This window comes from Actinomadura rubteroloni (assembly GCF_002911665.1).
Lineage (GTDB): Bacteria > Actinomycetota > Actinomycetes > Streptosporangiales > Streptosporangiaceae > Spirillospora > Spirillospora rubteroloni.
Genome location: NZ_MTBP01000002.1, coordinates 1929054 through 1984401, shown reverse-complemented (window position 1 = coordinate 1984401; position 55348 = coordinate 1929054). Strand labels below are relative to the sequence as shown.

Annotated in this window: 58 protein-coding genes, 4 tRNA genes and 1 pseudogene (1 of these 63 running past the window's edge); 44 read left to right on the top strand and 19 right to left on the bottom strand. The window is 71.6% G+C overall.

Annotated elements, in window-relative coordinates; genetic code table 11:
• Positions 1 to 17: 17 nt before the first annotated feature.
• Positions 18 to 2504 (bottom strand): alpha/beta fold hydrolase, encoded by a 2487-nt coding sequence (locus BTM25_RS20630; protein WP_235828506.1) that lies wholly within the window; start codon positions 2502 to 2504, stop codon positions 18 to 20.
• Positions 2505 to 2660: 156 nt separating this feature from the next.
• Positions 2661 to 3230: a TetR/AcrR family transcriptional regulator gene (locus tag BTM25_RS20625; RefSeq protein WP_103564452.1), complete on the bottom strand. Its 570-nt coding sequence runs from the start codon at positions 3228 to 3230 to the stop codon at positions 2661 to 2663.
• Positions 3231 to 3314: 84 nt separating this feature from the next.
• Between BTM25_RS20625 and BTM25_RS30430 the strand changes: the two genes are divergently transcribed.
• The gene (locus BTM25_RS30430) at positions 3315 to 5666 is read left to right on the top strand and encodes an MFS transporter (RefSeq protein WP_205648166.1); all 2352 of its coding nucleotides are present in this window, start codon (positions 3315 to 3317) and stop codon (positions 5664 to 5666) included.
• Between the two features lie 2 nt (positions 5667 to 5668).
• The gene (locus BTM25_RS20615; protein WP_103564451.1) at positions 5669 to 6469 is read left to right on the top strand and encodes a YceI family protein; all 801 of its coding nucleotides are present in this window, start codon (positions 5669 to 5671) and stop codon (positions 6467 to 6469) included.
• On the opposite strand, the gene BTM25_RS20610 is transcribed toward BTM25_RS20615, so the two are convergent.
• The 5 genes from BTM25_RS20610 to BTM25_RS20590 all read right to left on the bottom strand — a co-directional run bounded on the left by BTM25_RS20610 (position 6470) and on the right by BTM25_RS20590 (position 13397).
• A complete protein-coding gene (locus BTM25_RS20610) occupies positions 6470 to 7189 on the bottom strand; it encodes a SecDF P1 head subdomain-containing protein (protein ID WP_235828505.1) in 720 nt (239 codons plus the stop codon).
• 328 nt (positions 7190 to 7517) lie between these two features.
• Positions 7518 to 8573, bottom strand: a complete 1056-nt coding sequence (locus BTM25_RS20605) for a 2-oxoacid:ferredoxin oxidoreductase subunit beta (RefSeq protein WP_103564450.1) — start codon at positions 8571 to 8573, stop codon at positions 7518 to 7520.
• Positions 8566 to 10407, bottom strand: a complete 1842-nt coding sequence (locus BTM25_RS20600; protein WP_103564449.1) for a 2-oxoacid:acceptor oxidoreductase subunit alpha — start codon at positions 10405 to 10407, stop codon at positions 8566 to 8568. Before BTM25_RS20600 ends, BTM25_RS20605 begins: the two co-directional genes overlap by 8 nt.
• Positions 10408 to 10679: 272 nt before the next feature.
• On the bottom strand, positions 10680 to 12011 hold the full coding sequence (locus BTM25_RS20595; protein WP_103564448.1) for a hypothetical protein: 1332 nt from the start codon (positions 12009 to 12011) through the stop codon (positions 10680 to 10682).
• 114 nt (positions 12012 to 12125) lie between these two features.
• Positions 12126 to 13397 (bottom strand): hypothetical protein, encoded by a 1272-nt coding sequence (locus tag BTM25_RS20590; protein ID WP_168212172.1) that lies wholly within the window; start codon positions 13395 to 13397, stop codon positions 12126 to 12128.
• A 157-nt stretch (positions 13398 to 13554) separates the two neighbouring features.
• Here BTM25_RS20590 and BTM25_RS20585 point away from each other — a divergent pair, with 157 nt between their 5' ends.
• The 11 genes from BTM25_RS20585 to htpX all read left to right on the top strand — a co-directional run bounded on the left by BTM25_RS20585 (position 13555) and on the right by htpX (position 23807).
• Positions 13555 to 13926, top strand: coding sequence for an NADH-quinone oxidoreductase subunit A (locus tag BTM25_RS20585; RefSeq protein ID WP_103564447.1), 372 nt, complete (start codon positions 13555 to 13557; stop codon positions 13924 to 13926).
• A gap of 84 nt (positions 13927 to 14010) precedes the next feature.
• Positions 14011 to 14724 (top strand): NADH-quinone oxidoreductase subunit B, encoded by a 714-nt coding sequence (locus BTM25_RS31020; protein WP_103564446.1) that lies wholly within the window; start codon positions 14011 to 14013, stop codon positions 14722 to 14724.
• Positions 14721 to 15320, top strand: coding sequence for an NADH-quinone oxidoreductase subunit C (locus tag BTM25_RS20575; protein ID WP_235828504.1), 600 nt, complete (start codon positions 14721 to 14723; stop codon positions 15318 to 15320). The genes BTM25_RS31020 and BTM25_RS20575 overlap by 4 nt, the downstream gene beginning before the upstream one ends.
• A complete protein-coding gene (locus BTM25_RS20570) occupies positions 15313 to 16278 on the top strand; it encodes a complex I subunit 1/NuoH family protein (protein ID WP_103564445.1) in 966 nt (321 codons plus the stop codon). The genes BTM25_RS20575 and BTM25_RS20570 overlap by 8 nt, the downstream gene beginning before the upstream one ends.
• Before the next feature lie 140 nt (positions 16279 to 16418).
• Complete coding sequence (locus BTM25_RS20565; protein ID WP_235828503.1) at positions 16419 to 16952, top strand: 4Fe-4S binding protein; 534 nt, start codon at positions 16419 to 16421, stop codon at positions 16950 to 16952.
• Positions 16949 to 17464: an NADH-quinone oxidoreductase subunit J family protein gene (locus BTM25_RS20560; protein ID WP_103564443.1), complete on the top strand. Its 516-nt coding sequence runs from the start codon at positions 16949 to 16951 to the stop codon at positions 17462 to 17464. Before BTM25_RS20565 ends, BTM25_RS20560 begins: the two co-directional genes overlap by 4 nt.
• On the top strand, positions 17464 to 17817 hold the full coding sequence (gene nuoK / locus BTM25_RS20555) for an NADH-quinone oxidoreductase subunit NuoK (RefSeq protein WP_103564442.1): 354 nt from the start codon (positions 17464 to 17466) through the stop codon (positions 17815 to 17817). The genes BTM25_RS20560 and nuoK overlap by 1 nt, the downstream gene beginning before the upstream one ends.
• On the top strand, positions 17814 to 19892 hold the full coding sequence (locus BTM25_RS20550) for an NADH-quinone oxidoreductase subunit 5 family protein (protein WP_103564441.1): 2079 nt from the start codon (positions 17814 to 17816) through the stop codon (positions 19890 to 19892). The genes nuoK and BTM25_RS20550 overlap by 4 nt, the downstream gene beginning before the upstream one ends.
• Complete coding sequence (locus BTM25_RS20545) at positions 19889 to 21391, top strand: complex I subunit 4 family protein (protein ID WP_103564440.1); 1503 nt, start codon at positions 19889 to 19891, stop codon at positions 21389 to 21391. The genes BTM25_RS20550 and BTM25_RS20545 overlap by 4 nt, the downstream gene beginning before the upstream one ends.
• Before the next feature lie 3 nt (positions 21392 to 21394).
• Positions 21395 to 22882: an NADH-quinone oxidoreductase subunit N gene (locus BTM25_RS20540; RefSeq protein WP_103564439.1), complete on the top strand. Its 1488-nt coding sequence runs from the start codon at positions 21395 to 21397 to the stop codon at positions 22880 to 22882.
• 70 nt (positions 22883 to 22952) lie between these two features.
• Positions 22953 to 23807, top strand: coding sequence for a zinc metalloprotease HtpX (htpX, locus tag BTM25_RS20535; protein ID WP_103564438.1), 855 nt, complete (start codon positions 22953 to 22955; stop codon positions 23805 to 23807).
• Here htpX and map read toward each other — a convergent pair.
• Entirely contained in the window at positions 23804 to 24568 is a 765-nt protein-coding gene (gene map / locus BTM25_RS20530; RefSeq protein ID WP_103564437.1) for a type I methionyl aminopeptidase, read from the bottom strand. The genes htpX and map overlap by 4 nt on opposite strands.
• Positions 24569 to 24604: 36 nt before the next feature.
• Here map and BTM25_RS20525 point away from each other — a divergent pair, with 36 nt between their 5' ends.
• A complete protein-coding gene (locus tag BTM25_RS20525; protein WP_103564436.1) occupies positions 24605 to 24871 on the top strand; it encodes a helix-turn-helix domain-containing protein in 267 nt (88 codons plus the stop codon).
• A 225-nt stretch (positions 24872 to 25096) separates the two neighbouring features.
• Positions 25097 to 25357 (top strand): hypothetical protein, encoded by a 261-nt coding sequence (locus BTM25_RS20520; protein ID WP_103564435.1) that lies wholly within the window; start codon positions 25097 to 25099, stop codon positions 25355 to 25357.
• Here BTM25_RS20520 and BTM25_RS20515 read toward each other — a convergent pair.
• Complete coding sequence (locus BTM25_RS20515) at positions 25344 to 25832, bottom strand: YajQ family cyclic di-GMP-binding protein (RefSeq protein WP_103564434.1); 489 nt, start codon at positions 25830 to 25832, stop codon at positions 25344 to 25346. The genes BTM25_RS20520 and BTM25_RS20515 overlap by 14 nt on opposite strands.
• A 182-nt stretch (positions 25833 to 26014) precedes the next feature.
• On the opposite strand from BTM25_RS20515, the gene BTM25_RS20510 reads away from it, so the two are divergent.
• Complete coding sequence (locus BTM25_RS20510; protein ID WP_168212171.1) at positions 26015 to 26836, top strand: peptidoglycan-binding protein; 822 nt, start codon at positions 26015 to 26017, stop codon at positions 26834 to 26836.
• A 60-nt stretch (positions 26837 to 26896) separates the two neighbouring features.
• Positions 26897 to 26978, top strand: a tRNA-Tyr gene (locus BTM25_RS20505).
• Here BTM25_RS20505 and BTM25_RS30815 read toward each other — a convergent pair.
• From BTM25_RS30815 to BTM25_RS31015, 4 genes and pseudogenes are all read right to left on the bottom strand, one after another.
• Positions 26950 to 27789, bottom strand: a complete 840-nt coding sequence (locus tag BTM25_RS30815; protein ID WP_103564433.1) for a hypothetical protein — start codon at positions 27787 to 27789, stop codon at positions 26950 to 26952. The genes BTM25_RS20505 and BTM25_RS30815 overlap by 29 nt on opposite strands.
• 126 nt (positions 27790 to 27915) lie before the next feature.
• On the bottom strand, positions 27916 to 28311 hold the full coding sequence (locus BTM25_RS20495) for a hypothetical protein (RefSeq protein ID WP_103564432.1): 396 nt from the start codon (positions 28309 to 28311) through the stop codon (positions 27916 to 27918).
• Positions 28308 to 28622 (bottom strand): DUF4326 domain-containing protein, encoded by a 315-nt coding sequence (locus tag BTM25_RS20490; protein WP_103564431.1) that lies wholly within the window; start codon positions 28620 to 28622, stop codon positions 28308 to 28310. Before BTM25_RS20490 ends, BTM25_RS20495 begins: the two co-directional genes overlap by 4 nt.
• Positions 28623 to 28775: 153 nt before the next feature.
• Positions 28776 to 28898 (bottom strand): annotated as a pseudogene (locus tag BTM25_RS31015) (deazapurine DNA modification protein DpdA family protein); the annotation flags it as partial.
• A gap of 446 nt (positions 28899 to 29344) precedes the next feature.
• Here BTM25_RS31015 and BTM25_RS20485 point away from each other — a divergent pair.
• Positions 29345 to 30073, top strand: a complete 729-nt coding sequence (locus BTM25_RS20485; RefSeq protein ID WP_103564430.1) for a hypothetical protein — start codon at positions 29345 to 29347, stop codon at positions 30071 to 30073.
• Positions 30074 to 30593: 520 nt separating this feature from the next.
• Here BTM25_RS20485 and BTM25_RS20480 read toward each other — a convergent pair.
• The 3 genes from BTM25_RS20480 to BTM25_RS29765 all read right to left on the bottom strand — a co-directional run bounded on the left by BTM25_RS20480 (position 30594) and on the right by BTM25_RS29765 (position 31619).
• Entirely contained in the window at positions 30594 to 30881 is a 288-nt protein-coding gene (locus tag BTM25_RS20480; RefSeq protein ID WP_103564429.1) for a DUF3817 domain-containing protein, read from the bottom strand.
• A 2-nt stretch (positions 30882 to 30883) separates the two neighbouring features.
• Positions 30884 to 31345 (bottom strand): DUF2269 family protein, encoded by a 462-nt coding sequence (locus BTM25_RS20475; RefSeq protein WP_103564428.1) that lies wholly within the window; start codon positions 31343 to 31345, stop codon positions 30884 to 30886.
• Between the two features lie 94 nt (positions 31346 to 31439).
• On the bottom strand, positions 31440 to 31619 hold the full coding sequence (locus tag BTM25_RS29765; RefSeq protein WP_103564427.1) for a hypothetical protein: 180 nt from the start codon (positions 31617 to 31619) through the stop codon (positions 31440 to 31442).
• 112 nt (positions 31620 to 31731) lie between these two features.
• Between BTM25_RS29765 and BTM25_RS20465 the strand changes: the two genes are divergently transcribed.
• Positions 31732 to 32688 carry a GlxA family transcriptional regulator gene (locus BTM25_RS20465; protein WP_103564426.1) on the top strand — a complete coding sequence of 319 codons (957 nt, stop codon included), beginning with the start codon at positions 31732 to 31734 and terminating at the stop codon, positions 32686 to 32688.
• 69 nt (positions 32689 to 32757) lie between these two features.
• Here BTM25_RS20465 and BTM25_RS20460 read toward each other — a convergent pair whose 3' ends face one another.
• Positions 32758 to 33879, bottom strand: coding sequence for a serine hydrolase domain-containing protein (locus tag BTM25_RS20460; RefSeq protein ID WP_205648165.1), 1122 nt, complete (start codon positions 33877 to 33879; stop codon positions 32758 to 32760).
• A gap of 310 nt (positions 33880 to 34189) precedes the next feature.
• Here BTM25_RS20460 and BTM25_RS20455 point away from each other — a divergent pair, with 310 nt between their 5' ends.
• The 10 genes from BTM25_RS20455 (at position 34190) to BTM25_RS20410 (ending at position 40062) form a co-directional block, all read left to right on the top strand.
• Complete coding sequence (locus tag BTM25_RS20455) at positions 34190 to 34411, top strand: hypothetical protein (RefSeq protein WP_205648164.1); 222 nt, start codon at positions 34190 to 34192, stop codon at positions 34409 to 34411.
• A gap of 19 nt (positions 34412 to 34430) precedes the next feature.
• Entirely contained in the window at positions 34431 to 35174 is a 744-nt protein-coding gene (locus tag BTM25_RS20450; protein ID WP_205648163.1) for a protein phosphatase 2C domain-containing protein, read from the top strand.
• 86 nt (positions 35175 to 35260) lie between these two features.
• Positions 35261 to 35333 (top strand) — tRNA-Thr (locus BTM25_RS20445).
• A 205-nt stretch (positions 35334 to 35538) separates the two neighbouring features.
• Positions 35539 to 35612 (top strand) — tRNA-Met (locus tag BTM25_RS20440).
• Between the two features lie 119 nt (positions 35613 to 35731).
• Positions 35732 to 35896 carry a 50S ribosomal protein L33 gene (rpmG, locus tag BTM25_RS20435; RefSeq protein WP_103564423.1) on the top strand — a complete coding sequence of 55 codons (165 nt, stop codon included), beginning with the start codon at positions 35732 to 35734 and terminating at the stop codon, positions 35894 to 35896.
• Positions 35897 to 36033: 137 nt separating this feature from the next.
• Positions 36034 to 36471, top strand: a complete 438-nt coding sequence (locus BTM25_RS20430; RefSeq protein ID WP_103564422.1) for a MaoC family dehydratase N-terminal domain-containing protein — start codon at positions 36034 to 36036, stop codon at positions 36469 to 36471.
• On the top strand, positions 36471 to 36896 hold the full coding sequence (locus BTM25_RS20425) for a MaoC family dehydratase (RefSeq protein ID WP_103564421.1): 426 nt from the start codon (positions 36471 to 36473) through the stop codon (positions 36894 to 36896). The genes BTM25_RS20430 and BTM25_RS20425 overlap by 1 nt, the downstream gene beginning before the upstream one ends.
• A 29-nt stretch (positions 36897 to 36925) precedes the next feature.
• The gene (locus BTM25_RS20420; RefSeq protein ID WP_103564767.1) at positions 36926 to 38014 is read left to right on the top strand and encodes a UDP-N-acetylmuramate dehydrogenase; all 1089 of its coding nucleotides are present in this window, start codon (positions 36926 to 36928) and stop codon (positions 38012 to 38014) included.
• A gap of 24 nt (positions 38015 to 38038) precedes the next feature.
• Positions 38039 to 38599, top strand: a complete 561-nt coding sequence (locus BTM25_RS20415) for a TetR/AcrR family transcriptional regulator (RefSeq protein ID WP_103564420.1) — start codon at positions 38039 to 38041, stop codon at positions 38597 to 38599.
• A 50-nt stretch (positions 38600 to 38649) separates the two neighbouring features.
• Positions 38650 to 40062, top strand: coding sequence for an MFS transporter (locus BTM25_RS20410; protein ID WP_103564419.1), 1413 nt, complete (start codon positions 38650 to 38652; stop codon positions 40060 to 40062).
• Between the two features lie 4 nt (positions 40063 to 40066).
• Here BTM25_RS20410 and BTM25_RS20405 read toward each other — a convergent pair whose 3' ends face one another.
• On the bottom strand, positions 40067 to 41143 hold the full coding sequence (locus BTM25_RS20405) for an adenosine deaminase (RefSeq protein WP_103564418.1): 1077 nt from the start codon (positions 41141 to 41143) through the stop codon (positions 40067 to 40069).
• Positions 41144 to 41311: 168 nt separating this feature from the next.
• The gene (locus BTM25_RS20400; RefSeq protein ID WP_103564417.1) at positions 41312 to 42523 is read right to left on the bottom strand and encodes a pyridoxal phosphate-dependent aminotransferase; all 1212 of its coding nucleotides are present in this window, start codon (positions 42521 to 42523) and stop codon (positions 41312 to 41314) included.
• Positions 42524 to 42784: 261 nt separating this feature from the next.
• On the opposite strand from BTM25_RS20400, the gene BTM25_RS20395 reads away from it, so the two are divergent.
• From BTM25_RS20395 to BTM25_RS20325, 15 genes are all read left to right on the top strand, one after another.
• Positions 42785 to 42857: transfer RNA gene (locus tag BTM25_RS20395), tRNA-Trp, on the top strand.
• A 147-nt stretch (positions 42858 to 43004) separates the two neighbouring features.
• On the top strand, positions 43005 to 43253 hold the full coding sequence (gene secE / locus BTM25_RS20390) for a preprotein translocase subunit SecE (protein WP_103564416.1): 249 nt from the start codon (positions 43005 to 43007) through the stop codon (positions 43251 to 43253).
• A gap of 104 nt (positions 43254 to 43357) precedes the next feature.
• Positions 43358 to 44146 carry a transcription termination/antitermination protein NusG gene (nusG, locus tag BTM25_RS20385; protein ID WP_205648162.1) on the top strand — a complete coding sequence of 263 codons (789 nt, stop codon included), beginning with the start codon at positions 43358 to 43360 and terminating at the stop codon, positions 44144 to 44146.
• A gap of 251 nt (positions 44147 to 44397) precedes the next feature.
• Complete coding sequence (gene rplK, locus BTM25_RS20380) at positions 44398 to 44829, top strand: 50S ribosomal protein L11 (RefSeq protein ID WP_103564415.1); 432 nt, start codon at positions 44398 to 44400, stop codon at positions 44827 to 44829.
• A gap of 67 nt (positions 44830 to 44896) precedes the next feature.
• Entirely contained in the window at positions 44897 to 45613 is a 717-nt protein-coding gene (gene rplA / locus BTM25_RS20375; RefSeq protein ID WP_103564414.1) for a 50S ribosomal protein L1, read from the top strand.
• Between the two features lie 197 nt (positions 45614 to 45810).
• Positions 45811 to 46656: a LolA-like protein gene (locus tag BTM25_RS20370; RefSeq protein WP_103564413.1), complete on the top strand. Its 846-nt coding sequence runs from the start codon at positions 45811 to 45813 to the stop codon at positions 46654 to 46656.
• A gap of 114 nt (positions 46657 to 46770) precedes the next feature.
• Positions 46771 to 47652: a hypothetical protein gene (locus tag BTM25_RS20365; protein ID WP_235828502.1), complete on the top strand. Its 882-nt coding sequence runs from the start codon at positions 46771 to 46773 to the stop codon at positions 47650 to 47652.
• A gap of 117 nt (positions 47653 to 47769) precedes the next feature.
• Positions 47770 to 48609, top strand: coding sequence for a hypothetical protein (locus tag BTM25_RS20360; protein ID WP_235828501.1), 840 nt, complete (start codon positions 47770 to 47772; stop codon positions 48607 to 48609).
• A 363-nt stretch (positions 48610 to 48972) separates the two neighbouring features.
• Entirely contained in the window at positions 48973 to 49554 is a 582-nt protein-coding gene (rplJ, locus tag BTM25_RS20355; protein WP_103564411.1) for a 50S ribosomal protein L10, read from the top strand.
• A 58-nt stretch (positions 49555 to 49612) separates the two neighbouring features.
• Complete coding sequence (gene rplL, locus BTM25_RS20350; protein ID WP_103564410.1) at positions 49613 to 50002, top strand: 50S ribosomal protein L7/L12; 390 nt, start codon at positions 49613 to 49615, stop codon at positions 50000 to 50002.
• Between the two features lie 582 nt (positions 50003 to 50584).
• Positions 50585 to 51625: an ABC transporter ATP-binding protein gene (locus tag BTM25_RS20345; protein WP_103564409.1), complete on the top strand. Its 1041-nt coding sequence runs from the start codon at positions 50585 to 50587 to the stop codon at positions 51623 to 51625.
• Positions 51625 to 52476 carry an MlaE family ABC transporter permease gene (locus BTM25_RS20340; RefSeq protein WP_103564408.1) on the top strand — a complete coding sequence of 284 codons (852 nt, stop codon included), beginning with the start codon at positions 51625 to 51627 and terminating at the stop codon, positions 52474 to 52476. Before BTM25_RS20345 ends, BTM25_RS20340 begins: the two co-directional genes overlap by 1 nt.
• Positions 52476 to 53324 carry an MlaE family ABC transporter permease gene (locus tag BTM25_RS20335; RefSeq protein ID WP_103564407.1) on the top strand — a complete coding sequence of 283 codons (849 nt, stop codon included), beginning with the start codon at positions 52476 to 52478 and terminating at the stop codon, positions 53322 to 53324. Before BTM25_RS20340 ends, BTM25_RS20335 begins: the two co-directional genes overlap by 1 nt.
• Before the next feature lie 4 nt (positions 53325 to 53328).
• Positions 53329 to 54678 carry an MCE family protein gene (locus BTM25_RS20330; protein WP_103564406.1) on the top strand — a complete coding sequence of 450 codons (1350 nt, stop codon included), beginning with the start codon at positions 53329 to 53331 and terminating at the stop codon, positions 54676 to 54678.
• 5 nt (positions 54679 to 54683) lie between these two features.
• Positions 54684 to 55348: the 5' portion of an MCE family protein gene (locus BTM25_RS20325; RefSeq protein ID WP_103564764.1), read on the top strand. Its footprint extends 358 nt past the window's final position; the window shows 665 of its 1023 coding nt (coding positions 1-665); it begins with the start codon at positions 54684 to 54686; its stop codon lies beyond the right edge, outside the window.

Sequence of the window (55348 nt, the reverse complement as noted above, 5' to 3'; positions counted from 1 at the left end):
GGTCGGGACGGCCGTGTTCATCGTGCCTCTCCGATGATCTCCAGGAAGGCGTCCTCCAGGCGGCGGCCCGTGCCGGTCAGTTCGGCGACCGGCCCCGCCGCGACCCGGCGGCCCGCCGTCATGACGACCGCGTGCGTGCAGGTCTGCTCGACCTCGGCCAGCAGATGGCTCGACACGATCACCGTCCGGCCCGCCGCCGCGTAGCGCTGGAGCACCTCGCGCATCTCGCGGATCTGCGGCGGGTCCAGCCCGTTGGTCGGCTCGTCCAGGACGAGCAGGTCCGGCAGGCCCAGCATCGCCTGCGCGATGGCCAGCCGCTGCCGCATCCCCTGCGAGTAGGTGCGGACGGCGCGGTCCAGCGCGGGGCCGAGGCCGGCGATCTCCAGCGCCTCGTCCAGGTGCGCGTCAGAGGCCGGACGGCCCGTCGCGCGCCAGTACAGGTCCAGGTTGTCGCGGCCGGTCAGGTGCGGCAGGAAGCCCGGCCCCTCCACGAACGAGCCGAGCCGCGACAGCACCGGCGCGCCCGGCGCGACGCGGTGGCCGAAGATCCGGATCTCGCCGGCGTCGGGACGGATCAGGCCCATCAGCATGCGCAGGCTCGTCGTCTTCCCTGCGCCGTTCGGGCCGAGCAGCCCGAGGACCTGGCCCTTCTCGACGCGGAAGGACAGGTCCGCGACGGCCAGGTGCCCGTTCTTGTACGCCTTGGTGAGCCCGGTGATCTCCAGCGGGACGTCCGCCAGCGCCGGGTCGAACGACGCGCGGCGCCGCACCCGGCCGGTCAGCAGCACCCCGGCGGCGAGGGCGGCCGCCGCGCCGGGCAGCACCCACACCCACGCCGGGACGCCGGGCGCCGGGGCGCGCAGCGCGGGCACGGTCGGGACGGTCAGCGGCGACACCGCCGAGACCTGGTACGCGGCGGGCGCGGACGGCGTCGCGAAGCCCATGTCGGTCGTCGCGATCACCACGCGCAGCCGGTGCCCCCGCTCGAACGCGTGGTCCATCGCGGGCAGCGTCACGGTCGCCTCGCGGGCGCCGTCGCCGCCCGGCACCCGGAAGGGCGCCGCGATCCGCCAGGCGGGGGTGGCCGCGCTGGTCGGCGCGACGTCGTAGAGCTTGGCGAACAGCGGCGCGTCGCGCGGCCCGGTCACCCGCAGCCGGACGGTCGCGGACCCGGTGATCCGCACGGGCGACGAGAGCGGCGGAGTGTCGAACGTCGCGGCTTGCCCCGGCATGTCCACCGGGAGGCGGCCCGACAGTGCGCCGCCGCCGAGGCCGTCCAGCGCGCCGAGCGCCCCGAGGCCGGGCAGCGCGGAGATCGACGCGGGGGAGCCGCCCGCCGGGTTGCGGATCGTCTGTACGCGTCCGGCCAACGGCAGGGTGCGCGGCGTGGCGCGCAGGCCCGGGTAGCGGGGCGCGGACGCGGCCTCCACGACGGTCCGGGCGGTGGAGGAGTCGATCCCGCCCGTCCGCGTGACCGTGAACCCGTCCCCGTCACCGGACGCGCCGCGCAGCCAGTGGTCGAAGAAGTCCCGGACGCGGCCCTCGACCCGTCCGGTCTCCGGATCGCCGCCGTCGTGCCCGCCGAGGTACCAGAGCACCGACACCGGCGCGCCGGTCGCGGCGATCTGGCGGGCGTTGGCGTCGGCCTGGTCGAGCGGGAACAGCGAGTCGGTCTGGCCCTGGACGAGCAGCGTCGGCACCCGGATCCGCCCCGGATACGCCGCCGGGCTCGACCGGCGCAGCGTCGCGACGACCCCGGGATCGGCCCGTCCCGATGCGGCCGCCTTCTGGTACTGCGCGCACAGCGACGGCAGGAACCGGCCGCACGCGCTGTCCCCGGCGCCGCTGGTGAAGAACAGCCCGGCCCACATCTTCTTGAACACCCCGGCATTCGCGTCCCCGCCCGCCGCGAAGTCCGGGAACAGCGCGCCTGCGAGGTCGTTCCAGGTGATGCGCGGCGCGAGGGCGTCCACGCGCGGGTCGAACGCGGCGGTGAGCAGCGCGATCGCCCCTCCGTAGGACTCGCCCGACATCCCCATGTGCGGGTCGCCCGGACGGTCCAGCCGCACCTCGGGACGGGCGGCGAGCCAGTCGATGAGCCGCCGGGCGTCCTTGACCTCGTAGTCCGGCGAGTTCAGCGCGATCTCGCCGGTGGACGCGCCGAACCCGCGCGCCGACCAGGTCAGCACCGCGTACCCGGCGCGGGCGAGCCGTTCGGCCTCGCCGCGCACGTCGTCCTTGGTGCCGCCGAACCCGTGGCCGAGCAGCACGGCGGGGAACCGGCCGCCCCGCGCGGGCGTGTAGAAGGTGGCGTCGAGCGTGACGCGCTGGTCGTCGTGCGGCCCGTCCACGACCGCGATGCGCTGAACGAGCCGCCGGACCGGCGGGTCGCCGCCCGCCGCGCCGAACGCCAGCCCGGACGCCGCGAGCAGCACGGCGACGGCGGCGAGCGCACCCCACCGTGTCGCTCGTCCGGCCTGCCGCCACCGCATCCCGAACCTCATGGACAGCAGACTAGGCGGGCCGCGGAGCGGTCCCCATCGGCCTGCGGTCGGGACTTCGCTTGCGACTGGAACGGTAGGCGCGGCGCCGATGTACGACGCACGGTTGACCTCGGAAGCGACGAAAGGAGGACCTGGCGCCCGCTTTGTCCGACGGTGTCAGAAAAGCGCGGCGGTGAACATCGCGGTCAGCCGCCGGGCCAGGTCCGCCGGGTCGTCCTGGAGCACGTCGATGCCGATGAGCCGCCGCGCCGGCGCCCCGCCCATGACGAGGACGGCCGCCAGCGTCGCCCGCGCCCGCGCGTCCGGCCCGGAGAGCTGCGCGGCGAGCGGTTCGATGACCCGCTCGGTCATGTACTCGCTCAGCACGCGCTGGACCTCCGGGTCGCCGATCGAACGGTCCACGATGCGCGGGAAGCGCGACTGCGGACGGCTGCGCACCTGCCGGACGACGTGCTCGGCCAGCCGGCGCGGCAGCCCGGCGGGGTCGCCCGCGATGGCCTGGGGGAGCGTCGACTCGTCCTCGATCACTTCGGCGAACAGTTGCGCCTTGGTGCCGAAGTACCGGTTGACGAGCGCGGGATTGGCGTCCGCCGCCGTCCCGATCATCCGAAGCGTCACGGTGTCATAGCCCTGCGTCCCGAAGAGGTCGCGTGCGGCGTCGAGGATCCGGCGGCGCGTGGCCTCCCGGTCCCGGCGCGGACGCGCCTGGTGGACGGTGCCTGTCACGTGACGATTATCTCCCCGCTTGCAAGTAAACAATCGGCTACATAATATGTGCAGAACACAGGTAATCGAGTGGGGAGCAGCCGCGTGACGCAGGCGAACACGGAGCGGCCGACGAAGCCGGGGACGGTCCCGGACGCCGCGCCGGAGTACTCGCACCGCCGCATCCTGGAGATCCTCTCCGGGCTGATGATGGCGATGCTGACCGCGATGATCTCGACGTCCGTCGTCGGCACGGCCCTGCCGACGATCGTCGGCGACCTCGGCGGGCAGGATCAGCTCGCGCTGGTCGCGAGCGCGTCGCTGCTGACCATGACGGCGTCCACGCCGTTGTGGGGCAAGCTCTCCGACATCTTCGGACGCAAGCTGACGTTCCAGACGGCCCTGGTGATCTTCGTCATCGCGTCCGTCTGCGCCGGGCTCGCGCAGAACATGGGCGAGCTGATCGCCGCCCGCGCCGTCCAGGGCCTCGGCGTCGGCGGCCTGACCGCGCTCGCGCAGGTCATCCTCGGCGACGTCGTCCCGCCTCGCCAGCGCGGCCGGTACGCCGGGTACATGGGCGCGGTCTTCGGCGTCTCGACCGTCGCCGGGCCGCTGCTCGGCGGGTTCATCGTGGACGCCGACGGCCTCGGCTGGCGCTGGTGCTTCTACGTCTGCGTCCCGCTCGCGGTCGTCGCGTTCCTGGTCATCCAGCGCGTGCTCAAGCTGCCGAAGGTCCGCCGCGACACCCGCGTGGACGTCCTCGGCGCGTTCACCATCACCGGCAGCGCGGCGCTGCTCGTGCTCGTCCTGTCCCTCGGCGGCGACCAGTTCCCCTGGCGGTCGGCCTGGACGTACGGGCTGCTCGGCGCGGCGGTCGTCCTCGCGATCCTCGCGATCGTCGCCGAGCGCATCGCCCGCGACCCGATCCTGCCGCCGCGCCTGTTCCGCAACCGGACGTTCGTGCTGGCGTCCGTCGCGTCCCTGGCCGTCGGCTGCGCGATGTTCGGCGCGATGATCTACCTGCCGCAGTACTTCCAGATCGTCAAGGGCATGAGCCCGACCAAGTCCGGGCTGATGACGCTGCCGATGGTCCTCGCGATGTTCGTGACGTCCACCTTCTCCGGGCAGATCGTGACGCGCCTCGGCCGCTGGAAGGCGTTCCCCGTCGCCGGGCTGGTGCTCGTCGCGACGTCGATGGTCCTGCTGTCGCGGCTGCACGTCGGCACGAGCACGGTCGTCATCGGCGCGGACGTCGCCGTGCTCGGCGCGGGCCTCGGCCTGACGCTCCAGATCCTCATCCTCGCCGCGCAGAATGCCGCCGGGCTGAAGGACCTCGCCGCGACCACGTCCGGCGTCTCCTTCTTCCGCAACCTCGGCGGCTCGATGGGCGTCGCGGCGTTCGGCGCGATCCTCAACAACCGGCTCCGCGACGAGCTGGCGGACGGCCTGCGCTCCCTGCACATCGCCCCGCCGCCGGGCGGCACGAGCCTCGGCTCGCCCGCCGCGATCCGCCATCTGCCCGAACCGTTCCACGGGCTCGTCGTGCACTCCTTCACCGATGCGCTGGAGACGGTGTTCCTCGTGGGCGTCCCCATCGCGCTCGTCGGGTTCCTCGCCGTCCTCGGGCTGAAGGAACTGCCACTGCGCGGCGCGGCCCGGGCCTCCGAGCCGGCCCCCGCGCCCCACGTCGCCCTTCCGCCGGACGGCGCGTCCATCGGCGGGACGGTCCGGGACGCGGACGGAACGCCCATCCCGGACGTCGCGCTCACCCTCATCGACGCCGGCGGACGCCAGCTCGGCCGCGCCGTCACCGGGACGGACGGCGCCTACGCCCTGCCCACCCCCGGCCCCGCCACCTACGTGCTGATCGCCGCGACGTCCGGGCACGAGCCGCAGGCCGCGACCCTCGCCGTCGGCGACCGCCCGGTCGTGTTCGACCTGCTGCTCGCGGGCGGCGGCGGGCTCGCCGGAATCGTCCGGGGACGTGCCGGAACGCCGGTCCCGGCCGCGACCGTCGTCGTCACCGACGTGCGCGGTGAGGTCGTCGGCACCGCCCGCACCGGCCCGGACGGCGCGTACACCGTCACCGACCTCGCCACCGGCGCCTATACCCTCGCCGTCAGCGCCGACGGGCACCGGCCCGCCGCGCTCCCCGTCGAGGTGCGCGGCCGGACCCGCCGCGACGTGGACCTGCCCGACGGCGCGCACCTTGGCGGCACCGTGCGCGGCCCGTCCGGCTCCCCGCTCGGTGACGCGAGTGTCACCCTGCTGGACGGCGCCGGGAACGTCGTCGCCCGCACGCTCACCGGCCCCGACGGCGCCTACGCGTTCACCGACCTCGCCGGCGGCCCGTACACCGTGATCGCCGCCGGTTACCCGCCGGCCGCGACCGCGCTGACCCTGGACGGCGCCGGAACCGACGCGCACGACGTCCGGCTCGCCCACCCGGAGGCCTGAGCATGGATGCGAGACTGCGCGCCGCCGTCCGCACCCGCGACGGCTGGCCCGTGCCGCACGCCGTCCTGACCCTCACCGACCGGGCCGGACGCCAGACCGCCCGCGTCCGCGCCGCCGCCGACGGCGTCACCGCCGCGCCCGCCCCGCCCGCCGGGACCTACACCGCGATCGTCACCGCCCCCGGCTACGCGCCCGCCGCCCGCACCGTGATCGTCACGGCGTCCGGCGGCGACCTCGGCGCGATCGTGCTCGCCCGCGCGGGCGGCGACCTCCCCGCCCCCGGCGCCTGGACGATCGACCCCGACCACTCGACCGTCGCGGCCGTCGCCCGCCACCTCGGGCTGTCCAGCGTCCGGGGACGGTTCGGGACGTTCGCCGGACGCGTCGAGATCGCCGACCCCGTCGAGCACTCGACCGTCCGCGCCCGCATCGAGGCGGCGAGCATCGACACCGGCACCGCGCTCCGCGACGACCATCTGCGCTCCGCCGACTTCCTCAACGTCGCCGAACACCCGTACATCGACTACGCGGGCGACGGGCTGACGCCCGCCGGAACCGACCGCTGGACCGTCCACGGACGACTCACGCTCAACGGCGTCACCCGTCCGGCCGACCTCGACCTCGCCTATCTCGGCGCCGGACCCGACCCGTGGGGCGGCGTCCGCGCCGCGTTCCGCGCCACCACCGCGCTGCGCCGCGCCGACTACGGCATCCGCTACAACCAGATCCTCGAAGCGGGCATCGCGGCCGTCGGTGAGAGCCTCAACGTCGAACTGGAGATCCAGGCCGTCCGGGAGACGTGATCAACTGCCCCGCAACTGCCGCGCCAGCAGCGCCGCCGCCGCGCGGTTCACCGGGCCCGTGATGACGACCTTGCCGTCGGTGATGGGCATGTCCACGCGCGGCGCCGTCACCAGCCGCCCGCCGACGACGAACGCCAGATCACGGCCGACCATCCCGCGCGTCAGCCGCCCGAACGCCGACCGGTCCGCCGCGCGCAGCGTCAGCGCCACGTCGTAGGCCTGGCCCGTCCGGCCCTTCTGGACGTGCAGGTCCGACACCCGCCGGATCGTGATGCCCTGCGCGAGCTGGTAGCACGTCAGGCCCGACACCGACTGGCCCGTCATGCCCTGCGTCCCCGCCGGGCACTGGCCCGCCGTCGTCTGCGTCACCGGATAGATCAGCAACGGGGACGCCAGCACGATCGGCTTGGACTGCATCCGCGCCACGAGGATCCCGCCCGTCACCGCGACCGCCGCGATCAGCAGGACCAGCGTCACCACCATCACCAGCAGCGCCGCCCGGTGCTCGCGCGCCGCCCGCTCGGCGTTCGCCCGGCTCATGCGCGGCGGGCGCACGCCCGCGCGGGCGCGCTTGAGGTCGGCCGCCGCGCGCTGGCGCTGCACCGACCGCTCCCGGCGCCGCGCCGCCTCGTCGCCGGCCGGGGACGGCTCGTCCGCCGGGGACGACGGGTCGCCGGGCAGGGACCGTTCCGGCGCGGGAGCCGCCTTCGGCGTGCCCACCCGCCTGCTCCGCCGCGAACCGACCCGCATCATCACCTCCGTATAACCCAGGGGTAGCGACTCCCCTGGAACCCCCCGCCGGGCGCGCACGCAGCATCCTCGCTCGCAGAGCTCGCTGCGGTGCAGCCTGCGCGCTCGCGTTCTCCCGCGGGAGAACGCGTTCCCCGGCTGAGGTGGGCCGTCAGGGAACGAATCCCCTGATGCCCTTCAAGTACGCGCTCGTCCGGGGACACAACCACATCTGGACGGCCGTCTGCAATTCACCCAGGTGCGCGTCCGGAGCGCGAAAGGCTCCATCCCGGTGCGGGATGGAGCCCTCGCGACTCTGCTAGACGCGCCAGGTGTCGCCGCTGCGGAGCAGCTCGGCCAGGTCGCCGGGGCCCTGCCGCTGCACGGCCTCGTCCACCTGGTCGCGGAACAGCTCGTCGTAGGACGGACGGTCCACGTCGCGGAAGATCCCGATCGGCGTGTGCTCGAACGCCGGGGAGTCCAGCCGCGACAGGGCGAACGCCTGCGACGGGTCGGGGTGGTGCGCGTCGTGGACGGCGATCTCCGCCGGGTCCACGTCGGCGGTCGCCACGACCTCGAACGACCCCGACCGCGTCCGGCGCAGCGCCTTCTGCCCGTCCGCCCCGAACACGATCGGCTGCCCGTGCTCCAGCCGCACCGTGATGTCGTCCCGGACGGCCGGGTCCTTCAGCGGGTCGAACGCGCCGTCGTTGAAGATGTTGCAGTTCTGGTAGATCTCCACCAGCGCGGTGCCCCGGTGCTGCGCCGCCGCCCGCAGCACCGACTGGAGGTGCTTGCGGTCGGAGTCGATCGTCCGGGCGACGAACGTGCCCTCCGCGCCGATCGCCAGCGACAGCGGGTTGAACGGCGCGTCCAGCGAGCCCATCGGCGTCGACTTGGTGATCTTGCCGGTCTCGGACGTGGGCGAGTACTGCCCCTTGGTCAGCCCGTAGATCCGGTTGTTGAACAGCAGGATCTTCAGGTTGACGTTGCGGCGCAGCGCGTGGATCAGGTGGTTGCCGCCGATGGACAGCGCGTCGCCGTCCCCGGTGACGACCCACACCGACAGGTCCGGACGGGACGTCGCCAGCCCCGTCGCGATGGCCGGGGCCCGCCCGTGGATCGAGTGGAACCCATAGGTGTTCATGTAGTACGGGAACCGGGACGAGCACCCGATGCCGGACACGAACGTGATGTTCTCCCGGCGCAGGCCCAGCTCGGGCAGGAACGACTGGACGGCCGCGAGGATCGCGTAGTCCCCGCAACCCGGGCACCAGCGGACTTCCTGGTCGGTCTTGAAATCTTTAAGGCTCTGCTTGCCGTCGGCCTTCGGCACGAGCGACAGCGCGCCGTTCCCGTTCAGAAGCTCAGTCACGGTCGATCACATCCCGCAGCACACCGGCCAGCTCCTCGGACTTGAAGGGCAGGCCGCGCACCTGGTTGTAGCTGATGACGTCGATGAGGAACCGGCCGCGCAGCAGCAGCGCGAGCTGGCCCAGGTTGATCTCGGGCACCACGACACGGTCGTAGGAGCGCAGGACCGGTTCGAGGTTGGCCGGGAACGGGTTGAGATGCCGCAGATGCGCCTGCGCGACGAGCCCGCCCGCCGCGCGCACCTCACGGACGGCGGCCGAGATCGCCCCGAACGTCCCGCCCCAGCCGAGGACGAGCACCCGCGCCGCGCCGGACGGGTCGTCCACCGCGAGCGGCTCGATGTCGGCGGCGATGCCGTCCACCTTGGCCTGCCGCAGCCGCGTCATGCGGTCGTGGTTGGCCGGGTCGTAGGAGATGTTGCCCGAACCGTCCGCCTTCTCCAGGCCGCCGATGCGGTGCTCCAGCCCCGGCGTGCCGGGGACGGCCCACGGCCGCGCCAGCGTCTGCGGGTCGCGCGCGAACGGCTGGAAGTCCTCCTGGTCGGGCGCGGCGAAGCCGGGCTCGATGACCGGGAGCGTGTCCACCTCGGGCAGCTTCCAGGGCTCGGAGCCGTTGGCGAGGTAGCCGTCCGACAGCAGGATGACCGGAGTGCGGTACTTCACCGCGATCCGGGCCGCCTCCAGGGCCGCGTCGAAGCAGTCCGACGGGGACTTCGGCGCGATCACCGGGACCGGCGCCTCGCCGTTGCGGCCGTGCATCGCCTGGAGCAGGTCCGCCTGCTCGGTCTTGGTGGGCATCCCGGTGGACGGCCCGGACCGCTGCACGTCGATGACCAGCAGCGGCAGCTCGGTCGCCACGGCCAGCCCGATCGTCTCGGACTTCAGCGCGATGCCCGGCCCGGACGTCGTCGTCACGCCCAGCGACCCGCCGAACGACGCTCCGAGCGCGGCGCCGACGGCCGCGATCTCGTCCTCGGCCTGGAACGTTCTCACGCCGAACCGCTTGTGCTTGGACAGCTCGTGCAGGATGTCGGACGCCGGCGTGATCGGGTACGACCCGAGGTACACCGGCAGCCCGCTGCGCTGCCCCGCCGCGACGATCCCGTACGCCAAAGCCACGTTCCCGGTGATGTTGCGGTACAGGCCGGGCGCGTGCTCGGCGGGCTTGACCTGGTACTGGACGGAGAACGCCTCCGTCGTCTCGCCGTAATTCCAGCCCGCCTGGAACGCCGCCACGTTCGCCTTCATGATCTCGGGCTTCTTCGCGAACTTCCGTTCGAGAAAGGCGAGCGTCCCCTCGGTGGGACGGTGGTACAGCCAGGACAGAAGGCCGAGCGTGAACATGTTCTTCGCGCGCTCGGCGTCCTTCTTGGAGATCTCGTAGCCGGTGAGGGCGGTCACCGTCATCGAGGTCAGCGGCAGCGCGTGGACGCGGAACTCCGCGAGCGAGCCGTCCTCCACCGGGTCGGCCGCGTAGCCGACCTTGGCGAGGTTGCGCTTGGTGAACTCGTCGGTGTTGACGATCAGGTCCGCCCCGCGGGGGAGGTCCCCGAGGTTGGCCTTGAGGGCGGCCGGGTTCATGGCGACCAGGACGTCCGGGGCGTCGCCCGGTGTGAGGATGTCGTGGTCGGCGAAGTGGAGCTGGAAACTGGACACGCCGGGCAGGGTCCCGGCGGGGGCGCGGATTTCGGCGGGGAAGTTCGGCAGCGTCGACAAGTCGTTGCCGAACGCCGCCGTCTCCTGGGTGAAGCGATCGCCGGTCAGTTGCATGCCGTCGCCGGAGTCGCCGGCGAAGCGGATGATGACGCGGTCGAGCTGCTCGACCTGCTTGGTCACAGAGGAAGACCTCCTCGACGCGCGGCGTCCGTCCCAGGGGAGGCACCCGGGGAACGGACGCTGCTTAGGCTTGCCTTCATGGTATGTCGGGGGACCGGTGGTCTCAGCGGGGAACGGGAGGGCCGGGGGGCCGAAGCGTCACCCGGCGGCCGGGCGGTTCCCGCCCGGGCTCGTCCAACCCGCGACAGTCCCCGCGAGCGGGAAAATCACGCACCGAACTATAGATAAGCCGACACTGACGCCCTCGCACCGGCCCCCGTTCGCTCAACGGGCTAGCGCTCGGCGTCGACCGCCCTGAGCAGGCGCGCGACGTCGCCGGGCGCGACGGCGAGCCCGAGGACGCGGGCGTTCGCCGCGTACGGGTGGCGGCCGGGCGTGTCCATCGCGCGCCGCATCCAGGTCCGCCAGCCCCGGCTCGTGACGGTGCAGCGCAGCACCAGCGACCGGTCGCGGGGCACGGCGGCCGACGCCGCGCAGGAGCCGAGCGCCGCGCCCTCGGCGGTGACGGTGGCGTGCAGTTCGGCCCGCGCGTCCGGCGGGACGGTCCCGGGGGCGCTCAGCGCGGCCGGGACGCTGACCGTGCAGCCGTTGACGTTCTGGTCGCAGGCGAGGAAGGAGAGCGCACTGGTGGAGAAGCGCAGCGCCGGGTCGACGGCGCCGCCGAGCGCCGCGACGCGCGTGCGGATCTCCTTGCGGACGGCCGGGGCGTCGTCGCGCGGCGTCGCGGTCAAGAGCGGGTCGCCGTGCCCGGCCGCCCGGACGGCGAGCAGGCCGAACGGGGCCGTGCGCGCGATCAGGTAGTCGGCGCGGCGCGTCCGCACCCGGTACGCCGGGACGCCGCCCGGCGCGGTCGCCGCCGTCACGCGCGGGTTCCCGGCCAGGGCGGCGGCGATGGCGCGCGGGGCCAGGATCTTCCGGACGTCCACCCCGAAGACGGACGCGGGCGCCTTCGTCCAGCGGCCCGCGTAGTCGTCGGGACGCGCCGCGCCCGGCTGCGCGCGCCAGAAGCTCTCCCCGGCCTTGAGGTAGGTCGCGCCGCCGACGGAGACGAGGTCGGCGGTCGTCCCGGCGGCCGTGATCGTGCCGGTCGCCGAGCCCTGCCGGGTGACGCCGAGCCGGATCCGGACGGGCTCGCCGCCCCGGGTGAGCGTCGTGTCGAACCGGACGGCGTCCAGCGCGTTGATCGCCTGCCTCGCCGCGGGCGCCCAGGTGGCCGGGACGCGCTGGGCCGGCGCCGCGTGCCGCCCGGGCTTCCCGTCGGACGAGACCAGCAGTGCCCCGGCCCCGGCTCCGCCCGCGACCACGGCGAGGGCGACGACGCCGAGCAGCAGCCGCCGGCGCGCCTTCCGGGGCCGTCCGCCCGGCCGGTAGGGCAGCGGCGGCAACTCGACCGGCGGCTGCCCGAAAGCCGCGTCGCCGTACAACGCCTGCTCGCGCGGCTGCCCGAACCGCTCGTGCGGCGGCCGGCCGTAGAACGGCTGGTCTTGCGCGGGCTGCGCGTGCGGACGATGGCCGTTCGCGGGCCGGGAGGGGACGGTGGGTGGGGGCTCGTTGGGTGGGAGGGTCCAGGAGCCGTCGGAGGGCGGGGGAGGGACGGTCGTCATCCGGCGCGCCCTGCCGTCATGGATCGCTCTCCTCGCTCGCAACCGACACTGTGCGGGCACAAGAATGCCGGACGATCCGGGGTTCCCCGGGCCGTCCGGCACTCGTGTCGCGCGTTACTCCTGGTCCAGGTTCGTCTGCATGGTCTGGATGTCGGAGCTGGACACGCCGGCGACCTTGTACTCGACGTGCTTGTAGAAGGTGCCGCCCTTCTTCGCCCAGTCCGTCCAGGCCGAGCTGACGATCTCGCAGCGCGTCCACACCGGCGAGTCGCCGGTGACGGTGACCTTGGCGGTGCAGTTGCCGAGGTCCCGGCCGGTGAGGGTGAAGGCGGTGATGTTGAACCGGAGCTGGATCTCGGTCGGGCCGTCCAGCCCCGCCGGGGGACGGACCTGCGCCTCGACCAGGCACCCGGACGTGCTGTTGCAGTTCCCCTTCTTCCACTGCGCGATCGACGGGCGCGAGGAGACGTCGAAGGAGTCGCCGAGCTGGCTCATCTCCTGCCGCATGTCGCTGATCACCGAGTTGTCGGCGACCGTGACGTCGGCCTGGACGCGGGGGAACAGGCTCTCGTAGCGGATCAGCTCGGGGTCGTCGCTGTCGGTCAGGTACAGCGTCGCGGACCCGGTCGTGAACTTCAGCGCCTTGCGGCCGCCGTTCGTCGTCTTCACCGGCTTGCGGTTGAGGCGCGCGGCCTCGCGCAGCTTGTCGGCGATGACGGTCGGGGTCAGCGACGTCTTGAAGTTCACCGTGAGGTCGGACGAGTCGAGCTTGCCCCACTGCTGCCCGCTGAGGAACCAGGACGGGTCGCTGGTGCTGGTGACCTTGTCCTTCCAGTAGGTCGAGTCGGCCTTGATGAAGGTCTTGTCGTCGGCCGCCAGCAGGGTGACCTGCGAGCCGTCCCAGGTGATCGGGCCGGTCGCGCGCCCGCCCTTGGTGACGGTCAGCTCGCCCTGGAGGGTGTCGGAGCCGCTGGTGATGCTGCCCTTGTAGGTGAGGGCCCGCGCGGCGGCGACCTTGTCGGCGGCGGCGGTGAGCTGCTCTTTCGGCGACTTGCCGCCGGACGCCACGACCACCACGACGACCACCGCGAGCGCGACGATCACCACGAGCGCGCCGACGATGATGGCGGCGATCGCGCCGCCGCCCATGCCGCGCTTGGCCGGCGGGCCGGGCTGCGGTCCGCCGGGGCCGTAGAACGGCGGCGGGGTGCCGGGACCGCCGAAGCCGGGACCGGGCGGCGGCGGGCCGCCGCCGAATCCCTGGCCCGGCGGTGGTCCGCCGCCGGGCGCGCCGGGGTTCTGCGGACCCCCGGCCGGCGGCGGGGGCGGCGGCCATGAGGAGCCGCCCGGCGGTTCCCAGCCGGGGGGAGGCGGCGGGTTGCTCATCCGGTCACGTCCTTCCAGGTCATCTGACCCCAAAATGCACGTCTAGTCTGCATCAAAAGACGCGTCCCGTGTTCGCCCGGTTCAGGGGTGTCCCACTTCGCGACAACCTCGTGATGTTCGGGATACTGCTGTACGCAGGTACTCCGGGAGGTCACAGGTGGGCGACTATTTCGACGGTTACGCCATCTTCGCGGCGCTGGCCGTGATCGGCGGCGCGCTCGTCGGCGGCGGGCTGGCCGCGAACCGGCTGCTCCGCCCGGCGCTGCCGACCGCCGAGAAACTGACGACCTACGAGTGCGGCGTCGACCCGGTCGGCGACCACTGGGCGCAGTCTTACGTCCGTTACTACGTGTTCGCCTACCTCTACGTGGTGTTCGCGGTGGACGCGGTGTTCCTGTTCCCCTGGGCGACGGTGTTCTCGGCGCCCGGATTCGGTGGGACGACGCTCGCCGAGATGTTCGTCTTCCTGGGCTTCCTCGCCGTCGGGCTGCTCTACGCGGGCCGCAAGGGCGTCCTGTCCTGGGTCTGACCGGTGGCCCGGCCCGTGGGCACGGTGCCCGGGTGCTGCAACAATGGCGCGCGTGAACGCTACCGTCCGTAGGAGCGCGCCGTCGTGAGCGCCGTCGACCTGCCGCCCCCCGGCATCGGGCCGTTGTCGCGGATCGCCCCGAAGCCCATGCGGTTCGTCCTCAACTGGGGACGCCGCTACTCCCTCTGGGTGTTCAACTTCGGGCTGGCGTGCTGCGCGATCGAGTTCATCGCGACGTCCATGAGCCGGCACGACTTCATCCGGCTCGGCGTCATCCCGTTCGCGCCCGGCCCCCGGCAGGCCGACCTCATGGTCGTCTCGGGGACGGTCAGCGACAAGATGGCGCCCGCGATCAAGCGGCTGTACGAGCAGATGCCCGAGCCGAAGTACGTGATCTCGTTCGGCGCGTGCTCCAACTGCGGCGGCCCGTACTGGGACTCCTACTGCGTCACCAAGGGCGTGGACCAGATCATCCCGGTGGACGTGTACGTGCCGGGCTGCCCGCCGCGTCCCGAGGCGCTGCTGCACGGGATCGTCAAGCTCCAGGAGAAGATCGCGGCCGAGTCGCTCGGCGAGCGCTACTCCGGGGACGGCGAGCCGGTCGCGCCCGCGCCCGCGCCGCGCGTGCTGGAGGCGACGGTGCTGCGCCGTCCGCTCGTCACGCCGCCCCCGCCGCCGGAGCCGGCCGGGCCGGACGACGTGACCACGCCGCTCGCGGTCGTCGCCGACGAGACCGACGAGACCCACGACCCGACGATCATTCCCGGCCTGGCCGACGACGAGCGGGGGAACCCGTGACCGACGAGCCGGCGGAGCCCGCCGAGCCGGAGGAGCCGCCGGAGCCGCCGCACCCGCTGGCCGTCGTCTGGACGGATCGGTTCGCCGACGACGTCACCACCGAGGCGACCCACGGCGGCCTGTCGGTCGGGGTGCCCGCCGACCGCTGGATCGACGCGCTGACGTTCGCGCGCGACGAGCTGTCCTGCGGCTTCTTCGACTGGCTGACCGGCGTGGACGAGATGGACGAGGGCTTCGCCGTCGTCGCGCACGTGTACTCGCTGGAGGAGCGGCACCACCTGCTCGTCCGCACCCGCGTCCCGCGCGCCTACCCGGCGCTGCCCACCGCGACCGGCGTGTACCGGGGCGCGGCGTGGCACGAGCGCGAGACGTTCGAGATGTTCGGGATCGAGTTCACGGGCCATCCCCATCTCGTCCCGCTGCTGCTGCCGGACGGGTTCGAGGGGAACCCGCTGCGCAAGGACTTCGTGCTCGCGTCCCGCGTCGCCAAGGCGTGGCCGGGCGCCAAGGAGCCCGGCGAGTCCGGCCACGGCGCGCCGAGCCGCCGCCGCGTGCGCCCGCCGGGCGTGCCCGACGACTGGGGTCCCCATGCCTGAACTGCTGGAGATCGTGCTCAAGCTCGCGGCCGTCGCCGCCGCGTTCGGCGTGCTGCCGCTGCTCGTCGGGCAGGCCGAGCACAAGGTGATGGCGCACATGCAGGGCCGGCTCGGCCCGATGTACGCGGGCGGGTTCCACGGCTGGGCGCAGCTCGTCGCCGACGGCGTGAAGTTCGCGCAGAAGGAGGACGTCGTCCCGGCCGCCGCCGACCGGACGGTCTTCAAGCTGGCCCCGGCGGTCGCGATCGTCCCGTATCTGCTGGTGCTGCTGGTGATCCCGGTCGGGCCGGACGGCCAGGTCGTCCTGGACCTCGGGCTCGGCCTGTTCTTCGCGCTCGCGGTGATGGGGATCGGCGTGATCGGCGCGATCATGGCGGGCTGGTCGAGCGCGAACAAGTACTCGCTGCTCGGCGGGATGCGGATCGCGGCGCAGCTCATGTCCTACGAGCTGCCGATGGTGTTCGCGGCGTCGTCGGCGGCGATGGCGGCCGGCACGCTGTCGCTGTCGGGGATCGCCGAGGCGTGGCACTGGTACTGGCTGCCGTGGCAGGCGATCGGGCTCGTGGTGTTCTTCGTCGCGGGCCTGGCGGAGCTGCGGCGTCCGCCGTTCGACATGCCGCTGGCGGACTCGGAGATCATCCTCGGCCCGTACACCGAGTACGGCGGGCTGCGGTTCGCGTTCTTCCTGCTCGCCGAGTACGCCGGGATCGTGGTGCTGTCGGCGCTGACGGCCGTGCTGTTCCTCGGCGGCTGGCGCGGCCCGTTCCTGGACGCCGAACTCGGCTGGCTGTGGCTGCTGGTCAAGGTGTTCGCGCTGGCGTTCATCGTGATCTGGCTGCGCGTCAGCTACCCCCGGATGCGCGAGGACCAGCTCCAGAAGCTCGCGTGGGGCTGGCTCGTCCCGCTGGCGCTCGCGCAGCTCGCCCTGACCGGCGTGCTGCGCGTCGTGCTGGGCTGAATGCACCTCATGGACCGATTTGTCGGGACGCACGGAACGTGGTTCCACCTGCGCGGACGGTGCCCGTGAGACCGGCGGGACGGCCGGTACCCACCCCCGGCGCGCACCGGGGGACCCCCGGGTACGCCATCATGTCCACCGTGGGACGGCTACCAGGAGGCGGGCTGGCCAAGGGGCTGGCCGTCACGTTGCGGACGATGACGCGGCGCACGATCACGCGCCAGTACCCGGAGGTGCAGCCCGATCTGCCGCCCCGGAGCAGGGGCGTGATCGCGCTCTTCGAGGAGAACTGCACCGTCTGCATGCTCTGCGCGCGCGAGTGCCCGGACTGGTGCATCTACATCGACTCCCACAAGGAGACGCTGCCCGCCGAGGGCGGCGGACGGGCGCGCAGCCGCAACGTCCTCGACCGGTTCGCCATCGACTTCTCGCTGTGCATGTACTGCGGGATCTGCGTCGAGGTGTGCCCGTTCGACGCGCTGTTCTGGTCGCCGGAGTTCGAGTACGCCGAGTACGACATCGCCGAGCTGACGCACGAGAAGGAACGGCTCCGCGAGTGGATGTGGACCGTCCCGCCGCCGCAGGCGCACGACCCGGCCGGCGAGCCGCCCAAGGAGATCGCCGCCGCCGAGAAGGCGGCCGCCCGCGGTGCCGGCCCGGGGAGGAAGACGTGACCGGGCAGGACGTCGTGCTCGTGCTGCTCGGCGCCGTCGCGCTCGGCGGGGGCGTGCTGTGCGTGACGACGCGGCAGATCGTCCACGCCGCGCTGTGGCTGGTCGTCGCGTTCGGCGGCCTCGCCGGCTCCTACCTGGTGCTGACCGCCGAGTTCGTCGCGTGGGTGCAGGTGCTGGTCTACGTCGGCGCGGTCGTCGTGCTGCTGCTGTTCGGCATCATGCTGACCCGCGCGCCGATCGGCCCCGGCGACGGCCTGGACTCGGAGAACCGCTGGGTCGCGCTGGTCGTCGCCGTCGCGACCGCCGCGCTGCTCGTCACGACGGTCGTCCTCGGCTTCGGCTACGCCCACAAGGACGTCCGCGCGGGCGGCGGCAGCGCGGACGCGCTCGGCTCCAGCCTGTTCCGGACGTGGGTGCTGCCGTTCGAGGTCGCCTCGGTGCTGCTGCTCGCGGCGCTCGTCGGCGCGATCGTCCTGTCCCGGACGGACATCGGCCCGAAGGACGGCGACTGATGCACATCGTCTATCCGGCCGTGCTGTCGGCGTTGCTGTTCTCCGTCGGCGTGTACGGGGTCCTCGCCCGGCGCAACGCGATCCTCGTGCTGATGGCCGTCGAGCTGATGCTGAACGCGGTGAACCTCAACCTCGTCGCGTTCGACGTCTGGTGGCGGGACCGGCTGCACGGCGGCCAGGTCCTCACGCTCTTCACGATCGTGATCGCGGCGGCGGAGATCGGGCTGGGGCTCGCGATCGTCCTGCTCGTCTACCGCAACCGGAGCACCGTGGACGTGGACGAGCTGACCGCCCTGCGCGAGGACGCCGAGAACCCCGAGGACGCCGCCGAGACCGTGGAGGCGGGCCGGTGATCGTCCTCGCCGTGCTGATCGTGCTGCTGCCGTTCGCCGCCGCCGTCGCCGGGCTGCTCGCCGGCCCCCGCGTGACGCGGCTGCTCGGCGGCGCGCCCGCGACCGCCGCACCCGAAGGCCACACTGTCGTCACCGAAGCGGAAGCCGGTGCCGACCCCGACGCGGTCCAGGAAGGCGCCACCCCGCCCGCCGCCGCCCGGTTCGGGCTGCGCAACGGCCCCGCGCTGCTCGCCTGCGTCCCGGCGGGCGCCGCGTTCGTCCTCGCCGCGATCGTCGGGCTGACGCTGTGGCGCTCGCCGCACCCGCGCTCGGGCGCGCTGACGGTCGTGGAGACCGGCGCGGTGCCGATCCGCGTCGCGTTCCAGGTGGACGGGCTGGCCGCGCTGCTCGGCGTGCTCGTCTGCGCGGTCGCGGTCGCGGTGCAGCTCTACTCCGTCGCGTACATGGCGAAGGACCCGCGCTACTCGTCCTACGCCGCGTTCGTGTCGCTGTTCACCGCCGCGATGCTGCTCGTGGTGTTCTCCCGCGACCTCCTGCTGCTGTACGTCGGCTGGGAGATCATGGGCGTCTGCTCGTACTTCCTCATCGGCCACCACTGGGAGGACCGCGCGAACTCCCGCGCGGCCGTGAAGGCGTTCCTGGTGACGCGGCTCGGCGACGTCGGGTTCCTCATCGGGATCCTGGTCCTCGGCGTCGGCGCGTCCACGTTCGACATCCCGACGCTGCTGGGGCGGCTGGACGTCCTGCCGCACGGGACGCTCGTCGCGGCGGCGCTGCTGCTGCTCGCGGGCGTCGCGGGCAAGAGCGCCCAGTTCCCGCTGCACACCTGGCTCCCGGACGCGATGGCCGGCCCGACGCCGATCAGCGCGCTCATCCACGCGGCCACGATGGTCGCGGCCGGGATCTACGTCGTCGCGCGCCTCTACCCGCTGTACCTGGCGGCCCCCGCCGCGCTGGCGGTGCTCGGCGTCCTCGCGGTCGTGTCGATGGTCGGCGCGGCGCTCGCGGCCCTGGCCCAGGACGACCTGAAACGCGTCCTCGCCTACTCCACGATCAGCCAGCTCGCCGTGATGGCGGCGGGCCTGGCGGTCGGCGCGAAGTCGGCGGCGATCTTCCATCTCGTCGCGCACGGCGCGTTCAAGGCGGTGCTGTTCCTCGCGGCCGGCTGCGTGATCTTCGTGACCGGCACCAACCTGCTCGCCGGGCACGGCGGGCTGCGCACCCGGATGCCGCTGACGTTCGCCGCGATGACGGTCGGGTTCGCGGCGCTCGCGGGCGTCCCGCCGGTGAGCGGCTGGTTCAGCAAGGACGCCGTCATCGAGGGCGCCCAGCACGCCGCCACGCACGGCGGCGAGCTGGAGCACGGCCTTCCGGCGGCGGGACCGCACGAGGCGATCTCCGGGCTCAGGGAAGGCGTCTCCCCGTACGTGAAGCCGGGGCAGATCGTCGTCGCGACCGACTTCCGCATCGTCCCCACCATCCCCACGGGGATCGCGTGGCTGATCTATCTCGCGCTGCTGCTGACCGTCGCGCTCACCGCCGCGTACGCGATGCGCGCCTGGCTGCTGACGTTCTTCGGTGACTACCGGGGGACGGGCGAGCCGCGCGAGGCGCCGCGCGCCATGTCCTGGACGATCGCCGTGCTCGCCGTCCCCGCCGCGATCCTCGGGTTCTTCGGGCTCGGCGCGGACGAGCTGCGCCCGCACCCGGTGTCGGCCCTGCTCGGCGTCGCGCTGCTCGCGGCCGGCGCCGCCGCGACCTACCTGGTGTGGAGGCGCGACCCGGCGGCCGACCCCGCGCGCGTCCTCGGCCGCGTCCGGCCCGTGTTCGCCCGCGCGTTCCTGGTGGACGAGCTGTACGCGGCGGCGATCGTCCGGCCCGTCCGGCGGCTCGCCCGCGGCGTCGCCGTCGTGGACCGCCAGGACGTCGACGGCGCCGTCACCGGCACCGCCCGCCTCACCCGCCGGCTCGCCGACGTCGTCCGGCGGCCCGGCGGCGGCGACCCGCAGTCCTATCTCACCGGCGTCCTCGCCGGGGTCGTCGTCATCGTCGCCGTGGTGGTGGTCTTCCTGTGATCCTGGTGCTGCTGACGGCGCTGCCGCTGCTCGGCGCGCTCGCGCTGCTCGTCCCGGCGGGCCGGTTCCTGCCCGGCGACGCGGCCGTCGCCCGGTTCGGCGCGGCCGTGTCCGGCGCGACGCTGCTCGTCGCGGTCTGCACGGCCGCCGTGTTCGACTACGGCGCCGGGTCGCGGACGCAGCTCGGCGTGAACCGGTCCTGGGCGTCCTCGATCGGGCTGCGGTTCCACCTCGGCGTGGACGGCATCTCGCTCCCGCTCGTCGTGCTCACCGCGCTGCTGACGTTCCTGTGCTTCGTCCACCTCGCGCGGCACGCGCCCGCCGGGGGACGGACGCGGCTGCTCACCGGGCTCCTGCTCGTCCTCGAAGTCGGGATGCTCGGCACGTTCACCGCGCTCGACCTCGTGCTGTTCTTCGTGTTCTTCGAGGTCGTCCTGATCCCGATGTACGCGGTCATCGCAGTCTGGGGCGGGCCGGGACGCGCCGCCGCCGCGCGCAAGTTCATCCTCTACACGCTGTTCGGTTCCGGGCTGCTGCTGGTCGGGATGCTGCTCGTCGGCGTCAAGGCCGGGACGCTCGACATGACCCAGCTCGCCGCCCGGCACGGCGCGGGGCTGAGCCACGGCGTCCAGATCGGCGCGTTCCTGCTGATGGGCCTCGGGTTCGCGGTCAAGACGCCGATGTGGCCGCTGCACACCTGGCTCCCCGACGCGCACACCGAGGCCCCGACCGTGGGGTCGGTGCTGCTCGCGGGGGCGCTGCTCAAGATGGGCACGTACGGCATCATCCGCGTGGCGCTGCCGTCCGTCCCGCACGGCGCGGCCTACTGGGCGCCGTGGCTCGGCCTGTTCGCGGTCGTCGGCATCGTGTACGGCGCGCTGGCGTGCCTCGCGCAGACCGACCTCAAGCGGCTGATCGCGTTCTCGTCCGTCGGGCACATGGGGTTCGTGCTGCTCGGCATCGCGACGCTCACGCCCGTCGGCGTCAACGCGGCCCTGTTCGGCAACATCGCGCACGGCCTCATCACCGGGCTGCTGTTCTTCGTCGCCGGATCGGTCAAGGAGCGGTACGGCACCGGGGACCTGCGCGAACTCGGCGGCGGCCTGCTGTCGTCCGCGCCGCGCCTGGCCGGGACGCTCACCTTCGCCGCCGTCGCCAGCCTCGGACTGCCCGGCCTCGCCGGGTTCTGGGGCGAGATGCTCGCGCTGCTCGGCGCCTACCGTCCGCACGCCGCCCTGCCGCGCGGGACGTTCATCGCGTTCATGGCCGTCGCCGGGCTCGGGGCCGTCCTGACCGCCGCGTACTTCCTGCGGCTGCTGAGCGGCCTCACCCACGGGACGCCGCGCGAGCACGTCCCGGCCGGCGCGGCGCGGATCTCCGCCGTCGAGTACGCCGCGTGGGCGCCGCTCGTCGCCGGGACCCTGCTCGTCGGGCTCTGGCCGAAGACCCTGCTCGACGTGACCACCGGCCCGGTGCGCGCGCTGCTCGGAGGTGGCTGACGCATGATCCAGGGCATCGACTACGCGGCCGTCGCGCCGCCGCTGATCCTCGCCGTCGCCGCGCTGGCCGTGCTCGTCGCGGACGCGTTCGGGGTCGCGCGCCGCGTCCTCGGGCTCGTGACGGGCTCGGCGTTCGGCGCCGCGCTCGTCGCGGTGATCGCTCTCGCCGCCGGGGAGCGGCGCGCCACGTTCTGCGTGCCGGGCGGGCTGCGCGGCTCCGGGCCCGCGTCCTGTTCCTACGTCGCGGACGACTTCACGCTGCTGTTCCAGGGCGTCGTCCTCACCGCCGCCGTGATCGTCGTCCTGCTGTCGCTGCGCGAGATCACCGACTCCCGGATCCCGGCGGGGGAGTACCACTTCCTGCTGCTGTCGGCCGTCACCGGCGCCGTCACGCTGGTGGCCGCCCGCGATCTCGTGCTGCTCGTCGTCGCGCTGGAGACGCTGTCGCTGCCGGTGTTCGCGCTGGTCGCGCTGCGCCGCTACGACGGCGTCGCGTCCGAGGCCGCGATCAAGCTGTTCCTCGTGTCGGTCGTGTCGTCGGCCGTGATGCTGTTCGGCGTCAGCCTCGTCTACGGCGCGACCGGCGCGATGCACCTGGACCGCATCGCGCCCGCGCTCGCGAAACTGCCGTCCGACCTGGACCCCGTCGCGGGCGTCGGGATCATGCTGGTGCTCGCCGGGTTCGGGTTCAAGGTCGCGGCCGTCCCGTTCCACTTCTGGGCGCCGGACGTCTACCAGGGCGCCCCGCTGCCCGTCGCCGCGTTCCTGTCGGTGATCTCCAAGGCCGCCGGGTTCGCCGGGCTCGTGATCGTCCTCGCGCTCGGCTTCCCCGCCTACGGGCACGTCTGGGGGCCGCTCGTCGGGGTCATGGCCGCGCTGACCATGACGCTCGGCAACCTCCTCGCGCTCCGGCAGGGCACCGCGATCCGGCTGCTGGCCTGGTCGTCGGTCGCGCAGTCGGGGTACATGCTCGCGCCGCTGGCGTCCGGCGCGCACCGGCTGCCCGAGGCCGTCGCCGCCACCACCGCCTACGTCGCGCTCTACGCGGTGATGAACCTCGGCGCGTTCGCGGTCGTCGTCGGGTTCCGCCGCCGGTCCGGCGCGTCCGGCCGCACGGACGCCCTGGAGGACTTCCGGGGCCTCGGCCGCCGCAGCCCCGCCGTCGCCGCCGCGCTCGCCTTCTTCCTCATCTGCCTCGCGGGCCTGCCGCCCGGCGTGATGGGCCTGTTCGCCAAGGTCGTCGTGTTCCGCTCGACGGTCGCGGGCGGGGCGACCTGGCTCGCCGTGATCATGGCGCTCAACACCGTGATCGGGCTGTTCTACTACCTGCGCTGGGCCGTTCTGCTGTTCGGCGAGCCGACCGGACGGCCCTACGCCACCGCCGTCCCTGGGCTGCCCGTCCGGTTCGCCGTCGGGGCCGCCGCCGCCGGCGCCGTCGTGCTGTCGGTCGCGCCGCAGCTCGTGTTGCAGGCCGTGACCTCGGTCACCTGATTCGGGAACATTTCACCTGGTCAACCCGTTGCCTGAGTGGTTCGGAACTCGCTGCGGGGAGGTCGGGGACGTGCGGTTCAACGGCGTCAAGACGGCGGCGCTGATCGCTGCGCTCTCGGCGTTGATGCTGGTGGCGGGCTGGGCGTTCGGACGCGGGTCCGGGCTCTTCCTCGCGCTGCTCCTCGCCCTCGGCGTCAACGGCGCCGCCTACTTCCTCAGCGACCGGATCGCGTTGCGCTCGATGCGCGCCCATCCGGTCGGCGAGGTCGAGGCGCCGGTGCTGTACCGGCTCGTCCGGGAGCTGTCGGTCGCCGCACGCCGTCCCATGCCCCGCCTCTATGTCTCCGAGACCGCGCAGCCCAACGCGTTCGCGACCGGACGCAACCCGCGCAACGCCGCCGTCTGCTGCACGCGCGGCATCCTGCGCATGCTGGACGAACGGGAACTGCGCGCCGTCCTCGGCCACGAACTCTCCCACGTCTACAACCGCGACATCCTCATCGCGTCGGTGGCGGCCGGGATCGCGACCGTCATCACCTACCTGTCCCAGCTCGCGATCTTCCTGCCGATCGGACGGTCCGAGGACGACGACGGGCCGGGCATCGTCGGCGCCCTGCTCATGCTCGTGCTCGGGCCGGTCGCCGCGGCCGTCGTCCAGATGGCCGTCAGCCGCACCCGCGAGTACCAGGCCGACGCGTCCGGCGCGCGGCTCACCGGGGACCCGCTGGCGCTCGCGTCCGCGCTCCGCAAGATCGAGGCCGGTGTCCGCGCGCTGCCGCTCCCGCAGGACCCGCAGCTCGCCACCACCAGCTCGCTGATGATCGCCAACCCGTTCCGGGGCGCGGGCATCGGCCGCCTGTTCTCCACCCATCCGCCGACCGCCGACCGCATCGCCCGGCTGGAGCGCATGGCCGGACGGGGCTAGGGCAGCGTCAGGACGACCGGGCCGTCCTCGGTCACCGCGACCGAGTGCTCGACGTGCGCCGCGCGACTGCCGTCCCGCGTCGCGACCGACCAGCCGTCCGCCAGCACGCGGCTGCCGTCGCGTCCGGCGCTGATCATCGGCTCGATCGCGATCGTCAGGCCCGGCCGGATGCGCAGGCCCCGGCCCGGACGGCCCGTGTTGGCGACCTGCGGCTCCTCGTGCATCGCCGTCCCGATGCCGTGGCCGCCCGAGCCCTCCACGACGCCGAACCCGGCCGCGCGGGCGGTGCTCTCGACCGCGTGCGCGACGTCGCCGAGCCGGTTCCCCGGCACCGCCCGCGCGATCGCCCTGGCCAGGCACTCCTCGGCGACCTCGATGAGGCGGCGGTCGGCGGCGGACGGCGCCCCGACCGTGAACGTCACCGCCGCGTCCCCGTGGTAGCCGCGCACGGACGCGCCGCAGTTCAGCGAGACCAGGTCCCCGGCGCGCAGCGTCCGGCCGTCCGGGACGCCGTGGACGGCCACGTCGTTCACCGAGACCCCGATCGTCGCCGGGTAGGGGGCCGGCGCCCACGACGGGTGGTAGTGCAGGAAGGCGGGCTCCGCGCCCATCGCCGCGATCGTCTTGGCCGCGATCGCGTCCAGCTCGCGCAACTGGACGCCGGCGCCCGCCGCGTCCCGGGCCGCGCGGAGCGCGTGGGCGACGACCCGGCCCGCCTCGCGCATGATCTCCCACTCGCGTGGGCTTCGGTAGGCCACCATGCCGTGGATTTTAATACCGGTAATAAAATCGTCCATATGGTTCGCCGACCGCTCACCGCCGAACAGCGCGACCGGGGACGCGCGCTCGGCAGGGTCCTGCGCGCCGCGCGCGGCCCGCGCAGCGCCGCCGCCGTCGCCACCGCGGCCGGGATCTCGCTCGACACGCTCCGCAAGATCGAACGCGGGGCCATCGCCGTCCCGGCGTTCTTCACCGTCGCCGCGCTCGCCCGCGTCCTCGACCTGGACCTCGCCGCGCTCGCCCGCGACCTGGAGCAGTTCGGCGACGGGCGGATCGCGGGCTGATCCGAACCATCGCGCGTCCCGCCGCGTCAGAGACAACGAGCGCGCCGGACCTTCTGCGGGGGAGGGACCGGCGCGCTCCCCGGGCGGGCGGGCCGCCGCCGACGACGCCGGCGGCCCGGACGCTCACTCAGGTGACAAGAAGCCGTCCCGCGCTGTTCTCCCGATCGGGTTGACCGCCGGACCGCGCTGCCCCAGGCTCGGAGCGGTCACCCGAGGAGGCGAGTCATGGAGCGCGGCGACCGGCACCGGCACATCCCGTCGCCCCAGTCCCCGCGAGGCGGCGAGGTCGCCTCCAGCGGGACGGGCATGTACGGCGGCAGCGTCCCCTACGGCGGCGAGCCCGCCTCGATCCGCGCGGCGTGGGACGAGATGCTCCGCACCCCCGAGCGGACCAGGTTCTGCCCGCTCTGCCGGGGTTCGGGCCTGCACCGGGGCGCGGAGTGCCCCGCCTGCGACGGCCGGGGGACGCCGCTCAGCGGTAGTTGACGAACTGGAGGGCGACGTCCAAATCCTTGCCTTTGAGCAGGGAGATGACGCCCTGGAGGTCGTCCTTCTTCTTGGCCGACACGCGCAGCTCGTCGCCCTGGATCTGCGCCTTGACGCCCTTCGGCCCCTCATCCCGGATGATCTTGCCGATCTTCTTGGCGTCCTCCTGGGAGATGCCCTCCTTGAGCGCGACGCCGAGCTTGTAGATCTTCCCCTGCGCCTTCGGCTCGCCCGGGTCGATCGCCTTCAGCGAGATGCCGCGCTTGACGAGCTTGTCGCGCAGGACCTCCAGGACGGCCTTGGCGCGCTCCTCGGAGTTGGCCTGAATGTCGATCGCCTCGCCCGACCACTTGATCCCGGCGTCGACGTTGCGGAAGTCGAACCGGTTCGCGACCTCCTTGGCCGCCTGGTTGAGGGCGTTGTCGACCTCCTGCCGGTCGAGCTTCGAAACGATGTCGAAACTGCTATCTGCCATGGGGTCTCCTCGCTGGAAAAACGTTCGGTCCGGCGGGTGCCGATGCGCCGCGACGCATCCGCTCAGGGTAGCGAGCCGTCACCTCCGGGGTGCGTGTGCGGTGGCGGCGGGGAGGGCACGCCTGGTGACGAACGGCTTGCCGCGCTGGTTGATCAGTCCCCCGAAGTGACCCCGGAGGCCCGATGAGGCAGACAAAGCGCAAGGAAGTGAAGCATCTGGACAAAGTGGACGCCCATCCGGACGCGCACCGGTCCACCGAGCCCGACGAACGCGACATTCTTGGCGCCCGCCAGGACGCGACCCACTCGTCCATGCTCGCCGAGGCCCGCAAGTCCCTCGGCCTCAAGGGGCGTCCGAACGCGATCACGCGCTCCTACGCGGCCCGGCACGGCAAGGAGTACCTGACGGCGTCCTGGTGCGACATGGCGATCACGTACTGGGCCCGCCACTCGGGCAACGCCGACGCCGTCCTGCCCGGCGGCGACCGCGCCTACACCGTCTACCACGCCGAGGACTTCCGCAAAGCCGGCACCTGGCACGCCGGGACGACCGACAACGTCCGCGACGCCAAGCCCGGCGACATCGTGTTCTTCGACTGGGGGACGTCCAACTCGATCGACGCCGTGGACCACGTCGGCGTCGTCGAGAAGAACCTGGGCGGCGGACGCCTCCAGACGATCGAGGCCAACACCGGCAACGCGGTACGCCGCCGCGTCCGCGCCGCCGGCGTGATCGCCGGCTTCGGCCGCCCCTCCTACGACGCCAACTGGACGGAGTCGATGGTGAAGAAGCTCCCCGAACTCGCCAAAGGCGCCCGCGGCGAGCACGTCGAGACGGTACAAGCCCTCCTCCAGGCCCGCTCCCACCCCGACATCAAGGTCACGGGCCGCTTCGACGACGCCACCGAGAAGGCCGTCCGCGCCGTCCAGAAGTGGGGCAAGGTCCACCAGGACGGCGTCGTCGGCCCCCAGACCTGGCCCGTCCTCCTCCGCGTCCACACCTGATGTCACGACCACCCGCGCCGTCCGCTATCCTTTCCAGTGCCGTCGCGAAAGCGACGCCACGGCGGGTTGCCCGAGTGGCCAATGGGAGCGGACTGTAAATCCGTCGGCTTAGCCTACGCAGGTTCGAACCCTGCACCCGCCACACACGCAAAACGGCCCCTCACCAGCGCGAACGCCGGGAGGGGCCGTTTTCTGCTTTCCGGTTGCCTACGGCTTTCTACGGCTGACCGGGCCATGCGTGACCCGGATTCCGCGCCCGTCCGGGAACGGAAGAGAAGCGGGTTGCTCGGCAGCAGCCGTTCCCGGACGGCGAACTCGAAGACGTTGAACAGAGTGGACCGCCGCCGGGCGGCGACGGCCGCGGACGCCGGCTGCCCGTCGAGGCGACGTCCGAGGTGTGCCAGGACGGTCCCGAGCCGTTCTGGGTCCCGGAGCGCAATGGTGGGCGGCGAGTGCTCCTCGATCCAGGCGATGACCGCCTCGTGCTGCTCTGGGTCCTGCGACCGGCGGTCACGGTTGAACACGTAGGAAGAGAGCGCCGAGCCGAGCTGGACGTCGGTCGGCCAAGCTCCCGAGCGCGGCAGGACGGCGATGGTCGCTTTCGTCAATGCCTCTGTGATGCTGCGCCTGGTTGTCTGCTTGACCGTGTCCCACTTGCAGTCGATGTAGCTGACGGCCAGTTCGTACCAGGACGCCTCCTCCAGCGAGTCGAGCGCCTCGTCGTCCTTGAAGTCGAGCACGCCCGGCAGTTCGGCGCTCCGCGATTTCGCGCGTCCGAGCTCGGCGAGGGGTTGCTCGGTCGTGTCGGTCAGGCACTTGGCGTAGACGCGCCGGAGGATCGGGACGCTGTTGCCCGCCCATTCGGCGACTTGCGCGTCGGAGATTCCGGCGTTGAGCCAGATCGACAGCCGGGCGTGCCGCAGGTCGTAGGGCCACTCGATGGTCTCGGTCATCGCCTCCGCCGATGACCCGCAACGGGCGGGATCTGCTCATCCCGGGTGTTTCTCTATCGGTCACGACCGACGAGACGGGTCCGCCGACGGCACCAGGCCGTCGGCGGACACGATGGGCAGAAAGGATCAGGCGATGAGGCCGTTGTCCACGGAGTGGACTTCACCGACGCGGTCGCCGTGAGCCTCGTGCTCATGTCCGCCGACCGCCAGGGCTTGGTCGATGAGCTGGCGACGGACGTACGGCAGAGCGATACGGCGGGCGAGCGGTGTCCCTGTGAGCTGCCAGTCCCCGAAGCGCCGGGCGCTGTTGGCGAACGCGAGCGCCGCCTCAGCCGACTCCAAGCAGAACGGGAACCGCAGCCCCGACCGGACGTGCGCGACCCGGTAGACCCGCTCGCGCGGCTGGAACTCGCAGTCGCGGGCCTCGAAGACGACCAGTCCCACGGTGGTCGTCCGGTACCCGACGAGCTGCCGGGTACCGCCACGCTCGGGCGCGGCGAAGGCGACGGCGAAAGCGCTCATGACGCTTCCCCCGGTGCGGCGGGCCGGTTGGCGACGTCGAGCAGCACGTCGGCATGGCACGGCTGGTCGAGCGGACACCACCAAGCCAGGTCCCGCCCGGCCAGCTCGCGTCGTGCGGCGGTCACCAGCTCGGGCCGCTCGCTCAGGTAGATGCGAAACCGCCGAATCGCTTCGGCACGGTCTCCGTCCCGAACCGGGAACGGGTTCCCCCACCGCGTCGGCCGCGCGACGATCACCGCGTCGGGGTGATCGTCGCGCCAGGGCTTGGCACGGGTCATCCGGACTCGGACGGGCGTGCGCTGGCCGGTCATGCCGCTTCTCCTTTCGGGACACCAGGCGCGAACAGGTCGGTCTGGTGGCCGCGTGCCGCGAGTCTGGTCAGGAGCTGTGTCCGCCACCGCGTGGCGAAGTGGATGCAGTCGGCGCAGTTCTTGTGTCCGGTGGAGCCGGGCAGGGGTGAGGCGGCGCGCGGCGTAGGACCAAGCCATCGAGTCCGCCGACGCCAGATGGTGGCCGTAGCGGGCCAGTCCTTGGGTTTTCACCCCGAACCCGTGCAGGCCACGCGGGGCGCGGGTGGCGACTGGCATGGCCGCGGGTGGCGTGCTGCGTCGCCGGATTCTGAGCGAGGACCCCGAGGTTGGTCAGGGATCTCCCCGGTCGAACCCTGAGAACGCGCCCATGCCCTGTCATCGCCGCGATCGTGCTGTCAATCTCCGGGGGAGCGACCACTGCCGTCCCGGGGAAGGCCGTGATCACCGTCTGAAGACCGAAGGACGAGAACGACCTACACGGTGCCACTGCACGCCTAGACCTGCCGCCACTCCGGCGGACGAACCGCTCCCCTCGAGAGAAGAACCGATGGCCCGTGGCAGGAACACCCCGAACCTGCTCAACAAGCCGCCGTTCGGCTGAAGCGAAGGGTTGACGACGTGAGAAGCAAGAAAGCAGAACTCGTCGCGCTAGAGGACCGGCTGGACGGTCCAGGCGAAGCTCGCAGCAGCCTGGACCGGCTTGGGAATCGGGAGAAGCCCGAATGAGCGCGGCAGCGGCAACAGCGGGGACCACTTCGACCCGAGCGCTCCAAGAGCGGGTCGTCGGCGCGACGGCGATCGCGTTGGCAGCGTCGATGGCGATCCAGAACGCAGTGGTGGCCTGGGCCGGAGCGCCCGCCTTCGGGGACCCAATCGAGAAGGTGCTCGCCTTCCACGCGGAGAACCGGGTCGCGGTCGCGATCGCGGTCGGCCTGGAGGCGCTGAATCTGCCTCTGCTGCTCGGGTTCTTCACCGGTCTTCACGGGCTCGTCAGGCGTCGCGGGGGCGCGGGCGCGGACTGGTCGCGTCTCGCGCTGGCCGCAGGCGCGACTCTCTCGGCGGTCTTCGCGCTCTACGCCGTGCTGTGGATCGGAGTCGTGCTGTCCGCCAGCGAACTCGCTGAGCCGAACCCGGCGTTCGAACTCGCCTGGCAGCTGCATGCTGCAGCGTTCGCGCTGGCGCTGCCGGCGCTCGGCACCACCTTCATCGGCGCTGCGCTGGCGGCGCATACGAGTTGGCTGACGCCCCCGTGGCAGCGTCTGCTCGGCGTGGCCGGCGGAGGCCTGCTGCTCGCCGCCGGCCCGGCCAGCCTCGCGATCGCGGACGGCTCGGCGCTCCTGTTCGTGGGGATGCCTGGCTACGCCGCGTGGCTCGTGTGGCTGCTTGCGACCGGCGTACGGCTGGTGCGCGCTCGAACGGCCGACCATCCTGACTGTGGCGTGCAGCGCTGAGTGTCGCTGAATCTGCGGCGTTTCTTGTCGTACGCGGGTGCCCCACTCGCCGACCTGAGCCGGATCACGGTAGTCGGAACCTGCTCGCGCTTGTTGGAACCAGTTGGTGGGCGGGCAATTGTCACCCGGGCTGGAGTCGATCTCGGTTGAGAGGAGGTCGGCTTGTCGATCCAGGACGCCGGAACGGCCGTCCTCCTGCTGGCAGTCGCTACTTCCGGCCGCAGGACCTCCTCCTCTGGAAGAACACCCATGGAGCGTTCGCCACCCAGACCACCAAGGCGGCGAAGTCGCACAGCCGCAGCCGGGCTTTGCGCACGATCTGGCGGTGGGACACGAACAACGGGAACCGCGCGCCGCTCCAGAGCCAGGAACGGCGAGAACGCCATGACGGAGTTTGCGGGCCGTCGTGCGTTCCTTAGGTGCCTTGCCCTGCCGTCGGAAAGGGCAGCGGGTTGGTGTCCTTGAGTGATCGCGTGATCGAGCAATTCGCGAGCTCTGCCGGGGTGGGCCGGTGGACGGTTCAGGGCGGGGCGGGTTGTTGCGCCTGGTCGGCGCTGTTGCGGGCGAGTAGCCGCAGTGCGAGTTGGCCGCCGATGCCCGGGATGAGGGCCACGATGTTGACGGCTGGGGCGGGCTTGAGGCGCCATGTCGCGATCACCACGAATAGGTAGGCGCAGCCGTGCGTGGGACCCATCACCGACGAGATGGGCTTGAGGTGGACGGTGAACACGTTGGCCAGCAGCACGATCAGGGAGACGAGCTCGGCCTGAGCTGCGATGCGCAGGTGGCGCAGCGGACGTGGATTCATGGTCACGCTCCCGTGGTCGAGCCGGGGCGGACGATCATCAAGACGGTGACCGTCACCCAGAGGAGATTGAAGATGCCGGTGGCCATCGCGAGGCGGCTCGCGGTCGCGGGCGCTGGGGGTTCGGCGGTGCTCGCCGTGTCGGCCAAGGCGCGGTCCTGGCCGGGCAGGATCAGCAGGATCAGGACACCGGCCGCTGCCGCGGTCAGCATGATCGAGGTGATCAGCCACGCGTCGCCCAGTACGCCGAGGCTGCTGGCCGTGGCGAAGCCGAAGACGGGGACCGCTATGCCGATGCCGGCGTAGACCCTGCAGATGCGGTGCAGCATCTTCAGAGTCGTGCGGGCGTGGTCCGGGTCGTCGGTGGTGCGGCGCAACGTCGCGGGGAACATGCTCGCGGCGACGGTGACGGGGCCGACGGCGAGGATGGCCGCCAGGACGTGCAAGGACAGCAGGATCTTGGTCATGCCGACCGCTCCACGGCCACCCGGCGTTCACGCAGTTTCGCGGTGGCTTCGGCGTGCCAGACGGTGCCGTGTCGCGTGGAGGCCGACCCGACGCTCACCGTGTCCTCCGCGGCCATGCCGCCGGCTCGTGGCGGGCGACGGCATCGGGCGGATCGAAGCCGTCGAACAGGGCGGTCTGGACGTGCATGGCATGTTCCTCCGGCATCGGGGTTGGCTCCGTCGGGGCGAAGTCAATCGGCTGCACGGCCCGGTCGCCCAGTGGCAGGAGTGCCATGTTTCAACGGGAAATTGCCATACCCTTTCGCGAGTATCAAACCTGCTGTCACATGGGCACATGGCGCCCTGGGAGCAGGGTTCGCCGTGCCCCGAACAGGTAGGTTCCCGCCATGCACACCGTCGCGGTTCTCGCCCTGGACCAGGTGATCCCGTTCGACCTGTCCACTCCGATCGAGATCTTCACCCGGCCCCGTCTGCCCGACGGACGGGCCGGCTACCAGCTCCGGGTCTGCGCGGAACGCGACGAGATCGACGCCGGTTCTTTCACCCTGCGCGCGTCGTGGAACCTGGACGGCCTGAAGGGCGCGGACACGATCGTCGTGCCGGGGACCGCCGACCCCACGGCCCCGCTCCCTCCTGCCGTGCGCGATGCCCTGCGGACGGCCGCAGCGTCCGGGACGCGGATCGCCTCGCTGTGCGTGGGCACATTTCCTCTCGCGGCCACCGGTCTTCTCGACGGGTTGCGCGTCACCACTCACTGGATCGCGACAGACCTGCTGGCGGCCCTGTACCCGGACGTCACCGTCGACCCGGACGTGCTCTACGTCGACAATGGCCAGTTCCTCACCTCGGCGGGTGCCGCCGCCGGAATGGACCTGTGCCTGCACATGATCCGTCGTGACTACGGCTCGGCCGTCGCCGCCGACGCCGCCCGCCTGTCCGTGATGCCGCTCGAACGCGAGGGGGGACAGGCGCAGTTCATCGTCCACGACCATTCTCTCGCGCCGCGGGGATCGGAGTTGGAGACGCTGCTGGCCTGGCTGCGGGAGAACCTCGCCCGCGACCTCACCTTGGGCGACATCGCCGCGCAATCCGGAACAAGCGTCCGCACCCTGATCCGACGTTTCCGCAGCCAGACCGGCACCACCCCGCTCCAATGGCTCCACCGAGCCCGCATCCGCCAGGCGCAGCACCTGCTGGAGACCACCGAGCACTCCGTCGAGCGCATCGGCCACCAGGTCGGATTCGGCTCGTCCACCACCTTCCGCGACCGCTTCAAGCGCACCACCGGCGTCAGCCCGCAGACCTACCGGCGCAGTTTCAGCAGCAAGGCCGCAAGCGCTTGACGGGTCTGCTCGCCGATCCCCGACCTGGAGATGCCATCCATCGCACGCCCCTATTCCGGGCTGTTGGAGTTAGCCGCCGGTGATGAGTTGGCGTGCCATTGCGTCGACCTGGCTGGTTGTTCGCACGTCGTAGTTGCTGAGTTTCACCAGCATCCAGTCGATGGCCGGGTACCATTCCAGATTCGCTGATTCGCCGGGGGAGCCGCCGGTGTGGCCCACGGCCCATTGGCCGTTGATGAGGAACGCGGACGGCGCGTACGCGTTGAACATGGTGGGGAGCTGCGGGCGGCCGGGGGGCGGTGGGGGCGGGAGCGCGGGGATCTTGGGGCAGACGACGAGTTCGGTGTACGCGGGGCTCAGCAGCTTGTTCGATAGGAGCGTCCGGGCGAAGCGGGCCAGGTCGGGCGCGGGCGAGAAGGAGTCCCCGGAGGGCGAGCCCATGAAGAAGTGCTGGTCGAAGGCCTCGACGCGCTCACCGGACGAGGTCGTGGTGTACGGGTTCCCGATGCGTTCGTCGTCGCGCCACTGGGGCATGGTGTAGAAATCCGAGTCGGTCATTCCGGCCGGAGCGAAGATGTGCTCGCGAATGTAGGAGTAGTAGGACTGGCCGGAGATTTTCGCGACGATCTCGCCCAGCACGTGGTAGCCCGAGTTGCTGTAGCCCACTCGGGAGCCCGGCGTGAAAACCAGTGATTCGGTCCGGACCAGTTTGAGCAGGCCGTCCATGACCTGGTCGGCGCTGGTCCACTTGCGTGCTTGATCGAGGAAGCCGTCGGTCTGCATGAAGTCGCCCATGCCGGACGTGTGGGTCAGGAGTTGGTGGACGGTGACCGTGTCGGCGATCTCTTTGGGAAAGCCGCTCAGGTGCGCGCCCAGATAGTCGGTGAACTCTAATTTTCCTTGCTGAGCGAGCTGCGCCACCGCGATGCTCGTGAACATCTTGGTGATGGAGCCGAGCGCGTAGATGGTGTCCGGGCCGTTCGGCACGGCCTTCTTCTTGTCCGCCATGCCGTGGGCGCGGGCCAGCACCGGACGGTTCCCGTGCATGAGCAGGACATTGCCGGAGAAGTCGTCCTGCGCGGCCAGCCGGGCCACGAACCGGTCGAACTCGCCGCCCGGTCGCAGAGCGCGGGGCACGGGGCCGGGGTGGGGCGGGCCGGCGGCGCGGGCCGGGCCCGCCAGTGCCGCCATGCCGGCGAGTGTCATGGGGACGGCGCCCAGCGTGCCGAGTGCTGTGCGTCGTGACGGTGGAATTCCTGCCATGCGCGTCTCCTTGGGAGGACTGGCGGGCCGAGCGGCCTGTCCGACATGCAACACGGCCGAATGTCGCTTCTGCGTAAGGCCGAACGTTCGCCCTGCCCTCGGGATCGCCTGTGCCGCGGGCCGTGGACGATGGGGGGAGTCTGCGGGATGCTGTGGGTGTGAGGGGGAGTGTGGGCGAACGGGGTGAGGTTCCGCCGGACGGGTGGGCGAGCGGCTGCGCAGGAACGGGGAACCGCCGGTGAGCGGCAAGCGCGACCGGTGCGGCGACGAGCCGTGCGCCTGGTGCGATCGCGACGGCTGGGCGTGCCGGTTCTGCGGCGGGACGGGCTGGTGGCGTCCGGAGATGCCCGAGCGGGACGCCGCCGGTGCCCTCAACTGGGTCCGGGTGGACGAGCCCTGTCGCATGTGCGGCAACACCGGCAAGGAGCACAACCCCCTCGAAGGGCCGGTTCCGGCGTAGCCACGGCAGAATGGCCGGGGTGGACGTCCGTATGGCCACCGAGCCCACGCCCGGCCTGATCAACGAGGACTTCGCGGCGGCGGGGGACGGCTGGGCCGTCGTGCTCGACGGCGCCACCCAGCACCCGGAGGTGACCACCGGGTGCGCGCACGGGCCGGCCTGGCTGGTGCGCCGACTCGGCGGCGTGCTCGCGGCCCGCCTCGCCGCGCAGGACGAAGCAGGCCTCGCCGAGATCCTCGAAGAGGCCATCCACCGCGTCCGGGAACAGCATGAAGGCTGCGACCTGGACAATCCGGATAGCCCGTCGTCCACGGTCGCGATGGTCCGGTGGGACGAAGGCCGCCTGGACTGGCTGGTGCTCGCAGATTCCCCGATCGTCCTGGACGACAGGGACGTCCAGGTCATCCGGGACGACCGCGTCGACCGCCTGCCCGCCTACGACCTGGAGACGGTCCGCAGGTCGCGCAACAGCGAAGGCGGCTTCTGGGTGGCCGCCGCAAGGCCGGAAGCGGCCCGGCACGCGCTCACCGGGACGGCGACGAACGTCAGGCGGGCCGCGCTGCTGTCCGACGGCGCCGCGCGCCTGGTCGAACGCTTCCGCACGACGACCTGGCGAGGCCTTCTCGACCTCGTCGAAGAGCAGGGACCGAGCGAGCTGATCCGCCGGACAAGAGCCGCCGAACAAGCCCATGACCTGCCCGGACGGCGAGGGAAGCCGCATGACGACGCCACCGTCATCTATCTCGGCGGAACGCCCGCATGACCCCGGCGGAAGTGATGTCGCACCCGCGTGCGCGGCCGTGTATGGTTACACCCGTCGCCGCGACCGCGAGGCCGCAGGACGACGAGGCCCCTTTAGCTCAGTCGGCAGAGCGTCTCCATGGTAAGGAGAAGGTCTACGGTTCGATTCCGTAAAGGGGCTCACCAGGTCAGAGGCCAGTTTCCGCGCGGAGGCTGGCCTTTCCCGTTCCGTCTGGGGACGGCCACCGCGCGATTCGCAGGTCATCCCCGCAGGCGGTATCCTGGGGTCGGTCGGATCGTCCGGAACCGGGTCGTCTCGCGCAACTCGGATTCCAGGGTCGCAGCGGACATCGGGTATCCTGGCGCCCGGTCACGCTGACCATCTCGGCGGGGTAGCTCAGTCAGGCAGAGCAAGCGGCTCATAATCGCTGTGTCGCCGGTTCAAGTCCGGCCCTCGCTACTACCTTGGCCTCTCGCCCCCGGCAACGACGGGGGCGGGCGGGCCTGGTTGCTCCGACCGGTCGCCCGAGCAGGGCGGCCGACGTCACGTCCCTGTACCTAGCAGAAAGGCACTCCATCGTGGCTGCCACCGACGTACGGCCGAAGATCACGCTGGCCTGCCAGGAGTGCAAGCACCGCAACTACATCACGCGGAAGAACCGGCGCAACGACCCGGACCGCATGGAGCTCAAGAAGTACTGCCCGAACTGCCGCTGCCACCGCGCGCACCGCGAGACGCGCTGACCCAGACGGCGTTCGCCCGGCGTCCGTTCAGCCCGTCCCCGCATACGCCGGGGGCGGGCTGAACGCCGTTCTGTTAGGGTCCCTGGCAGAGCGGATGGCGGGCGCTCGGCGCCCGGTCGGGCGGGAGGACGAACGGCATGGCACTGAACCGGGACTTCATCGGACGAAGCTTCCCGCCCTCCGAGCCGTACGAGGTCAGCCGGGTGAAGATCCGCGAGTTCGCGGACGCCATCGGCGACCCGAACCCGGTCTACCGCGACCCCGAGGCGGCCAAGGCGGCGGGGCATCCCGACGTCATCGCGCCGCCGACGTTCCCGATCGTCGTCACGCTCGGGGACCCGGCGCTGGTGGATCCCGCGCTCGGCCTGAACTACGCGATGATCGTCCACGGCGAGCAGCGGTTCGAGTACTCGCGTCCGCTGCGCGCGGGCGACGTCATCACGACGACCACCACGATCACCGACATCAAGGCGATCGGCAGCAACGAGAAGATCACCGTGGAGACTGCCGTGGAGACGACCGGCGGCGAGCCGATCTGCCGGACGTTCAACACGATCGTGGAACGGGGCGCCTGATGGCCGCGCTGGTGAAGTACGCCGACGTCGAGGCCGGCCAGGAGATCCCGGCACGGACGTTCGCGGTGGACCGTGCGAACCTCGTCATGTACGCGGGCGCGTCCGGCGACTTCAACCCGATCCACTGGCGGGAGAGCCACGCGAAGGCGGTCGGGCTGCCGGACGTCATCGCGCACGGCATGTACACGATGGCCCAGGGCGGACGTTTCGTGACCGACTGGGCGGGCGATCCGGGCGCGGTGCTGGACTACGGCGTCCGGTTCTCGTCGCCGGTCGTGGTGCCGGACGAGGGCGGCGCGACGCTGGAGATCAGCGGGAAGGTCGAGGAGAAGCTGGACGGCAACCGCGTCGTCGTGGCCCTCACCGCCCGCTCGGAGGGCCAGAAGGTGCTGACCCGCGCGAAGGCCGTCGTCCGCCTCGCGTGACGGCCCGCCGAGAGAAGGGGACGGACGACGTGGCGGTGTTCGCCGAAGACGTGAACCTGGCCGGATACACGACGCTCAAGTTGGGCGGCCCGGCGCGCCGGTTCGTGGAGGCCACGACCGAGTCGGACGTGGTCGAGGCCGTCCGCGCGGCCGACGAGGCGGGCGAGCCGGTGCTGGTGCTCGGCGGCGGCAGCAACGTGGTCGTCGCCGACGCGGGGTTCCCCGGGACGGTCGTCCACGTCGGCACGCGCGGCACCGAGCGCCGCGCGGTCGAGGGCGGACGGGTCGTGGTCGCGGCGCAGGCCGGCGAGGAGTGGGACCCGTTCGTCGCGCGGTGCGTCGCCGACGGGCTGGCCGGCGTGGAGTGCCTGGCGGGCATCCCCGGACGGGTCGGCGCGACACCGATCCAGAACGTCGGCGCGTACGGCCAGGACGTCGCCGAGACGATCCAGTGGGTGCGCGCGTACGACCGGGAAACGAACGAGACCGTCACGCTCGACCGTGAGCAGTGCCGTTTCACCTACCGGCACAGCGTTTTCAAGGGCTCCGATCGGTACGTCGTGCTGGAGGTCGGATACCTGCTGCGCGAGGGCGACGACTCGCAGCCGATCGCGTACGCGGAGCTGGCGCGGTCGCTCGGCGTGCCGCCGGGGGAGCGCGTCCCGCTGAAGGAGGCGCGCGACGCGGTGCTGGAGCTGCGGCGCGGCAAGGGCATGGTCGTGGACCCCGCCGACCCGGACTCGCGCAGCGCCGGCTCGTTCTTCACCAACCCGATCCTCGGCGCGGACGCGCTGGCGGAGCTGGAGCGGCGCGTCGCCGACCGGCTCGGCCCGGAGGTCGCGTTCCCGCGCTATCCCGAGGCGCCCGCGCCGGACGGGACGCCGCGCGTGAAGACGTCGGCGGCCTGGCTGATCGACCGGGCGGGGTTCGCGAAGGGGCACGGGGACGGTCCGGCGCGCATCTCGTCCAAGCACACGCTCGCGCTCACGAACCCGGGGTGCGGGACGACCGCCGACCTGCTGGCCCTGGCCCGCGAGGTGCGGGACGGCGTGCGCGCGGCGTTCGGCGTCGAGCTGGTCAACGAGCCGGTGCTCGTGGGCGTGACGTTGACAAATTAGTTATTGGTCACTAACTTAGCTGCCATGAGCCCCCGGATGAGCGCCGACGAGCGCCGCGAGCAGGTGATCGAGGCGGCCGTCGCCGAGTTCTCGCGCACCGGCTTCGAGGGCACCACGACGGCCGCCATCGCCAAGCGGGTGGGCGTCTCGCAGCCGTACCTGTTCCGGCTCTTCCCGACCAAGCACGCTCTGTTCACCGCCGCCGCCGACCGGTGCTTCGGCGCGATCGAGCAGCGGATGCGCGACGCGGTCGGCGGCCGGCACGGGCGCGCGGCGATCGAGGCGATGATCGACGCCTACCAGGAGATCCTGACCAAGGAGCAGACGCTCCTGCGGCTCCAGCTCCAGATCTACGCGGCGGCGGTGGACGACGCCGAGATCCGCGCCGTCGGGCACGTCCGGTTCGCGGCGCTGTGGCGCCTGTTCGGCGAGCTTTCCGGCGTGGACCCGGACGAGATCATGCAGTTCGTCGCGCGCGGAATGCTCGGCAACGTCCTGCAGGCGTTCGCCGTGCCGTTCCCGCCGGGCCGCCGGCTCGACGGGCGCTGGCTCGCCGACTGGGCGCGCGACGCGGAGCGCCCGTGATTTTTTCTGCCCATCTAAGTTAGTGACTGATAACTAATTAAGGAGGAAGCGTGCGACCCCCCAACGCGATCCGCACCTTCATCGTCACCGGCCTGGCCCTGTTCATGGTGACGCTCGACAACCTCATCGTCACCAACGCCCTCCCGTCCATCGGCGAGGACCTCGGCGCCGGGCTCGAAGGGCTCGAATGGACGGTCAACGCCTACACGCTGACCTTCGCCGTCCTGCTCCTGCCCGCCAGCGCGCTCGCCGACCGGTTCGGCCGCCGCCGCGTCTTCACCGCCGGGCTCGCGCTGTTCACGCTCGCGTCCGCCGCCGCCGCGCTCGCCCCCGGCACCGGCGCGCTCATCACCGCCCGCGCCGTCCAGGGCGTCGGCGGCGCGATCGTCGCGCCGCTCACCCTGACGATGCTCGCCGCCGCCGTCCCCACGGCCAAGCGCGGCCTCGCGCTCGCGGGCTGGAGCGTCATGAGCGGGCTCGGCGTCGCGCTCGGCCCCGTCGTCGGCGGCGCCGTCACCGAGTACGCGTCCTGGCAGTGGATCTTCTGGATCAACGTGCCCGTCGGGATCGTCCTGCTCGCGCTCACCCCCGCGTTCCTCGCCGAGAGCCGGGGCGGCGCCCGCCGCCTCGACATCCCCGGCACCGTGCTGCTGTCGACCGGGCTCGTCGGCGTCGTGCTCGGGCTCGTGCGCGGCAACGAGCACGGCTGGACGAGCCCCGCCGTCCTCGCGGGCTTCCTCGGCGGCGCCGCCCTGCTCGCCGGATTCGTCGTCCGCGAACTGCGCACCGACGCGCCGATGCTGCCGCTCGCGCTGTTCCGCCACCGCGGGTTCACCATCGTCAACGTCGTCATGCTCGCGATGGCCTTCGCGATCTTCGGCTCGGCGTTCCTGCTCATCCAGTACCTGCAGGCCGTCAACCACATGTCGCCGCTCGACGCGGGCGTCCGCACCCTCCCGTGGACCGCGATGCCGCTGCTCGCCGCCCCGCTGACCGCGCCGCTCGCCGCCCGGTTCGGCGCCCGGCCGATCCTCACCGCCGCCCTCGCCTGCCAGGCCGCCGGCCTCGCCTGGACGGCCGCCGCCAGCGGCCCCGGCACCGCCTACGCCGAGTACGTCCCCGGATTCGTCCTCTGCGGGATCGGCATGGGGCTGTTCTTCGCGCCGGTCGCACGGCTCGTCCTGGCGTTCGCGCCCGAGAAGCTCAGCGGGGTCGCGTCCGGCGCGAGCAACACCTTCCGCCAGCTCGGGACGGTCCTCGGGATCGCCGTGCTCGGCGCGGTGTTCAGCGCCAACGGCGACGTCACCGACCCGGCCGCCTTCACCGACGGGCTGCACCCGGCGCTCTGGACGGGCGCCGCCGTCCTGGCCGCCGCCGCCGCGCTCACGCTCCTGCTGCCGCGCGCCGAGCCGCACCCGGCGCCAGCCGAGCCCGTCCGCGCGGCCGAACCCGCCGCGTCCTGACCGCTCAGACCACTGGCTGGCCCGGCTCCCGGGCCAGCCAGTCGTCGATGCCCGACAGCAGCCGGGACCGGACGTCGTCCGGCGCCGCCGAACCCCGCACCGAATGCCGCGCCAGCTCGGCCAGCTCCGCGTCGCTGAACCCGTGCTCGGCGCGCACCAGCGTGTACTGCCGCGCCAGCCGCGACCCGAACAGCAGCGGGTCGTCGGCGCCGAGCGCGATCCGCGCGCCCGCCTCGAACAGCTCCCGCACCGGGACGTCCGCCGCCGTCGCCGCCACGCCGAGCCCCACGTTCGACGCCGGGCAGACCTCCAGCGTCACGCCCCGGTCCACGATCGTCCCCAGCAGGGACGGGTCCTCGACCGCCCGCACCCCGTGACCGATCCGGTCCGCACCGAGCGTCTCCAGACATTCCCGGACGCTCCCCGGGCCCAGCAGCTCCCCGCCGTGCGGCACCGCCAGCAGCCCGCCGCGCCGCGCGATGCGGAACGCGCCGTCGAAGTCATAGGCCCGGCCGCGCCGCTCGTCGTTGGACAGACCGAACCCCACGACGCCCTTATCGACGTACTGCAGGGCGAGCCGTGCCAGTGTCCGCGCGTCCAGCGGATGCCGCGTGCGGTTCGCCGCGATCACCACGCCGATGCCCACGCCCGCCGCCGCGCCCGCCTCGCGCGCCGCGTCCAGCACCAGCTCCACCGTCGGCGTCAGCCCGCCGAACCGCGCCGCGAACCCGCTCGGGTCCACCTGGATCTCCAGCCAGCCCGAGCCTTCGGCGGCCTCGTCCTCGGCCGTCTCGCGCAGCAGTCGGCGCAGGTCGTCGGGGGTGACGAGCACCGACCGCGCGATGTCGTACAGCCGCTGGAACCGGAACCAGCCGCGCTCGTCGGTCGCGCGCAGCTTCGGCGGCCACTCGGCGACCAGCGCCTCCGGCAGGTGGACGCCGTGCCGGTCGGCCAGCTCCACCAGCGTCGAGTGGCGCATCGACCCGGTGAAGTGCAGATGCAGATGGGCCTTCGGGAGGGCGGCGACGTCCCGTCCCGTGGTGTCGTGCTCGGGGCGCCCCGAGGTGATGGTGGCCTCCATGGACCAATGCTGCCGGATCGTGCCGCGACGCGGGCGCGCGGCACCGCGAACCGCCCGTCCGGGCCATGTCCGGACCATGTCGGGTGACTCGTCCCGACCATGCCGGGACACAAAAAAGGATCATGGACCGGACGATCCGGTCCATGATCCTCGCGAACGTCCGTGCCGTCAGCGCGCTTCGGCGAGCAGCTTGGCGACCCGCGACACGCCCTCGACCAGGTCGTCGTCGCCCAGCGCGTAGGACAGGCGGAAGTAGCCCGGCGTCCCGAACGCCTCACCCGGAACGAGCGCGACCTCGGCCTCGTCCAGGATCAGCGCCGCCAGCTCCACCGAGGTCTGCGGGCGCTTGCCCCGGATCTCCCGGCCGAGCAGCGCCTTGACCGACGGGTAGACGTAGAACGCGCCCTCCGGCTCGGGGCACACGACGCCGTCGATGTCGTTGAGCATCCGGACCATCGTGCGGCGGCGGCGGTCGAAGGCCGTCCGCATCTCCGCGACCGCCGACAGCTCCCCGGTCACCGCCGCGAGCGCCGCCGCCTGCGACACGTTCGCCACGTTCGACGTCGCGTGCGACTGGAGGTTCGCCGCCGCCTTCACCACGTCGTTCGGGCCGATGAGCCAGCCCACGCGCCAGCCCGTCATCGCGTACGTCTTCGCGACGCCGTTCAGGACGAGCGTCCGGTCCGCCAGCTCCGGCACCACGACCGGCATCGAGTGGAACTCGGCGTCGCCGTACACCAGGTGCTCGTAGATCTCGTCCGTCACGACCCACAGGCCGTGCTCGTCGGCCCAGCGGCCGATCGCCTCGATCTGGTCGCGGGTGTAGACCGCGCCCGTCGGGTTGGACGGCGACACGAACAGCAGCACCTTCGTCCGCTCGGTGCGCGCCGCCTCCAACTGCTCGACCGTGACGCGGTAGCCGGTCGTCTCGTCGGCGACCACGTCCACCGGGACGCCGCCCGCCAGCCGGATCGACTCGGGATAGGTCGTCCAGTACGGCGTCGGGACGATCACCTCGTCGCCCGGGTCGAGCAGCGCCGCGAACGCCTCGTAGACCGCCTGCTTGCCGCCGTTGGTCACGAGCACCTGGGACGCGTCCACCGCGTACCCGGAGTCGCGCGCCGTCTTCTCCGCGATCGCGGCCTTCAGCTCGGGCAGCCCGCCCGCCGGGGTGTACTTGTGGAAGCGCGGGACGCGGCAGGCCGTCACGGCCGCCTCGACGATGTACTCGGGGGTGGGGAAGTCCGGCTCGCCGGCGCCGAACCCGATGACCGGGCGGCCCGCCGCCTTCAGCGCCTTGGCCTTGGCGTCGACGGCCAGCGTGGCGGACTCGGAGATGGCGGCGATACGTCGGGAGACGCGAGGTCGGTCAGTGCTCATGCCCCCATCGTTACAGATTGCGGGCGCTGCGTTCAGCCGATATCGCGCCCGGCACGGTCCACGGCTCCCGCTGGTCACGGCGGTGCGCCGGCGCGTCCCGGGTCGCGGCGCGGCGGTTCCGGTTCGACGTGGACGGCCGCGCACCGTAGACTCACGTTCCCGGTACCGCGTCGCGGAATACGGCCATGTCCACTCGGCCCGTACACTGTGTCCGGTACGGCCCGGTCCGTGGACCGGGATCTCCCCTCCGGGGGAGGGCGAAGGGCAGTGGCTCAATTGGTAGAGCACCGGTCTCCAAAACCGGCGGTTGGGGGTTCGAGTCCCTCCTGCCCTGCGAGGTGCGGTGCGCGCGTCCCTCGACACACCGGGCCGTCCGGCGCGGGAATGCGCGTCGACCACGTGGTCGTTGGACAATGGCGGTGAGCCTCCGGCGGGGCCGGGTTCCCACGATCACACGACCTACGAGGTGAACGGCGGCACAATGGCGACTGACACGCGCGGCGACGCCGCGGCGAAGGACGAGGGCAAGGGGAAGTCCGCCCCCAAGCGGACCACTCCGCCGCTGTTCGTGCGCCAGGTGGTCGGCGAACTGCGCAAGGTCATCTGGCCGACGCGGCGTGAACTCATCACCTACACCACGGTGTCCCTGGTGTTCGTGCTGTTCATGGTCGCGCTCGTCGCCGTCCTCGACTGGGCTCTGCAGAAGGGCGTGTTCTGGCTCTTCACCTGAGCCACGACACCGGCGGCCCGGTCCGGGGTCCGCAGGCACCGGCGCGTGGACGCGCCGTGCCACCCGAACATTCATGCCCGTACGAGGAGAGAGAGTCAGTCACCGTGTCCGAGCCCTCACAGCCCCGCGACGAGGCCGCCGACGAGGCCCTGGCGGCTGCGGCGGAGCAGGCGCCGGCTGACGAGCCCGCCGCCGCCCCGCTCGGCGAGGCCGAGCCCGCCGCCGACGTCCCCGCGGAGTCCCTGGACGAGGCCGGCGCGGACGACGGCGCCGACGACGAGGAGGAGGCCCCGGCCCCTCCGGTCGACCCGTACGCCGAGTTCAAGGCGGAGATGCGTCTCCAGCCGGGCGACTGGTACGTCGTCCACTCCTACGCGGGGTACGAGAACCGGGTCAAGACCAACATCGAGACCCGGACGCAGACCCTCAACATGGAGGACTTCATCTTCCAGATCGAGGTGCCCCAGCACGAGGTCACCGAGATCAAGGGCGGCAAGCGGCAGAAGGTCAACGAGAAGGTCCTGCCGGGGTACATCCTCGTCCGGATGGAGCTGACCGACGAGTCGTGGGCCGCCGTGCGGAACACGCCGGGCGTCACCGGGTTCGTGGGGCTGCTGAACAAGCCGTCGCCGCTGAGCCTGGACGAGGTCGCCAACCTGCTCGCGCCCGAGCCCGAGGAAGGCGCCGTCCGGCCGGAGAAGGCCGCCAAGGCCGCGCCCACCGTGGACTTCGAGGTCGGCGAGTCGGTCACCGTCATGGACGGCCCGTTCGCGACGCTGCCCGCCACCGTCAACGAGATCAACGTTGAGCAGCAGAAACTCAAAGTCTTGGTGTCGATTTTCGGCAGGGAGACGCCGGTCGAGCTGTCGTTCAACCAGGTCTCCAAGATTTGAGATTGTCCGGGAACGCCCTCGCGTACGCGGGGGCGTTTCGCTTCGCCTAGACTTGCTCGTCGGCCCCGCGTCTGCGGGGATGGTCCGGTTCTCGTCTCGATCTTCGGCTGCGAGACGCCGATGAGCCCCGCGACCGCGGGGATGCCGGACCGCCACACTCAGCGGTTCCTACGTCATGGACGAGTCCCTGCCATGCCGTTGCCCGGACGTCCGGGAGTCGGAACCGAAGAAATTGGGACAGAGGAGGGCGCATGCCCCCGAAGAAGAAGAAAATCTCCGCGATCGTTAAAGTTCAGCTCAATGCGGGCGCGGCGACCCCGGCGCCGCCGGTCGGTACCGCCCTCGGTCCGCACGGCGTCAACATCATGGACTTCTGCAAGCAGTACAACGCCGCGACCGAGGCCCAGCGCGGCAACGTGATCCCCGTCGAGATCACGATCTTCGAGGACCGCTCGTTCACCTTCGTCACCAAGACCCCGCCCGCGGCGCAGCTCATCCTCAAGGCCGCCGGTGTGGAGAAGGGCTCGGGCGAGCCCCACAAGACGAAGGTCGGCTCGGTGACCGCGGACCAGATCCGCGAGATCGCCACCACCAAGATGCCCGACCTCAACGCCACCACGCTGGAGGCGGCGGAGAAGATCGTGGCGGGCACCGCCCGCTCGATGGGCATCGAGGTCAAGTGATCCGTCCCCGCCGGGGACGGACGACAGTGGGAGGGCCCTGCGCGGTCCGCACCACGAAGGAGAGAACATGAAGCGCAGCAAGGCCTACAAGGCCGCTGTCGAGCGCATCGACGCCGACCGGCTGTACAGCCCGCTGGAGGCGGTGCAGCTCGCCAAGGAGACGGCCGCCACCAAGTTCGACGCGACCGTCGAGGTCGCCCTGCGGCTGGGCGTCGACCCCCGCAAGGCCGACCAGATGGTCCGCGGCACCGTCAACCTGCCGAACGGCACCGGCAAGACCGCCCGCGTCCTGGTCTTCGCCGGCGGCGCGAAGGCGGAGGAGGCCCGTGAGGCCGGGGCGGACATCGTCGGCTCCGACGACCTGATCGAGCGGATCCAGGGCGGCTTCCTGGACTTCGACGCGGTCGTCGCGACGCCGGACCAGATGGGCAAGGTCGGCCGGCTCGGCCGGGTGCTCGGCCCGCGCGGTCTCATGCCGAACCCGAAGACCGGCACGGTGACGATGGATGTGGCCAAGGCCGTCACCGACATCAAGGGCGGGAAGATCGAGTTCCGGGTGGACCGGCACGCGAACCTGCACTTCATCATCGGCAAGGCGTCGTTCTCCGAGCGTCAGCTCCTGGAGAACTACGCGGCGGCGATCGAGGAGATCCAGCGGCTCAAGCCGTCGGCGGCCAAGGGCCGGTACGTCAAGAAGGCGACGCTGACCACCTCGATGGGGCCGGGCATCCCGGTGGACCCGAACGCGGTGCGCAACGTCGTGGCGGAGCTGGTCGAGGCCTGATCCGGCTTTCTCGAAGGGCGCTTCCCCGAGCGGGAAGCGCCTTTCGTCGTCTCATGGGTCGGTAAAACGGCGCACTGCGGGGTACGCCGCGAGGCGGACCCGGGCCCGGTTCTTTCGTCCCGGTGGGGGATGCCGGGCGGGGGCGCGCCGGACGAGACTGGATCCCGTTCGGACAGGCGACCGAGGAGGAACCTGAGATGAGACGACGAGTCGCGGTGGCGGCGGGCGGCGCGGCGCTGGGCGCCGCGCTCGCGCTGACGGGCTGCAACGCCGACGGCGGCGGGACGACCGGCGCCATGAAGCTCAGTGCGAACGAGGCGCTGCTGCGGACCTCGCAGAAGACGGTCGACGCCGATTCGTTCAAGGCGGCGCTGACCGTCCGGGACGGGGACGGCGGCGGTGAGATCAAGGGGACGGGCTGGTTCCGGCTGCGTCCGCAGCTCGCGTTCAGCGCGAAGCTGGACGGGCTGGGCTTCGGCGGCGCGGGTTCCGGCGTGTCCGCGCAGGCGATCTTCACGGGGAACACGCTGTACGCGAAGGTCCCGCAGGCGGCGCGGTTCGTGGCGAACGGCAAGCCGTGGCTGAAGATCGACGTGGCGCAGGTGCAGCAGCGGACGGGCTTCGACGTCAAGGGCCTCATCGCGCAGCTCCAGCAGATCGACCCGGCGGAGCAGACGAAGATGTTCACCGGTTCCAAGGACGCGCGCCGGGTGGGCGAGGAGACGGTGGACGGCGTGAAGACCGTCCACTACACCGGCACGGTGACGGTCGGCGAGGCGCTGAAGCGGCTCGACGCGCAGCAGCAGGAGAACGCCCGCAAGTTCCTCCCGCAGGGCGCGACGGACCGGAAGCTCACGTTCGACCTGTGGGTGGACGGCTCGGGCCTGCCGCGCAAGGTCGTCACGAAGGGCTTCGGCCGGTCGGGCGGCGCCGGGACGGCGCAGGTGCTCTACAGCGACTACGGCAAGAAGGTGTCGGTGAACCCGCCGCCGGCCGACCAGGTCGGCGCGCTGACCTTGGACGGTCTGCTCACCGGGCACTGACGCGCAAGATCACGTTTTGGTCAGGGCGGTCATCCGCCGGGGCCGGGGACGCGTCACAGAGAGGACAAATGGGCAGAAATGCCCATCGCTCCCCACTCCAGCAGAGGACCAGGCGTGAGATTTCGACGGGCGGCCGTGGGCGCCGCCGTCACCGCCGGGCTCGTGGCGTCCCTGACGGGCTGCCTCGGGTCCGGGTCGGGCCAGGCCGGCGGCAAGGGCGGCGGCAAGGGCGGTGCGGCGGCCGCGGACGTCCGGCTGACCGCGGCGCAACTGCTCGGCAGGTCGGCGACGCGCGCCCGCCAGGTCGACAGCTACACGATGGACGGCACGTTCGAGGGCTCGATCGACGGCCACAAGATCAAGGCCGGTACGAGCATGAAGATGCGGACGGCCGTGCGGCTGCGGTCGCCCATGGCGATGCGGATGTCGATGGAGCCGTCCGCGGTGGACGGCGAACAGATCCCCGGCGTGACGATGCTCCTCGACGCCGAGGCGCTCTATGTCAAGATGCCGCTGCTGTCGGAGCTGAACGGCGGCAAGCCGTGGACGAAGATGGCCCTGGCGGAGATGGGCGCGTCGGGGTCGGACGTGGCGAGCCTGATGAACCAGGCGAAGGTGCAGGGCCCGGGTTCGCAGACGAAGGTGTTCACCGGGTCCAAGGACGTCCGGGAGGTCGGCACCGAGGTTGTCGGCGGGGTGCGCACCCGGCACTTCACCGGAACGCTGTCGCTGACGGACGCGCTCGCGGCGGCGGACCCGGACGTGCGCGAGTCGCTGAACGACTTCAAGAAGATGAAGGCGACGTCGCTGTCGTTCGACCTGTGGGTCGGCCCCGACGATCTGCCGCGCAAGCTGACGAACCGCATCAGTACGCCGGCCGGGCCGCTGACGACGTCGGCGCTGTACTCCGGCTACAACGCCCCGGTGAACATCACGCCGCCGCCCGCGTCGCAGGTCGGCACGTTCAAGGAGGGCCTGGCGGGTCTGGGCGCGTGACCGTCCGTTCCGGCGGCGTCGGCCGGTCTGCGGCGAACCGATCCGGTGTGCGCCGCGTCTGAACAGGGACGAACCGGCGGAAACGCCGATTGCTCCCCATCCCCTGGAGGAAGAACTGTGAAGTCGCGTCGTCTCGCCGTGAGCGCCGTCGCCGTCACCGGCCTCGCCCTGTCCCTGACCGGATGCCTGGGCTCGGCGGGCGACAAGGCGGGCGAAGCGGGCAAGAACCTCAAGCTCACGGCGGCGGAGATCCTGGGCCGCACCGCCGAACGCGCCGGGAAGACCGACACGTACACGATGAAGATCGACGTGGACGGTCAGGGCGGCGTGAGCATGAAGATGTCGGCGGCCGTGCGGATCCGTCCGTCCGTGGCGATGCACATCACCACCGAGCCGACGTCGGTGCAGGGCACGAGCGTGCCCGGCTTCGAGGCGATCCTGGACGCGCAGGCGATGTACCTCAAGATGCCGGCGCTCGCCGCGACCAACGGTGGCAAGCCCTGGTCGAAGATCGCGCTGTCGGACCTCAGCGCGACGTCCGGCCTGAACCTGTCCGGCCTGATGGACCAGGCCAGGCAGCAGAGCCCGGCCGAGCAGACGAAGATGCTGACGGCGTCGCGGGACGTCCGCGAGGTCGGCACCGAGACCGTCGACGGCGTCCCGGCGCGGCACTTCGCCGGCACCGTCCCCGTGACGGCCGCGCTCGGCAAGCTCGACGCCCAGACCCGCGCGAAGCTGGAGCAGCAGTACCAGAAGCTCGGCGTCTCGACGCTGACGTTCGACCTGTGGGTCGGTTCGGACGACCTGCCGCGCAAGATGGTCAGCCGCCTGTCCACGTCGTCGGGCCCGATGACGACGACGGCGAGCTACTCCGGCTACGGCAAGCCGGTCGACGTGACCCCGCCCCCCGCGTCCGAGGTGGGCGCCGTCAAGCTCCCCGGCGCCCCGCGCGCCTGACCCGACCGCCGCGAAGGGCCCGCGACCGGACGGTCGCGGGCCTTTCCGCACCAGCTCGCGCAGCCCGGGTCCCGCGCAGTTGGCATCGGAGGGTTTTCGCACGTAGTCTGTGTGGTGCCGAAGACCGCCGGTCGTCGCCCGTGAGGGCGGCCGAAGGACCCGAACGAGATTTCGGGCGGCCCGCGTAGGTGTGATGTGAGCTTCGCATGACCGATGTGTCGTGTTCGACGCCCCGCGCGCCTGCGCCGGGGCGTTCCTGTTTTTCCGGGAGATTTCGCCCCGGCGGCTTCCCACCAGGTCGATGGTGCCGTGTTCCTCGCCGGACGCGGTCCGTCGCCACCCAGGTAATCGGAAGGAGGCCACATGGCCAAGGCCGAGAAGGCCACGGCGATCGCCGAGCTCAAGAGCGAGTTCGAGGGCTCGAACGGCGCCGTGCTGACCGAATACCGCGGGCTCACGGTGGCGCAGCTCAAGGAGCTGCGCACCAACCTCGGCGCGAACGCGAAGTTCGCCGTCGTGAAGAACACGCTGACCAAGATCGCCGCCGCGGACGCGGGCGTCGACGAGGAGTTCCGGGCGCTGCTCGAAGGACCCTCGGCGATCGCGTTCGTGACCGGCGACGTGGTCGAGGCCGCCAAGGGCCTGCGCGACTTCGCGAAGGCGAACCCGCTGCTGGTGATCAAGGGCGGCTTCATCGACGGCAAGTCGATGGACGCCGGTCAGGTCGGCCAGCTCGCGGACCTGGAGTCCCGCGAGGTGCTCCTCGCGAAGCTGGCCGGTGCGATGAAGGGCTCGATGGCGAAGGCCGCGGCCACCTTCAACGCCCTGCCGACCCAGGCCGCGCAGCTCGCCGAGGCCCTGCGCGCCAAGCGCGAGGCCGCCGGCGAGACCGCCGAGGCCGTCGACGCGGCCCCGGCCGACGCCGACGCGGTGCCCGCCGAGTAGGTCCGTCCCGCGGTACCGACACATTTCAGACGCCCATCCCTCAATTGGAGGAACAATCATGGCGAAGCTCAGCACCGACGAGCTCCTGGAGACCTTCAAGGAGATGACCCTCCTGGAGCTCTCGGACTTCGTGAAGCAGTTCGAGGAGGTCTTCGACGTCAAGGCCGCCGCCCCGGTCGCCGCCGTGGCCGCCGCCCCCGGCGCCGCCGGCCAGGCCGCCGAGGCCGCGCCCGAGCAGGACGAGTTCGACGTCATCCTCGAGGCCGCCGGCGACAAGAAGATCCAGGTCATCAAGGAGGTCCGCGGCCTCACGAGCCTCGGCCTCAAGGAGGCCAAGGACCTGGTCGACGGCGCTCCGAAGCCGCTGCTGGAGAAGGTCAACAAGGAGACGGCCGAGAAGGCCAAGGAGGCCCTGGAGAAGGCCGGCGCGACGGTCACCGTCAAGTAAGGCGCTTCTCCCGGAGACTTCCGGAGCCGTGCGGCTCGGCTCCGAGCACGTCTTCTGACGAGGGCGGTCGTCCCACCAGGCGGTGGGGCGGCCGCCCTCGTCGCGTTCCGGGATTCCCTCGACGCGGGGCGTGGCCTGCGGCCATAATGCGTGACCCGGACCTTCACCGAACAGCAGGAGACCGGCCCCGACCCGGGTGAACTCTGTACGTCGGTGATAAATCCGGAGGCCAAACAGTGTCAGCGGGCGCGTTGTCCGGTACGTCACACTCGGCGTAGCGTCCCAGGAGACACAGCGGCCACCCCCGCCACGCTCCCCGCCGCCCACCCCCGCTTGAGGTGCAGGTTCTTGAATCAAGTCTCACGTAAGTAACGATTTCCGCACAAGGTACGTTCTGTTCGCGGTTCCGCGCCTTCGGCCTCTTCCCTTTTTGGAGGAGCCCGCTACGGTAGTGGCACCCGCCACAGCTACCCGGTAGTAGCAACGGTGCGGACACCAGGTGTGACCGACGATGGCCGCGCGGCCCCCCGGTGCGCGCATGTGGCTCCGGTACCTACCCCCGGCCTGGACGAAAGGTGACGAGTGGGCGTCGAAATCAGAGTCGAAGGGCTGACCAAGTCCTTCGGCCGCCAGACGATCTGGCAGGACGTGTCCCTGACCGTTCCCGCAGGAGAGATCTCCGTTCTCCTCGGCCCGTCCGGCACGGGCAAGTCGGTCTTCCTGAAGTCCCTGGTGGGACTGCTGAAGCCCGACCGCGGACACATCTGGATCGGTGACAAGGACCTTCCGTACCTGCCCGAGCACCAGCTTTACGAGACGCGCAAGCTGTTCGGCGTCCTGTTCCAGGACGGCGCGCTGTTCGGGTCGATGAACCTGTACGACAACATCGCGTTCCCGCTCCGCGAGCACACGAAGAAGTCCGAGTCCGAAGTCCGTCGCATCGTGATGGAGAAGATGGACATGGTCGGTCTTCTCGGCGCGGAGGGCAAGCTGCCCGGCGAGATCTCCGGCGGGATGAAGAAGCGCGCCGGACTGGCCCGCGCACTCGTCCTGGACCCCGAGATCCTGCTGGTGGACGAGCCGGACTCCGGCCTCGACCCCGTCCGCACGGCGCTGCTCAACCAGCTCTTCATCGACCTGAACGCGCAGATCAACGCGACGTTCCTGATCGTCACGCACGACATCAACACGGCGCGGACGATCCCCGACAACATCGGCATGCTCTACCGGCGCGAACTGGTGATGTTCGGGCCGCGCGAGATGCTGCTGTCCAGTGAGGAGCCGGTCGTCCGCCAGTTCCTCAACGCCCGCCGGGCCGGTCCGATCGGCATGTCGGAGGAGAAGGACGTCTCCGAGCTCGAAGCCGAGTCGAAGATGGGCCTGGACGTCGGCACGCTGCCCCCGATCCAGCCGCAGCTCATGCCGAGCGACGGCCGGATCCGCGCCGCCCAGCACGCGCCCGGCGCGTGGTGCGCCGCGCACGGGGTGACGCCGCCGCCGGGCTCGTTCGTCGACGACCTCGGCCGCAACTGGGTCGAGGAATGGCCGCGGTACGTGGCGTCGCAGCAGGCCGCTGTGATGCACGGAGGACAGCCGGGGCACCCTGGAGGTGCTCAGTACTGATGTCCACTCCTGGTATCGGCGCGAACCAGGCAGAGGCACGCAAGGGGGGCGGCGGCACGGCCGCCCTCCGCAAGTTCTCCGACGGTGCGACCAATGTCGCCATCAAGGAACCCGGTCGTTTCTTCGCCCTGGTGCTCGACACCTTCCGGGCGATGTTCCAATGGCCGTTCCAATGGCGTGAATTCATCCAGCAGTCCTGGTTCATCGTCAGCGTGACCGTGGTTCCGACCATGCTGGTCGCCATCCCCTTCGGCGGTGTCCTGTCGCTGCAGGTCGGCGGGCTGATCCGGCAGCTCGGCGCGCAGTCCTACACGGGTGCGACGGCGGTCGTCGCGATCGTCCGCGAGGCCAGCCCGCTGGTGACCTCGCTGCTGGTCGCGGGGGCCGCCGGGTCGGCGATGTGCGCCGACATCGGCGCCCGCAAGATCCGCGAGGAGATCGACGCGATGGAGGTGCTGGGGATCAACCCCCTGCACCGGCTCGTGGTCCCCCGCGTGTTCGCGTGCGCGTTCATCGCGCTGTTCCTGAACGGCCTGGTCTCGGTGGTCGGCCTGATGGGCGGCTACGTCTTCAACGTCGTCCTGCAGAACGGCACGCCGGGCGCGTACCTGGCGTCGTTCAACGCGATGGCCCAGCTCCCCGACCTGCTGCAGGCGGAGTTCAAGGCGTTCCTGTTCGGCGTGACGGCCGGCCTGGTCGCCGCCTACAAGGGCCTGAACGCCAAGGGCGGGCCGAAGGGCGTCGGCGACGCGGTCAACCAGACGGTCGTCATCACCTTCATGCTCCTGTTCGTGGAGAACTTCATCGTCTCCACGCTGTACTTCCAGTTCGTTCCGTCGAAGGGCATGTGATGGCTGCCCCCACGAAGACGGGCAAGGCGTTCTCCCGCGCGGTGAGCGGGCCGCTGGCGAGCCTGGACGACCTCGGCCGCCAGGTGTCGTTCTACTCGCGCGCGTTCGCGTGGACGTTCCGCGTTTTGCGCCGCTACCGCACCGAGGTGCTGCGGCTGCTCGCCGAGGTCAGCCTCGGCACCGGCGGCCTCGCGGTGATCGGCGGCTCGGTGGTCATCGTCGCGTTCATGACGTTCTTCACCGGCAGCCAGGTCGGCCTCCAGGGCTTCAACTCCCTGGACCAGATCGGCACGTCCGCGCTGACGGGTTTCGTCGCGTCCTACTTCAACACGCGCGAGATCGCGCCGCTGGTGTCCGCGCTGGCGCTGTCGGCGACGGTCGGCTGCGGCTTCACCGCGCAGCTCGGCGCGATGCGGATCTCCGACGAGATCGACGCGCTGGAGGTCATGGGCATCCCGTCCATGCCGTACCTGGTGACGACGCGGATGATCGCCGGGATGATCGCGGTGGTCCCGCTGTACGTGGTGGGCCTGCTGGCGTCCTACGGCGCGACGCGGTTCGTCGTCACGGCGACGTACGGGCAGTCCACCGGCACCTACGACCACTACTTCAACCTGTTCCTCCCGCCCCAGGACATCCTGTGGTCGTTCCTGAAGATCATCATTTTCGCGGTCCTCGTGATGCTGATCCACTGCTACTTCGGCTTCACCGCGAGCGGCGGCCCGGCGGGCGTCGGGACGGCCGTGGGCCGCGCCGTCCGGACGAGCATCGTCGTCGTCAGCGTCGTGGACCTGCTGCTCGGCATGGCGATCTGGGGCACCTCGACCGACGTCCGGATTGCGGGGTGACGGGATGACGCACGCTGCGGGTCCCGGCGCGGGCGGACTGTCCCAGCAGATGCGGTTCCGCTTGCTCGGTGTCGCGATGCTGCTGGTGATGGCCCTGCTCCTGGCGCTGACGGTGGCGCTGTTCAACAAGGCGCTGACCCCGGTGGTCCGGGTGAAGGTGGACGCGGAACGGGCGGGCCTGCAACTCCTGCCGCACTCCGACGTCAAGGTGCGCGGGCTGATCGTGGGCGAGGTCCGCGCGACGCACGCGACCGACAAGGGCGCGACGCTCGACCTCGCGCTCGACCCGGGCAAGGCCAAGCTCGTCCCGGACAACGTCCAGGCGCGGCTGCTGCCGAAGACTCTGTTCGGCGAGAAGTACGTGGACCTCCAGATCCCGGCGCAGCCGGGGCCGCTCGGGCTCCGCGCCGGCCAGGTGATCCGGCAGGACCGTTCCCAGGCCGCCGTCGAGATCGACCAGGTGCTCGACAACCTGCTGCCGCTGCTCCAGGCCGTCAAGCCCGAGGAGCTGAACGCGACGCTGAACGCGCTCGCGACGGCGCTGCAGGGCCGCGGCGACCAGCTCGGCCGCGACCTGGAGCAGGCCGACGGCCTGCTGCGGCGGATCAACCCGCAGCTCGGCAACCTCGTCTACAACCTGAACGGGCTGGCCGACACCGCCGACGTCTACAACCGCGCGGCGCCCGACCTGCTCCAGACGTTCCGGAACCTGAACGTCACCAGCACGACGGTGACCGACAAGAAGGCGACGATCGAGCAGATCCTGCCGCAGACGGCAGCGTTCGCCGGGCACGCCAACCGGTTCATGACGAACAACGCCCCGAAGATCATCGGGTTCAACGTGGCGAACCGGGCGGGCCTGGACCTCATCGCGAAGTACTCGCCGTCGCTGCCGTGCGTCTTCGAGGGGCTGGACAAGATCCGTCCCGAGATGGAGCGGGTCGCGGGCGCGAACGGGTCCACGACCTACAACCTCACGATCGAGATCGTGAAGCCGCGCCCCGGCTACAAGAACCCGCTGGACCTGCCGGAGGTCAAGGACTACCGGGGTCCGCGCTGCTACAACCTGCCGAACCCGAAGGTCCCCTTCCCCGACTACCTCGCCCTGGACGGGACCGAGGACGACCTGTGGTGGAAGAACCCCGACCCGAAGGACGGCCCGACCAGCACGACGACGACGCGGAACCGTCCGGTCTCCAACGTCTTCGTCGACCCGGGCACGCAGATGAGCGAGAAGAACAAGATCAAGAGCATCGTCGGGCCGCTCACCCGGACCGACGCCGATGACGTGTCCGACGTCGCGGCGCTGATGTTCGGCCCGCTCATGCAGGGATCGGTGGTGACCGTCAAGTGAAGACCATGAGCTCGGGGATCAAGCTGCTCGTGTTCGTCGCGCTGACGTCCGTCGCGACCGGCGTGCTGGCGATGACGATCACCAACCAGCGGTTCTCCGGCACCCGCAGCTACAAGGCGATCTTCACCGACGTCGCGGGGCTGCTGAAGAACGACGACGTGCGGGTCTCCGGCGTCCGCGTCGGCCAGGTCAAGAAGATCCGGCTGTTCCGCGGCAACCAGGCCGAGGTGACGTTCGACGTCGACAAGTCCGGCGCGCTCGCGGCGGGCCTGCCGACCTCGACGCAGGCGCAGATCCGCTACCGCAACCTCATGGGCCAGCGGTACCTGTCGCTGTCGCAGGGGCCGGGCGCCGCGAACCGCTACCTGAGCCCCGGCGGAACGATCCCGGTGTCGCAGACGCAGCCCGCGCTGGACCTGACGGTCCTGTTCAACGGGTTCCGCCCGCTGTTCCAGGCGCTGGAGCCGAAGGACGTCAACACGCTCGCGACGCAGATCGTCCAGACGCTCCAGGGCGAGGGCGGGACGGTCAACAGCCTGCTCACCCACGTCGCGTCGCTGACGAACACCCTCGCCGACCGGGACCGCGTCATCGGCAGCGTCATCGACAACCTCAACGACGTGCTCGGCACGATCGACGACCGGCACGAGCAGGTGAACCAGATGGTCAC

Excerpts from the sequence above, each read along its gene's own strand:
- BTM25_RS20615 (WP_103564451.1), top strand. The coding sequence starts at position 5,669 with ATGGATGCGAGACTGCGCGCCGCCGTCCGCACCCGCGACGGCTGGCCC.
- BTM25_RS20400 (WP_103564417.1), bottom strand. The coding sequence starts at position 42,523 with ATGAGCACTGACCGACCTCGCGTCTCCCGACGTATCGCCGCCATCTCC.
- BTM25_RS20485 (WP_103564430.1), top strand. The coding sequence starts at position 29,345 with ATGAGCGCGGCAGCGGCAACAGCGGGGACCACTTCGACCCGAGCGCTC.
- rplA (WP_103564414.1), top strand. The coding sequence starts at position 44,897 with ATGAAGCGCAGCAAGGCCTACAAGGCCGCTGTCGAGCGCATCGACGCC.
- rplK (WP_103564415.1), top strand. The coding sequence starts at position 44,398 with ATGCCCCCGAAGAAGAAGAAAATCTCCGCGATCGTTAAAGTTCAGCTC.
- BTM25_RS20570 (WP_103564445.1), top strand. The coding sequence starts at position 15,313 with ATGCCTGAACTGCTGGAGATCGTGCTCAAGCTCGCGGCCGTCGCCGCC.
- BTM25_RS20630 (WP_235828506.1), bottom strand. The coding sequence starts at position 2,504 with ATGAGGTTCGGGATGCGGTGGCGGCAGGCCGGACGAGCGACACGGTGG.
- BTM25_RS20520 (WP_103564435.1), top strand. The coding sequence starts at position 25,097 with ATGGAGCGCGGCGACCGGCACCGGCACATCCCGTCGCCCCAGTCCCCG.
- BTM25_RS20425 (WP_103564421.1), top strand. The coding sequence starts at position 36,471 with ATGGCCGCGCTGGTGAAGTACGCCGACGTCGAGGCCGGCCAGGAGATC.
- BTM25_RS20490 (WP_103564431.1), bottom strand. The coding sequence starts at position 28,622 with ATGACCGGCCAGCGCACGCCCGTCCGAGTCCGGATGACCCGTGCCAAG.
- BTM25_RS20595 (WP_103564448.1), bottom strand. The coding sequence starts at position 12,011 with ATGACGACCGTCCCTCCCCCGCCCTCCGACGGCTCCTGGACCCTCCCA.
- BTM25_RS20405 (WP_103564418.1), bottom strand. The coding sequence starts at position 41,143 with ATGGAGGCCACCATCACCTCGGGGCGCCCCGAGCACGACACCACGGGA.
- BTM25_RS20465 (WP_103564426.1), top strand. The coding sequence starts at position 31,732 with ATGCACACCGTCGCGGTTCTCGCCCTGGACCAGGTGATCCCGTTCGAC.
- rplJ (WP_103564411.1), top strand. The coding sequence starts at position 48,973 with ATGGCCAAGGCCGAGAAGGCCACGGCGATCGCCGAGCTCAAGAGCGAG.
- BTM25_RS20475 (WP_103564428.1), bottom strand. The coding sequence starts at position 31,345 with ATGACCAAGATCCTGCTGTCCTTGCACGTCCTGGCGGCCATCCTCGCC.
- BTM25_RS30815 (WP_103564433.1), bottom strand. The coding sequence starts at position 27,789 with ATGACCGAGACCATCGAGTGGCCCTACGACCTGCGGCACGCCCGGCTG.
- BTM25_RS20430 (WP_103564422.1), top strand. The coding sequence starts at position 36,034 with ATGGCACTGAACCGGGACTTCATCGGACGAAGCTTCCCGCCCTCCGAG.
- secE (WP_103564416.1), top strand. The coding sequence starts at position 43,005 with ATGGCGACTGACACGCGCGGCGACGCCGCGGCGAAGGACGAGGGCAAG.
- BTM25_RS20525 (WP_103564436.1), top strand. The coding sequence starts at position 24,605 with ATGGTTCGCCGACCGCTCACCGCCGAACAGCGCGACCGGGGACGCGCG.
- BTM25_RS20330 (WP_103564406.1), top strand. The coding sequence starts at position 53,329 with ATGACGCACGCTGCGGGTCCCGGCGCGGGCGGACTGTCCCAGCAGATG.
- BTM25_RS20540 (WP_103564439.1), top strand. The coding sequence starts at position 21,395 with ATGATCCAGGGCATCGACTACGCGGCCGTCGCGCCGCCGCTGATCCTC.
- rplL (WP_103564410.1), top strand. The coding sequence starts at position 49,613 with ATGGCGAAGCTCAGCACCGACGAGCTCCTGGAGACCTTCAAGGAGATG.
- BTM25_RS20370 (WP_103564413.1), top strand. The coding sequence starts at position 45,811 with ATGAGACGACGAGTCGCGGTGGCGGCGGGCGGCGCGGCGCTGGGCGCC.
- map (WP_103564437.1), bottom strand. The coding sequence starts at position 24,568 with ATGGTGGCCTACCGAAGCCCACGCGAGTGGGAGATCATGCGCGAGGCG.
- BTM25_RS20590 (WP_168212172.1), bottom strand. The coding sequence starts at position 13,397 with ATGAGCAACCCGCCGCCTCCCCCCGGCTGGGAACCGCCGGGCGGCTCC.
- BTM25_RS20510 (WP_168212171.1), top strand. The coding sequence starts at position 26,015 with ATGAGGCAGACAAAGCGCAAGGAAGTGAAGCATCTGGACAAAGTGGAC.
- BTM25_RS20495 (WP_103564432.1), bottom strand. The coding sequence starts at position 28,311 with ATGAGCGCTTTCGCCGTCGCCTTCGCCGCGCCCGAGCGTGGCGGTACC.
- nuoK (WP_103564442.1), top strand. The coding sequence starts at position 17,464 with ATGCACATCGTCTATCCGGCCGTGCTGTCGGCGTTGCTGTTCTCCGTC.
- BTM25_RS29765 (WP_103564427.1), bottom strand. The coding sequence starts at position 31,619 with ATGGCACTCCTGCCACTGGGCGACCGGGCCGTGCAGCCGATTGACTTC.
- BTM25_RS20515 (WP_103564434.1), bottom strand. The coding sequence starts at position 25,832 with ATGGCAGATAGCAGTTTCGACATCGTTTCGAAGCTCGACCGGCAGGAG.
- BTM25_RS20480 (WP_103564429.1), bottom strand. The coding sequence starts at position 30,881 with ATGAATCCACGTCCGCTGCGCCACCTGCGCATCGCAGCTCAGGCCGAG.
- BTM25_RS20415 (WP_103564420.1), top strand. The coding sequence starts at position 38,039 with ATGAGCCCCCGGATGAGCGCCGACGAGCGCCGCGAGCAGGTGATCGAG.
- BTM25_RS20340 (WP_103564408.1), top strand. The coding sequence starts at position 51,625 with ATGTCCACTCCTGGTATCGGCGCGAACCAGGCAGAGGCACGCAAGGGG.
- BTM25_RS20335 (WP_103564407.1), top strand. The coding sequence starts at position 52,476 with ATGGCTGCCCCCACGAAGACGGGCAAGGCGTTCTCCCGCGCGGTGAGC.
- BTM25_RS20460 (WP_205648165.1), bottom strand. The coding sequence starts at position 33,879 with ATGGCGGCACTGGCGGGCCCGGCCCGCGCCGCCGGCCCGCCCCACCCC.